Genomic DNA, 56,380 nt, shown 5'->3' with positions numbered 1-56,380 from the left:
ATGCCGGCGGTCGAGCAGGCCCGCTGGATCGTCGGGACCATCGCCTCGAGGTGAGCGCGCGAGGCGACCTCCGGCACCACTCCTCCGAAGCGCGCGTGCTGCTCGACCGAGCTGGCGATCGCGTCGGCCAGCAGCGTGTGCCCGCGCACGATCCCGACGCCCGTCTCGTCGCACGACGTCTCGATCCCGAGGACCAATGGCTCACTCATCGATCTCGCCCTCCACGCTGATCTCCAGTCCCACGGTTGCTGGCGGCAGCTCCAGGCGCTTCTCGAGCACGATCCCGGTCGAGCCGTCACGGTAGTAACCGAGGCGGCGGTCGATCTCGACATAGCCCTGCGCCCGGTAGAGCGCGAGGGCGGCCTGGTTCGTCTCCCGCACCTCCAACAGCAGCCGCTCGGCACCTTTCGACTGGCTGAACCCCTCGGCAGCGTTCAGCAGCAGCCGCCCGAAGCCGCGTCGCCGGTACGCCGGCAGGACCGCGATCCGCTGGAGCTCGGCGTCCTCGAAGAGGATGGAGATGATCGCGTGGCCAGCGAGGTCGTCTGAGACCTCGAGGGCCAGGAGGCGGACGGTGGGCATCTGCCCGTCCACGACGGCCTCCAGATAGGCAGGTGTCCAAGCATCGTCAGGGAACGACTCGAGCTCCGAGGCGGCGATCGCCTCGACGTCGGCCGGCTCGGCCGACCTGATCTCGAACCAGCTCTCGCCATTCAGGAGCGAACTGCTCACGGGAGTCACTTCTCCGCGTCCGGACGGCGGAGGTAGAGCGGCTCGGGCGGGGCCACCTCGAAACGCCCCTCGACCAACCCGCGCGCCAGCCAGCCGGCCGAGGGGCGCTGCGGGCCGACGGCCTCGGGGAAGGCCTCCGGATACAGCGCAGCTCCCTCGCCGACCGTCACGACGTGGCTGTGCAGTGTGGCCGGGTGGTCGACGACCGGGCCGGTGAAGCGGTCGGCGGAGGGGCCGTAGGTGGCGAAGTAGACCTCCTTGCGGCGGGCGTCCGTGGCGACCTGGAAGGGCCCGTTCACCGCGCCGGTGGACACCGCCTCGAGCGCGAGGACGTCGAGCGAGCAGACACCGTCGACGGGGATGTCGAGCGCGAAGCCCAACGTGCGGGCGGTGACGAGCCCGACCCGCAGGCCGGTGAAAGGCCCGGGCCCGACGCCGACACCGACACGGGCCAGCTCAGCAGGCGTCACCCCAGCGGCAGCGAGAACCGCGGAGATCAACGGAGCGAGCTGCTCCCCGTGCTTCATCGCCCGGTCACTGGCCTCCTCGGCCACGACTGAGGTGCCGTCGTGGAGCGCGACGCTCACCTGCGGCGTGGCGGTGTCGAAGGCGAGCAGCATCAGTCGATCACCGCCGTGATCGTGGCCCAGTCGACGTCGTGCCAACGGGGGCCGATCGGCGTGATCTCGACGCGACGCGGGTCCTCACCCTCCCTCGCGTCGACGAGCGCGTCGGCCGCGAGGGCGCGGGTGAGGGCGATCTCGAGCCGGGACTCGGCGAGCCCCTCGGCCAGGCCGGCGCCCCACTCGACCACCGTCACCGCGTCCTCGAGATCGGTGTCGAGGTCGAGGTCGTCGAGCTCCGCGATGGAGCCCAACCGGTAGGCGTCGACGTGCACGAGCTCCGGCCCGGAGCCCAACGGAGGATGGATCCTGGCGATGACGAAGGTCGGCGACGTGATCGGCCCACGCACGTCCAGTCCCTCGGCGAGCCCTTGGGTGAAGGTCGTCTTACCCGCGCCGAGCTCGCCGGAGAGCACGAGCAGGTCACCGGCGGCAAGGACGGCACCGAGGCGCGACCCCAGGTGCTGCATGGCCTCCGGCGTCGACACCGTGGCCACATGCGTGTGGAGAGGGCGGCGCATCTCGACGTACGGCGACGTCCGGGCGATCTCCCGGAAGCCCTGCCGCTCCCAGAACAGGATGTTGCGGGGCAGCTCCTCGCGCGCGATGACGGCGAGGTCACGGAAGCGGTCGCCAGCAGCGGCGGCGACACGGTCGACCATCGCGCGGGCGATGCCGTGGCCCTGCTCCCCGGGCATCACGGCGAAGCGACGGATGAAGACCGTCTGGTCCACGGGGTCGAGGATGAGCGTGCCGACGGGCTGTCCGTCGCGACGCGCGATCAGCCCGCCCAGGGCGGAGAGCTTGGCGGCGATCGACTCGACCGTCTCCGAGAGCGCGTCGGCGGGCGGGTCCATCGGCGGCCGTTGGCTGAAGGCTGCCTGCACGATGGCGAGAACGTCGGCCGCTGACTCCGGGCCGACCCGCTCGGTGGTGAGGCCGGTGAGGGTCTCGGTCATCGGTGCGCGCGACCCCGTGCCGACGACAGCAGCTGGTCGAGGGCGGCGTTGACCTGGCCGTGGCGCTCGAGGATGACCATGTGGCCGGCGCCCTGGCACTCGACGAGCGTCGAGCCGGGGATGCGCGAGTGCAGCTTGCGGCTGTGCCCGATGGAGGTGAGCCTGTCGACGGTGCCGCAGATGACCGTCGTCGGCACGCCGGAGAGGTTGGCGACGTAGTCGAACTTGTCGAGCTCGCGGAAGCCGGGGAAGAACTCCGCGACGACCTGGAACGGTGTCGCCGAGAGCATGTCGTCGACGAACTCGACGTAGGAGGCCGGCACCTCGTCGCCGAAGGCGAACGTGTCGGTGGCGACCGTGGCGATCCCGCGGCCGAGGCGGCGTACGCCGTCGACCATCCGGTGACCGCGCGCGAGAGTCCTGATCGCGCCACCGGTGAAGCTCGAGCTGAGCCGCGACGGCACCATCGGGAAGAAGAGACGTGACGGGTCGAGCCCGCCGGCGGTCGTGGAGATCAGGGCGGCACCGGTGACCTTCGTGCCGATCAGCTCGGGGAGCTGCTCGGCCAGCGCCACGATCGTCATGCCACCCATCGAATGGCCCACGACCACGACCGGACCGTCCGGGACGACGGCATCGATCACCGACTTGAGGTCGCGGCCGAGCTGGTCGATCGTCCCCTCCTTGATCTCGCCGCGGCCGCTGCGGCCGTGGGAGCGCTGGTCGTAGAAGACCGTGCGGACCAGACCGCGGTAGGCCGCGCGCTGGAAGTGCCAGCAGTCCAGATTGAGGGCGTAGCCGTGGACGAAGACGATCGTCAGATCCGAGTCGGCCTCGTCGACCTCGACGTGGAGCGGCACCCCGTCGTCGGCGACGACGGTCCGGGCCGGCGAATGCAGCGAACCGAAGGGAGCTGCCTCGCCGGCACGGCGCGAGATGGTGCGCCGGCGCTGGGCGACGCGGACGGCCCCGCCGGCCGCGGCCAGGCCGGCGGCGGCGCCCACGGCGCCGGCGATGCGTGCGGTCACGCCCATCAGTTCTCCCCCGTGCCAGTGCCGCTGTCGGTGTTGCTGTCCACGTAACGCCGAGTCAGTCTGCCACCCAGCCGGGTGACGATCTCGTAGTGGATCGTCCCTGAGGCGTCCGCCCAGTCCTGCGCCGTCGGCTCCCCCTGCGTCCCCGGGCCCAGGAGCAGCACCGGCTCGCCCGGTTTCAGATCCCGGCATTCCACACCCAGCTCGACCACAAACTGGTCCATGCACACACTCCCCCTCATCGGCCTCCGGGCACCGGCGACAAGGACTTCGGCACTGCCTGCGCTGGCCCGCGGGATTCCCTCGGCGTAGCCGGCAGGGACGAGGCCCACGACCGTCGCATGCGGAGCGACCCACCGGCCGCCGTACGACACCGCGGCTCCTGCCTCGAGCTCCTTCACCATCGCCAGCTCCGCCTGCAGCGAGAGCGCGGGGCGGAGGTCGAGGCCGTGGTCGACACCGGGTGCGGGGTCGAGGCCGTACGTCGCGATGCCGCATCGGACGAGGTCGAACCGCGCACTGGGCCGGGTGACGGCGGCCGCGGAGTTGGCGAGGTGACGCACCTCGGGCTGGAGGCCGACCTCGGCGAGCAGGTCGAGCGCCTCGCGGAAGACCTTCTCCTGGGCGTCGTTGCTGGGGTTGTCGGGCTCCTCGCTCGTGGCGAAGTGGCTGAAGATGCCGGTGAAGCGCCACATGCCGGCGTCGTGACCGGCCTTGACGCGGGTGAAGAGGGCGTGCCAGTCGGCGGGCATCGCGCCGCCGCGGGAGAGACCGGTGTCGACCTTCAGGTGGAGGCGCGGCGTCGTGCCGGTGCGCTCTGCCGCTGCCTGGATCCGCTCGAGTGTCGGGATGTCGTAGGCGCTGACGTCGACGTCACGCGCGAGCACCTCGTCGAAGCTGTCGCTCGGGGTCGAGAGCCAGCAGAGCAGGCGACCCTCATCACCGGCATCGCGCAGAGCGACTGCCTCGGGGAGGGTCGCGACGCCGAGCCAGGAGGCGCCGGCCTCGCGGGCCGCGCGGGCGACCTCGACCATGCCGTGCCCGTAGCCGTCGGCCTTGACCACCGCCATGACCGACGTCTCCGTGTGGGCCAGGAGGGTGCGGACGTTGTGCCGGATCGCGCCGAGGTCGACGACGATCTCTGCGCTGGTCATGAGAGCAATTCTCCCACCACGCCCGGAATCGCCTCCGCGACCCTCGTGGCGGTGAGAGGTCCGCCGCTGCTGGCGCTCGTGGCCGCGGCGCCGTGGAGCCATGCCCCCACGCCCGCGGCATCGAAGGGTGTGAGGCCGCTCGCGAGCAGGCTTCCGACGAGTCCGGCGAGGACGTCGCCGGCTCCTGCCGTGGCGAGCCAGGGTGTGCCGGTCGTGTTGATCCGGACCCGTCCGTCGGGTCGGGCGACGATCGTGCGCCTGCCCTTGAGCAGCACCACGGCGTCGTACGCCGCCGCCGCCTGCCGGGCGAAGTGGAGCGGTCGGGCCTCGATCTCTGCGCGCTCCGCCCCCAGCATCTGTGCCAGCTCGCCCGCATGCGGCGTCAGCACGAACCCGTGCTTTCCTCCCGCCGAATCCGGGCTTTCCTGCCTCTGAGTCGGGGGTTTCCTGACATGCGGCAGGGCGTCGGCGTCGACGACAGTCGGTACGCCGTCGGCGACCGCGGCCTTCAAATGGGCTGCGGCCTCGTCGCCTCCACCAGGTCCGACGACCCAAGCCTGCACCCGGCCGGCACCGACGACCTCGGGGTGGTGCTCTTTGACCGTCTCGGCGGCGGAGCCGACGTAGCGGACCATGCCGGCCAGCCCGGTGTCGGCGCCGGCAACCGCGAGGAGCGCCGCACCGGGATAGGTCTCGGAACCGGCGCGGACTCCGACGACGCCCCGGGTGTACTTCTGGGCGTTGTCGCTCGGGGCGCGGAGGAGCTTCACGACGTCAACGGCCTGGAGGGCTTCGACCTCTGCACTGGGGAGGGTGAGGCCGAGGTCGACCAGCTCGACGACTCCGCAGTTCGCCGCGGCCGGGTCGGCGAGGTGTGCGACCTTGTGCGTCCCGAACGTCACGGTGAGATCTGCTCGGATCGCCATCCCCGAGAGCTCCCCGGTGTCGACGCCCACCCCGCTCGGCACGTCGACCGCGACGATCGGGATCGACGGGTTGATCGGGATGACCGCCTCGGCCACATGGGCCGGCAGGCCCGCCCGCCCACCGATCCCCACGATCCCGTCGATGACGACATCCACCGATCCCGCCCGCAGCGGACGTGGCTCGGCGACGCGCCCACCCGCTGCGCGCAGGGCCGTCAAGCCCGCACGGTGTGCGCCAGAGCCGAGCAACCACGCCTCGACGGAGGCGCCTCGTCGGGCGAGCACCGCGCCGGCGTACAAGGCATCGCCACCGTTGTCCCCGGACCCGACCAGCAGCACGACCCGGCGACCGTAGACACCGCCGACGAAGTCCATGACAGCGGAGGCCAGCCCGTGCGCCGCCCGCTGCATCAGCCCGCCCGTTACGAAGTCCGGATGCGCAGCCTCAGCAGCCCGGACCTGCTCCACGGTGTGCGCGAATCTCACAGCACCACGCTATCTGCGTCGTCCGGCGCGCGCGGTGGCAAGGCGGAGGAGCGAAGGCGGCCTGAGAGCGAAGCGGGCCGTCGAGCGACGACAACGCAGCCAACGCGCCGCCGGTCGACGCAGATCAGGTGTTCTGGGGGAAGCCGAGATTGATCCCCCCGTGGCTCGGGTCGAGCCAGCGCTGGGTGATGGCCTTCTCGCGGGTGAAGAAGTCGATGCCGTGGGTGCCGTAGGCCTTGGTGTCGCCGAAGAGCGAGGACTTCCAGCCACCGAAGGAGTGGTAGGCGACCGGGACGGGGATGGGGACGTTGATGCCGACCATGCCGACCTCCACCTCGCGCTGGAAGCGGCGGGCGGCGCCGCCGTCGTTGGTGAAGATCGCGGTGCCGTTGCCGAAGGCGCCGGAGTTGATCAGCTCGAGGCCCTCCTCGTAGCCGGACACGCGGACGACCGACAGCACCGGGCCGAAGATCTCCTCGGTGTAGACCTTCGAGGTCGTCGGCACGCGGTCGATCAACGTGGGGTTGAGCCAGAAGCCACCCTCGTCACCGTCGACCGAGCCGCCGCGGCCGTCCACCAGCACGTCGGCCCCGTCGACGATCGCGAGGTCGATGTAGGAGGCGACCTTGTCGCGGTGCTGCTGGCTGATCAGCGGGCCCATGTCGCAACCGCGGCGGCCGTCACCCACGGTGAGAGCAGCCATGCGGGCCTTGATCTTCTCGATCAGCGGGTCCGCGACCGCGTCGACCGCGACGATGACCGAGATCGCCATGCAGCGCTCACCGGCGGAGCCGAAGCCGGCGTTGATCGCCGAGTCGGCGACGAGGTCGAGGTCGGCGTCGGGCAGGACGAGCATGTGGTTCTTGGCGCCGCCGAGGGCCTGCACGCGCTTGCCGTGCTTGGTGCCGGTCTCGTAGACGTACTGCGCGATCGGCGTGGAGCCGACGAAGGAGATCGAGGCGACATCCGGGTTCACGAGGAGTGCGTCGACGGCCTCCTTGTCACCGTGGATGACGTTGTAGACACCCGCCGGCAGGCCGGCCTCCTCCCAGAGGCCGGCGATCCAGTTGGAGGCCGACGGGTCCTTCTCCGACGGCTTCACGACGACCGTGTTGCCGGTCGCGATGGCGAGGGGGAAGAACCACATCGGGACCATCGCCGGGAAGTTGAAGGGGCTGATGATGCCCACGACCCCGAGCGGCTGGCGGACCGAGTAGACGTCGACACCGGTGGAGACCTGGTCTGACATCGCGCCCTTCTGCAGGTGCGCGATGCCGCAGGCGAACTCCACGACCTCGAGGCCGCGGGCGATCTCGCCGGCCGCGTCCGAGAGGACCTTGCCGTGCTCGGAGGTGAGGATCTGCGCGAGCTCGTCCTTGCGGGCGTTGAGCAGCTCACGGAACGCGAAGAGCACCTGCGTGCGCTTGGTGACCGAAGCCTGCGACCAGTCCGCGAAGGCCTTCTTGGCGGTCTCGACGGCCGCGTCCACGTCAGCGGCCGTGGCGAAGCGGACCTGCTTCGTCACCTGGCCGAGCGCGGGGTCGTACACGTCGCCCGTCCGGGTGCCGGTGCCGGGGATGAACTGGCCGCCCACGTAGTGGTCGACGGTGGGGAGGGACATGGGATTCCTTATGGAGATGCGGATCAGAGGGTCGAGAGGACGTCGTCGATGATCGCGAGGCCCTCGTGGGCCTCCTCGTCGGTGACGACGCAGGGCGGGACGACGTGGATGCGGTTGTCCTGGATGAAGGGCAGCAGGCCACGCTCGAGGAGCTTCCCCTTGAGCCCAGCCATGTCGGCGGCGGGCAGAGGCGCGCGGGTCGAGCGGTCGGCCACGAGCTCGATGGCGTGGAAGACGCCGGTGCCGCGGACCTCCCCCACGACGTCGTACGTCGCCGCCATCTTCTCCAGCGCCGGCGCGATGACGTCGGAGCCGATCCGCTTGGCGTTTGCGACGATGCCCTCGGTCGCCATGGCGTCGAGCGCCGCGATGATCGAGGCCATCGCCAGCGGGTGCCCGGAATAGGTGAGCCCACCCGGGAAGACCCGCTCGTCGAAGAACTCCGAGATCGGGGCCGAGATCATCACGCCGCCGACCGGCACGTAGCCGGAGTTCACACCCTTGGCGAAGGTGATCAGGTCGGGCGTGTAGCCGAAGGCGTCCAGCGCCAGCCACTCGCCCGTGCGACCGAAGCCCGCCATGACCTCGTCGGTGATCAGGATGATCCCGAACTCGTCACAGAGCGCGCGGACGCCCGCGAGGTAGCCCGGCGGCGGCATCAGGATGCCGGCGGTGCCGGGGATCGACTCGATGAGGAGCGCGGCGATCGTGGCCGGGCCCTCAGACTCGATCACGCGGCGCAGGTGCTGCAGCGCGCGGGCCGACTCCTCCTCCGGCGTGGTGGCCCAGAACTCCGACCGGTAGAGGTACGGGCCGAAGAAGTGCACGTGGTCACGGGCGAACTCGTTGCCCGCCGGGCGACGCCAGTCACCCGTCGCGACGATCGCGGAGCCGGTGTTGCCGTGGTACGAGCGGTAGGTCGAGAGCACCTTGTTGCGGCCGGTGAACTGGCGAGCCATCCGGATGGCGTTCTCGTTGGCGTCCGCGCCGCCGTTGGTGAAGAAGACCTTCGCGAACCCGGACGGTGCACGCGAGAGGATCTTCTGCGCGGCGAGACCGCGCTGGTGGTTGGCCGTCGCCGGAGCGACGGTGGCCAACGCGGCCGCCTGCTCCTGGATGGCGGCGACCACCGCAGGGTGGCCGAAGCCGATGTTGACGTTGACCAGCTGGGAGGAGAAGTCGAGGAGCTTGCGCCCCTCGTCGTCCCAGACGTGAGAGCCCTGGCCGCCCGACACCACCAAGGGCTTGAGAGCCCCCTGCGCGGACCAGGAGTGGAAGACGTAGGCAGGGTCGAGGGCCAGGGTCTCAGCGTTGGTCATGCCGTCATTCTCCACCCTCGGTCAGGGTGACGTCCTCCGGCGTGAAGCTCTCACCGGTGACGTCGAGTCCCTCGGCCTTGAGGTCGCTCAGGGCCTTGGTCACGAACGTCTGGTTGATGACCGAGTCAGGGGTCGCCTTCGTGATCAGCGGCTTGCCCGAGGCGGGGTCGATGACCTTCATGGACTCGTCGACGGTGCGCTTCCAGGCGGCCGGGTCGACGGTGCCGATGCCGGCCGGAGCGGGCCAGATCAGCTTGTTGATCTCGTTCATCATCCAGAGCTCGTGGGTGGCCGGGTGCTGCGAGCCGTACTTCGCGGCCATGGCCGCGCCGTCGGTCGGGTTGTCCCGGACGTAGATCCAGCCCTTGAGGCTTGCCGTGATGAAGGCCTGCGTCGTCTTCGCGAAGGCGGGGTCGGAGAGCTTGTCGCCCATCGCCCAGATGTCGTCCTCGAGCATGCTCGCGTCGTACTTGTTCGGGTCGAGGATGTTGAAGTCGTCCTCGGTGTAGAGCTTGCCGGTCTTCGGGTTCTTCGTCTCGAGCAGCTCAGCGAGCTCGTTGTAGGTCATCGCGGTGACGGCGTCGTAGCCGTCGTCGAAGAGGTTCGCCGCGGTGTCTCCTTCGGCCTCGTAGGCGGTGTCCTTCGGAGCGAGGCCGCCAGCCCCCTGCAGCATCGCAAGCAGCTCCCACTGGTTGCCGTAGCCCCAGTTGACCCACTTCTTGCCCTTGAGGTCGGCGGGCGTGGTGATGCCCTTCTCCTTGAGCGAGACGATCAGGGGCGCGCTGCGCTGGAAGATCTGCGCGACGTTGACCATGTTGAGGCCGCCCTCGATGTCGCCGAGGACCTTGGGCGCCCACGAGACGGCGAAGTCGGCGCCACCGTCGGAGAGCACCTTCTGCGGGACGACATCGGAGCCGCCCTCGAGGAGGGTGACGTCCAGGCAGGCGTCCTTGTAGTAGCCCTTGTCCGCGGCGGCGTAGTAGCCGGCGAACTGGGCCTGGTTGTTCCACTGCAGCTGGAGCTTGACCGGGGTCATGGTGGAGCACGCCGCGGCGGTGTCGGAGGACTTCGCGTCGGCGTCCGAGTCCGAGCTGCCGCAGGCGCTCAGAGTGACCGCAGCCAGTGCCGCCGCGGCAGCTCCCGCCAGCGCCTTGGTGATCGTGGACTTCATTCCTTCTCCTTCGGGTGAACCGAGATCAGGCACTGGTGTGCCGGTTGAACCATCGCTCCATTGCGAAGGTGACGAGATAGAAGAGCAACCCGAGTGCGATCGAGCCGACGATGCCGGCCCAGGACAGTGCGTACTGCCCGTTCTTGGCGTTCTCCGTGATCACGGCCGCAAGCCCCTGACGGGGGCCGCCGACGTATTCGGCGACGAGGGCGGAGATCACGGCGAGCGAGGAGCCGATGCGCAGGCCCGTGAAGAGGTACGGCAGTGCGGTCGGCAGCGTGACGGTGCGGATCCGGGTGAGTGCGGAGACGGAGTAGGAGTGCATCAGGTCCCGGTGGACCGGCTTCACCTGCGCGAGGCCGCGCAGCACGTTGATATAGACCGGTACGCCGACGGCCACTGCAGCGACGATGACCCGTCCCGTGTTGAACCGCTGGTTGAACAGCCCGTTGAGCACCGGCGCCAGCGCGGCGATCGGCACGACGGAGGCGGCGAGCACGATCGGCGCGAGCATCTCGCGGACGAACCGCAACGCGTTGGCCACCAACGCGGCGACGAGCGCGAGCAGCGTCCCGATCACCAGGCCACGCAGGGCGTTCCAGCCGGTGTGCACCGTCGCCGACGTGATCAGGCCGTGCTGTTCGCGCAGCTCCGTCCAGATGTGCGCCGGCGACGGCATGAAGAAGTCGGGGACGTTCCGCGCGGACCAGAAGCCCTGCCAGATCACGACGACCAGGACGCCGAGGACCAGCGGGGCGACGACGTACATCACCCGCGGCAGCGGGCGCTCCATGGCAGTGCTCATTCCGGGGTCCCTGCGGAAGCGCGGAGCGGTTTCGTGGGGTGGTTCATCTGTCCTCCACACCGACGGGAGCAGCGGCTCCGCCGTGGAGCAGGTGCCGGACCGAGGAGATGCCGGCGGTGAACTCGGCCGCATCGCGGAAGGACTCGTCGCGGGGCACGCCCGCACCGGGACCCGTGGAGACGATGTCGACGATCCGACCGGGACGCGGCGACATCACGACCACCCGGTGCGAGAGGAAGACGGCCTCCGGGATCGAGTGGGTCACGAAGACGACGGCAGCACCGGTCTCCGAGGCGATCCGGATCAGCTCGGACTGCATCCGCTCGCGGGTGATCTCGTCGAGCGCGCCGAAGGGCTCGTCCATCAGCAGCAGCTTGGGCGACTCGGCCAGCGCCCTGGCGATGGCGACACGCTGCTGCATGCCGCCCGAGAGCTGGTCGGGGAAGGACTTCGCGAAGTCGGTGAGGCCGACCATCTCGAGCAGTTCGGCGACCCGTGACCGACGCGTGGCCGCGGGGACCTTGTGCACCTCCAGCGGCAGACCGACGTTGTCGGCGACGGTGCGCCACGGCAGCAGGCCCGCCTGCTGGAAGGCGATGCCGTAGTCGTGGTCGAGTCTGGCGAGACGAGCAGACTTGCCGAAGACCGTCACGTCACCGGACGACGGAGAGTCGAGGTCGGCGATCAGTCGCAACAGCGTCGACTTCCCGCATCCCGAGGGGCCGATGAGCGAGACGAACTCCCCCGGAGCGATCTCGAGGTCCACGTCCGAGAGAGCGACGACCGACCCGGACTTGCTCGCGAAGACACGGCTGGCGCCGACGACATGGACGGCAGGCTCGATACGGATCATGCGGTTTCACCCCTGCGATAGCGCTTCAACAACAGGCCGAGGAGGCTCGTGAGCCCCACGGCGACGAGGCCGACGGCGACCGCACCGAAGACAGCCGTCCACGGCTTGCCGGCGCTGACGTCGGTGACGTTCTGCGAGTAGTAGGAGATGAGCCGGCCGATGCCCTGGCCCTGGCCGGTCGACATCTCGGAGATGATCGCGCCGACGACGGCGCTCGAGGCCGCAAGACGCAACGCAGGAAGGAGGTACGGCACACTCGCCGGCAGCTGCAGCTTCACGAGCGTGCGCAGCCAGCCGACGCCGTACACGTGCATGAGCTCGAGCTGACTCGACTCCGTGGAGCGAAGGCCGCGCAAGGCGCCGACCGCGACCGGGAAGAAGGCGAGGTAGGCGGCGATCACGATCATCGTCTGCTCCGCGCCCCAGGCCCAGCTACCGGTCTTGAGGTACTTCCCCCACGAGAGCGTGACCGGTGCGATCGCGACCAGCGGGATGGTCTGGCTGATGATCACCCAGGGCGAGAGCGCCGCCTCGGCCAGCCGGCTCCGGCTCATGATGATCGCCAGCAGGAACCCGATGACCACGCCGATCAGCCATCCGATCGCCGACAGCTTCAGCGTGAAGAGCGACGCCTTGACGACCTCGCCGCCGTAGGTGACATCCGGGATCAGGCGGTTCACCGGCTTCGACAGCGTCTGCACCATCGTGGAGACGTGCGGCATGAACTTGTCCTGCGTCCGCGGCAGCACGATCACACCGGAGTCGCCGACCTTGGCGCCCTCCTCCGGACCGATCGCCTTGTAGCCCTCCCAGACCCCCACGAACGCGAGGATCCCGAGGAGCGCGAACGCGACGGCGCGCGTACGCACCCAGACGAAACTCATGACACCCTCATTGCTTCGCCGTCACCGGCGCATTCACTGCCGGGATCACCTTCGTGCCGTACGTCGCCAGCGTCTCGTCCTGCGCATCGTGCTGGAGGTAGACGGCGAACTGGTCCACACCCAGGCTTTTCAGCTTCTCGAGCTTGCTGACCTGCTCCTCAACGGTGCCGATCAGGCAGAAGCGCTCGACGATCTCGTCGGGCACGAAGGCCGTGTGGGTGTTGCCCGCGCGGCCGTGCTCGTTGTAGTCGTAGCCCTCCCGACCCTTGATGTAGTCGGTGAGCGCCTGTGGAACGGTCCCCTGGTCGCCGTACTTCTCGACGATGTCGGCGACGTGGTTGCCGACCATGCCGCCGAACCAGCGGCACTGGTCGAGGGCGTGGGCGCGTGCCTCGGGCGTGCCGTCGGTGACGTACGCCGGCGCGGCGACACAGAACGTCACCGACTCGGGATCCCGGCCGGCAGCGGCTGCAGCCTTGCGGACCGTCGCGATCATCCATTCGGCGATGTCGAGGTCCGCGAGCTGCAGGATGAACCCGTCCCCGACCTCACCCGCGGCCTTGAGCGCCAACGGACCGTAGGCGGCGATCCACACCTCCAGCTCAGAACGCGAGGCCCACGGGAACTGCAGGGTGGAGCCGTTGATGTCCACCGAGCGGCAGTTGGCCAGCTCACGGATCACATGGGTCGCCTCGCGCATCTCCTTGATGGTCGAGGGCTTGCCGTTGAGCACCCGGACCGCCGAGTCACCACGCCCCATGCCGCAGACCGTGCGGTTGCCGTACATCTCGTTGAGCGTGGCGAACACGCTCGCCGTGACGGTCCAGTCCCGCGTCGCCGGATTGGTGACGAACGGACCGACCTTGATGGTGTGCGTCTCCGCCAAGATCTGGCTGTAGATGACGTAGGGCTCCATCCAGAGCAGGTGGGAGTCGAAGGTCCACACCATGTCGAAGCCGTACTCCTCGGCACGCTTCGAGAGCGCCACCGTGCGCCAGGCCGGGGGGTTCGTCTGCAGGACGACACCGAATTCCATCGTCACTCCCTCAGCTCAGGTACTGCGACAGGCCGCGCTTGACGTACTGCCCGTGGCCCTTGGCGCCGATGTAGCCGGTCTCGTCGACGACGACCGAGCCCCGCGACATCACGAGGTCGACGTGCCCGTCGATCTCGTAGCCCTCCCAGGCGGAGTAGTCCATGTTCATGTGGTGCGCCTTCCCGACGCCGATCGACGTGTGACCGGCCGGGTCGTAGATGACAAGGTCGGCGTCGGCGCCCGGGGCGATGACGCCCTTCTTGCCGTACATGCCGAACATCCGCGCCGGCGTGGTCGAGGTGATCTCGACCCAACGCTCCACGGTGATCTCGCCGGTGACAACGCCCTGGTAGAGCAGGTCCATGCGGTTCTCGACGGAGCCGATGCCGTTGGGGATCTTCGAGAAGTCGCCCCGGCCCATCTCCTTCTGGTCCTTCATGCAGAAGGGGCAGTGGTCGGTGGAGACCATCTGGATGTCGTTGGTGCGCAGGCTCTGCCACATCGCGTCCTGGTGGCCCTCAGCCCTGCTGCGCAGAGGGGTCGAGCAGACCCACTTGGCCCCCTCGAGGTCACCCCACTCCTCGCTCACCGCAGCGAGCTGCTCCTCGAGTGAGAGGTAGAGGTACTGCGGGCAGGTCTCGCCGAAGACGTTGAGGCCCCGGTCGCGGGCGGTGGCGATCTGCTCGACCGCCTGCTTGGCGCTCACGTGGACGACGTACAGCGGGGCGCCGGTGAGGTCGGCGAGCATGATCGCGCGGTGCGTCGCCTCCTCCTCGGCCTGCCACGGGCGGGTCAGCCCGTGGAAGTACGGCGTCGTGTTGCCCGCCGCGATGGCCTGCTGCACCAGCACGTCGATGATCGCGCCGTTCTCGGCGTGCATCATCATCATCGCGCCGTTCTCGGCGCCCTTCTGGAAGGCCCGCAGGATCTGGCCGTCATCGCTGAGGAAGACGCCCTTGTAGGCCATGAAGAGCTTGAAGCTCGTCACGCCCTCGGCGATGAGCTCGTCCATCGCGGTGAGGCTGGAGTCCTGCACATCGGACAGGATCTGGTGGAAGCCGTAGTCGATGGCGCAGTTGCCGGCGGCCTTCTCGTGCCAGAGGTGGTACTGGTCGAGGATGTTCTGCTCGGGGTACTGCACGACGAAGTCGACGATCGTCGTGGTGCCGCCCCACGCCGCGGCACGGGTGCCGGTCTCGAACGTGTCCGAGGCGAACGTGCCGCCGAAGGGCATCTCCATGTGGGTGTGTGCGTCCACCCCACCGGGGATGACGTACTTGCCCGTGGCGTCGATGGTCCGGTCTGCGTTGATGGTTCCGAACGGGGTCGTCCCCGGCTGGATGAGAGCCACGATGGTCTCGCCGTCGACGAGTACGTCGGCCTGCGTCCGGCCGGTGGCGGAGACGACCGTGCCTCCAGTGACGAGGGTGATCACGAGTTCGCCCCCGGCGTCGCGATGCTGGTGTAGGTCTCGGGCCGGCGGTCGCGGTAGAACTGCCAGTCGTCGCGCATCTCCTGGACCATGCTCATGTCGAGGTCGCGCACCAGGAGCTCCTCCTTCTCGCCCGAGCCGCGCTCGCCGACGAAATTGCCGCGCGGGTCGATGACGTTGGAGGTGCCGTAGAAGTTGACCGCCTCGTCGCCGTACTCGTTGTCCTCGAGGCCGACACGGTTGGGCTGCAGCACGAAGTAGCCGTTGGCGACGGCCGCGGCCGGGCCTTCGACCTCCCACAGCCGGTTGGAGAGGCCCGGCTTGGTGGCATTGGGGTTGAAGACGATGTGCGCGCCGTTGAGGCCGAGCTCGCGCCAGCCCTCCGGGAAGTGCCGGTCGTAGCAGATGTACATGCCGACCTTGCCGACCGCGGTCTCGAAGACGGGGAAGCCGAGGTTGCCGGGCTTGAAGTAGAACTTCTCCCAGAACTTCTCCACGTGCGGGATGTGGATCTTGCGGTACTTGCCGAGGATCGAGCCATCGGCGTCCACCAGCACGGTGGTGTTGAAGTAGATGCCGGTCTCGGCCTCCTCGTAGATCGGGAGGACCATGACCTGCCCCAGCTCACGCGCCAGTGAGGCGAAGCGTTGCACGATCGGGCCGTCGGCCGGCTCGGCGTAGCGGTAGTACTTCTTGTCCTGCGTGATGCCGAAGTACGGGCCGTAGAAGAGCTCCTGGAAGCACATCACCTGGGCTCCGTCGGCGGCGGCGTCGCGGGCGAACTGCTCGTGCTTGTCGAGCATCGACTCCTTGTCCCCCGTCCACGTCGTCTGGGAGATGGCCGCACGGACGATGGTCATGAGAACCCCACACCCTTCAAGAAACGATCGATTCAGACATTCGGATTCTTTGATCCGCTTGTTTCATGACCATCTCCCTAGATGACGTCTTGGTAAATAGATCGCCGTCCGACCCACGCCCGGCTTGTCTAGACCAGCAGTTTTTGGCATGGTCGAGGGACCGCATCAGACGCCCACGCACGTCACCTATCTCGGAGGAAACGTGATGAAACGTCTCACCCTCATTCCGGCGATCGCCCTGGCGATCTCCGCACTCTTCGTCACCGGCACAGGCACCGCCGCCTCGGCGCACGAGTCCAAACCCAGCCCGGCAGCGAGCCACCACTACGGTCCGCCGGTTCCGCCGCCCGGACACAAGCACCACAAGAAGCCCAAGTGGTTCTCCAGCTACCCCTACTTCCCGGCCTTCAGCGGGTACGGCCACAAGTACGGATTCGGCTTCTGACCCCCCTGTCCCAGCCTGGGGGCCGGCACAAGGAAGCGCCGGCCCCCAGCATCACCGTCGACTGAGCGAGTACAACTCGTCCCCATGCAATCGACTGGTGCGGTCACCACAACGCCCCCGGGAGAACCCCGGGGGCGTTGTTCTGTCCGGCGGCCCTATTCGACCGTGACGGACTTCGCGAGGTTGCGCGGCTGGTCCACGTCGTGGCCCATCGCGGTGGCCAGCTCGCAGGCGAAGAGCTGGAGCGGCACGACAGCGACGAGCGGCTGCAGGAGCACCGGCACCTTGGGCAGCCGGAAGAGTACGTCGGCGAACGGCGTGACCCGCTCGTCGCCGGCCTCGGCGAGCACGATCGTCCGGGCTCCGCGGGCACGGACCTCCTGGATGCCACTGAGCATCTTGTCGTGCAGCTGGTCGCGGCCCTGCGGCGGGACGATGCACAGCACCGGCAGGCCGTCCTCCACGAGCGCGATCGGGCCGTGTTTGAGCTCCCCGGCGGCGAAGCCCTCAGCGTGCCGGTAGGCGAGCTCCTTGAGCTTCAGTGCACCCTCGAGCGCCACGGGATAGCCCGCGTGACGACCGAGGAAGAGGAACGTCGGCGCCTCGGTGTACTCGCGTGCCAAGGCGTAGATGTCGTCGGCCTGGCCGAGGACCTGCTCGATCGCGGCGGGCATGCCCTCGAGCTGGGCGACCACCTGGGTGATCTCGTCTCCGAAGCGGGTCCCCTTGACCTGGGCGAGGTAGAGCGCGAGCAGGTAGCAGGCGACGAGCTGGGTGACGTAGCCCTTCGTCGAGGCCACACCGATCTCCGGCCCGGCGTGCGTGTAGATCACCGCGTCGGACTCGCGCGGGATCGTGGAGCCGTTGGTGTTGCAGATCGCCAGCACCTTGGAGCGCTGGATGCGTGCGTGCCGGATGGCCTGGAGGGTGTCGGCGGTCTCACCCGACTGCGAGATCGCGACGACGAGGGTGCCGTTGTCGACGATCGGATCGCGGTAGCGGAACTCCGAGGAGAGCTCGACCTCGACCGGGATCCGGCACCAGTGCTCGATGGCGTACTTCGCCACCATGCCGGCGTAGAACGAGGTGCCGGCCGCGATGATGATGATCTTGTCGATCTCGCGGAGCTCGTCGTCCGAGAGCCGCATCTCGTCGAGCGCCAGCTTGCCGTCCAGGCCGCGGCGTCCGAGGAGGGCATCGGCGACCGCACGCGGCTGCTCGAAGATCTCCTTGCGCATGAACCAGTCGAAGCCGTCCTTCTGGGCCGCCGAGAGATCCCAGTCGACGTGGTAGCGACGGCCCTCGGACGGCGTACCGTCGAAGTTGGTGACCGAGACGCCGGAGCGCGTGATGGTGACGACCTTGTCCTGGTCGATCTCGAGCGCCTCGCGGGTGTGCTCGATGAAAGCGGCGACATCGGAGCCGAGGAAGTTCTCACCCTCACCCAGGCCCACCACCAAGGGCGAGTTGCGGCGGGCGCCGACGATCCGCTCGGGGTCAGCGGCATCCACGGCGACGAAGGTGAAGGCGCCCTCGAGTCGACTGCATACCCGCTCCATCGCCGCGGTCAGGTCCACGCCGCCGGCGACTTCGAGCTCGAGCAGGTGTGCCGCGATCTCGGTGTCGGTCTCCGAGTGCAAGTGGTGACCTGCTGATTCGAGCTCCGCGCGAAGCTCGGCGAAGTTCTCGATGATGCCGTTGTGCACGACCGCGACGCGGCGCTCCTCGCCCAGGTGCGGGTGGGCGTTGGCGTCGGTGGGGCCACCGTGGGTGGCCCAGCGGGTGTGACCGATGCCGGTCGTGGCCGCCGGGAGCGGCTCCTCGGCGAGGATCTTGTCGAGGTTGGCGAGCTTGCCGGCCTTCTTGCGGAGCTCGAGCGAGCTCTCGCCGGGGACGAGCACGGCGATGCCCGCGGAGTCGTATCCGCGGTAGTCCATGCGGCGCAGGCCTTCGATGATCACGCCCTCGGCAGGCTGGTCCCCGACGTACCCGACGATTCCGCACATAGGCGGAAGTCTACGATCTTCTTCCATGACGCTCCCCCACGCCGAGTCGTCCCCGTGGGTCGAGCTGAGCAGGGAGGCGTGGGCCGAGCTGGCGCCCGAGACGCCGCTGCCGCTCTCCGCCGAGGAGATCGAGCGGCTGCGCGGCCTCTCGGACCACATCGACCTCGACGAGGTCGCCCAGGTCTACCTGCCGCTCTCGCGACTTCTCTCCCTCTACGTGTCAGCCGCGGGAAAGCTCCACCGCGAGCAGGAGGAGTTCCTCCACGGCCAGATCCCGCCGCGCACGCCGTTCGTCATCGGGGTGGCCGGCTCCGTGGCCGTCGGCAAGTCGACGGTCTCGCGCGTGCTCCAGCAACTGCTCGCGCACTGGCCCGAGCACCCGAACGTCGCGCTGGTGACGACCGACGGATTCCTCTACCCCAACGCCGAGCTCGAGCGCCGTGGCCTGATGCAGCGCAAGGGTTTCCCGGAGTCCTATGACCGGCGCGCGCTGCTCAGATTCGTGGTGGACATCAAGTCCGGGCGCGACGAGGTGCTGGCGCCGACGTACTCCCACCTCGTCTACGACGTCGTGCCGGACGAGACCGTCGTGGTGAAGCGGCCCGACATCGTGATCGTCGAGGGGCTCAACGTCCTGCAGCCGGCGCGGACCCGGGAGGACGGCCGGACGGGGCTGGCGGTCTCGGACTTCTTCGACTTCGCGATCTACGTCGACGCCGCGACCCGCGACATCAAGGAGTGGTACGTGACGCGCTTCCTGCGCCTGCGTGAGACCGCCTTCCGCGACCCGAGCTCCTACTTCCGCAAGTACGCCGCCCTCACCCGTGACGAGGCGATCGCCGAGGCCGGCCGGATCTGGGACAGCATCAACGGCCCCAACCTCGAGGACAACGTGCTGCCGACCCGCTCCCGGGCGAACCTGGTCCTGCGCAAGGACGCCGACCACTCGGTGCGGTACGTCCGGGTCCGGAAGCTCTGAGACGTTGTGAGCCACCGGTGCACCTGGGGGTGCACCAGACGCTCACAACGCGAGGCGCTCCTTGACGATGCCGGCCAGGCGCTCGGCGAGCTCGGTGGCCTGGGCCTCCGTCGGCCCCTCGACCATCACGCGGACCAGAGGCTCGGTCCCTGAGGGCCGCAACAGCACCCGGCCGCTGTCACCGAGGATCTCCTCCGCATGCCGTACGGCGGCGAGCAGCTGCTCGTCGTCGCAGCGGTTCTTGTCGACGCCGGGGACGTTGATCAGCACCTGCGGGGAGCGCGTCACGACAGCGGCCAGCTCAGCCAGTCCCGAGCCGGTGGCGCCCATCCACGCGGCGACGTGCAGCGCGGTCAGGGTGCCGTCACCGGTGGTGGCATGCTCGCTCATGATCACGTGGCCGGACTGCTCGCCGCCGAGGGAGTAGCCACCGGCCTTCATGTCCTCGAGCACGTAGCGGTCTCCGACGGCGGTGGTGCGGAGCGTGATGCCGGCGGCCTTCATCGCCTGGTGGAGGCCGATGTTGCTCATCACCGTGGCCACGAGGGTGTCCTCGACAAGGCGGCCGGAGGCCTGCATCGCAAGGGCGAGCATGCCCATGATCTGGTCGCCGTCGACGCACTGCCCCGTCGCGTCGACCGCGAGACAGCGGTCGGCATCGCCGTCGAAGGCGAAGCCCGCGTCAGCGCCGTGCTCGACCACGGCCTTGCACAGCGAGTCGAGGTGGGTCGAACCGACACCGTCGTTGATGTTGAGGCCGTCGGGCTGGTCGTTGATCGGGATCACGGTCGCGCCGGCGCGCTCGAAGGCGAGCGGTGCGGATTCGTGCGCGGCGCCGTGGGCGCAGTCGAGCACGATGGTGAGGCCCTCGAGCGTCGCGGGGAGGGTGGCCACCAGGTGGTCCACGTAGTCGTCGATGCCGCCGTGGTAGAAGCCGATCCGGCCGACGTCGGCGCCGGTGGGGTGGGTCCACGGCTGGCCGAGACGGGCCTCGATCGCGTCCTCGAGGGCGTCGTCGAGCTTGACGCCACCCTCGGCGAGGAACTTGATGCCGTTGTCGGGCATGGGGTTGTGCGAGGCGGTGATGACCACGCCGAGGTCCGCCTTGAGGAACCCGGTCAGGTAGGCGATGGCGGGCGTGGGAACCACCCCGAGGTCCAGTACGTCGACCCCGGCTGAGGCGAGACCGGAAGCGACCGCCGCCTCGAGGAACTGCCCCGAGATCCGCGGGTCACGACCGATGACGGCCTTGGGGCGGTGCCCCTCGAACTGACCCGCCGAGGCCAGGACCTGTGCTGCAGAAACAGCGAGGTCCAGGGCCAGCGAAGCGGTGAGGGTCTCACCGTTCGCCAGGCCCCGGACCCCGTCCGTGCCGAAGAGGCGCATCCTACGAAGCTGCTGGGATCAGCGCTTCGAGAACTGCGAGGCCTTGCGGGCCTTCTTGAGACCGGCCTTCTTGCGCTCCACGACGCGAGCGTCGCGGGTGAGCAGGCCGGCCTTCTTGAGCGTCGGGCGGTAGCCCTCCACGTCCACGCCGTTGAGCGAGCGGGCCACACCGAGGCGCAGGGCGCCGGCCTGACCGGTGATGCCGCCACCGTGGATACGGGCGATCACGTCGAAGCGACCCTCGAGGCCGAGAGCCGTGAACGGCTCGGCCGCGACCTGACGGTGCAGGGCGTTGGGGAAGTAGTCCTCGAAGGAGCGGCCGTTGATCGTCCACTGGCCGGTGCCGGGGACGATGCGGACGCGGGCGACAGCCTCCTTGCGGCGACCGGTGGCCGCGCCGGGGGCGACGGTGGCCGGACGGCTGGGGGTGTCGATGGAGCCGGCGGACTCGCTGGTGTAGGCCAGGCCCTGCTCGTCGGTCTCGTAGGAGTCCTCGGCCGAATCGATGTTGTCGGCGGCGGCGTTGAAGTTCTCAGTCATGTCCAATGTCTCCGTCACTGAGCGATCTGGGTGATCTCGAAGGGCACAGCCTTCTGAGCGGTGTGCGGGTGCGTCGGGCCGGAGTAGACCTTCAGCTTCGTGATCATCTGGCGGCCGAGCTTGTTCTTCGGCAGCATGCCCCAGACGGCCTTCTCGATCGCCTTGCGAGCGTCCTTGTCGAGGATCTCGCCGATCGGGGTCGCGGTGAGACCGCCCGGGTAACCCGAGTGGCGGTACGCGAGCTTGGTGGTGCGCTTGGTGCCGGAGAGGGAGACCTTCTCGGCGTTGATGACGATGACGAAGTCGCCGGTGTCAGCGTTGGGTGCGAAAATCGGCTTGTGCTTGCCGCGCAGCAGGTTCGCGACCTGCACGGACAGGCGGCCGAGACGGACGTCAGTCGCGTCGATCACGTGCCAGGCGCGCTCGATGTCGCCGGGCTTCGGAGCGTAGGTGCCCACGGGTGCCTCACTAGTTCGTTGGAATGAAATACCGTGGCCTCTGACGAACAACAGTCCGGGGCGTACGAGCGGGCTCGACACCTCCCCGGAGCTACCTGGCGAACCAGGCGGCAGGGGTCACGACTGAAAAAGGCTACGGGGCCGTCGTACACCGGTCAAAACGGCGTACGACGGCCCCGCAGTGTGGCTCAGGCCCAGCGCTCCTCGGCGGGGGTGAAGGTCAGGCCGCGCTCGCCGGTATAGATCTGCTTCGGGCGGGCGATCTTCTGCTCCTTGTCCTGCGTCAGCTCCAGCCACTGCGCCAGCCAGCCCGGCGTACGGCCGATGGCGAAGAGGACGGTGAAGAACTCCGGCGGGAACTGGAGCGCCTCGTAGATGAGGCCGGAGTAGAAGTCGACGTTCGGGTAGAGCTTGCGCTTGACGAAGTACTCGTCCGACAGCGCGATCCGCTCGAGCTCGACGGCGATGTCGAGGAGCGGATTGGTGCCCGTGACCTCGAAGACGTCCTCGGCGGCCTTCTTGATCAGCTTGGCGCGCGGGTCGTAGTTCTTGTAGACCCGGTGGCCGAAGCCCATCAGGCGCTCGTCGCCGTTCTTCACGCCTTCGATGAAGGAGGGGATGTTGTCGACGGTGCCGATCCGCTTGAGCATCCGCAGCACGGCCTCGTTCGCGCCGCCGTGCAGCGGGCCGAAGAGGGCCGCCACACCGGCGGAGACCGCCGAGTAGGGGTCGACCTGCGTGGAGCCGACGGAGCGGACGGCGTTGGTGGACGCGTTCTGCTCGTGGTCGGCGTGAAGGATCAGGAGCGTGTCGAGCGCCTTGACCAGGCGCGGGTCCGGCTCGTACTGCGTCTCGCTCATCTTGAAGAGCATGGAGAGGAAGTTGCCCGAGTAGTCGAGGCTGTTGTCCGGGTAGACGTAGGGCTTGCCCTGCGCGTGACGGAACGACCAGGCACCGAGCGTCGGCATCTTCGCGATCATCCGGATGATCTGGATGTTGCGGTTATCGGCGTCGGAGATGTTGCGCGACTCGGGGTAGAACGTCGAGAGGGCGCCGACGGAGGCCATGAGCATGCCCATGGGGTGCGCGTCGTAACGGAATCCCTGCATGAAGTCCTTCACGTTCTCATGGACGAACGTGTGGTACGTGATGTGGTGGACCCAGGCCTCGTACTGCTCCTTGGTGGGCAGGTCGCCGTGGATGAGGAGGTACGCGACCTCGAGGAAGCTGGACTTCTCGGCCAGCTGCTCGATCGGGTAGCCGCGGTACTCCAGGATGCCCTTGTCACCGTCGATGTAGGTGATGGACGAACGGCACGAGGCGGTGTTGACGAAGCCGGGGTCGTAGACGGCAAGGCCCGGCGTGTCTTCGGATGCCTTGATCTTCCCGATGTCGGCGGCGCGGATGGTGCCGTCCGTGATCGGGACCTCGTACTCCGTGCCCGTGCGGTTGTCGCGAACGGTCAGAGATTCAGTCACGGGTCCTACCGTAGACCGGGCAGCGAACGCTCCTGAAGCCAGGTCTCGAAGAGCGTGCCCAGCGACGTCCCCGAGAGCTCCTCGGCCAGGGCGACGAAGTCCGCCGTCGTGACGCAGGAGCCGCGGTGTCGGCGTACCCAGGCACGCAGGAGCTCGAAGAAGACGTCGTCGCCTATGCGCTCACGCAGGGCGTGGAGCAGGAGGGCGCCACGCTTGTAGACCCGGTCGTCGAACATGTCCGCCGGTCCGGGGTCTCCGAGGACCAGGTCCTGCGGGAGCTGGCTCAGCTTCTGGTGGTGGCGCTCCGCCCAGGCCTGTGCGGTCTCGCGACCGGCCTCCTCGGACCAGAGCCACTCGGCGTAACAGGCGAAACCCTCGTGCAGCCAGATGTCCTGCATGGACGCGGCCGTGACCGTGTTACCGAACCACTGGTGGGCGAGCTCGTGCGCGACGAGGCGGTTGAGCCGCCAGTCGGCGTTGAGGAAGTTGCGGCCGAACGTCGACAGGCTCTGTGACTCCAACGGGATCTCGAGCTCGTCGTCGGTGATGACGACGGTGTACGTCGGGAAGGGGTAGGGCCCGAAGAGGCGGCTGAAGGCGGCCATGATCTGCGGCTGGTGCCCGAAGGCCGGACGCCAGTCGGCGCCGGGTACCGCGGCGATGGTGATCGGCACACCGGCCTCACCGGGGTCGAGCGCGGTCAGCTCGTAGCGCCCGATCTGCACCGTTGCGAGGTACGGCGACATCGGCTCGTCCTGCTCGTAGACCCAGGTCTCGCCGCTCCCCCGCCGGATCCGAGCAGTCAGGTCGCCGTTGGCTACGACGGTGTAGCCGGGCTGGGTCGTCACCTCGATCCGGTAGGCGGCCTTGTCGTCCATCCGGTCGTTGCAGGGGAACCACGTGGGGGCACCGTGCGGCTGGCCGGCGACGATCACACCGTCGGTGAGCTCCTCCCAGCCTGCATCGCCGTGGTGCGTGGCGATCGTGGGCCGCGGGACGCCGGCGTACTTGAGGACGAGGGTGAACTCCGCACCCTCCGTGAGCGGGCTGCGAGGGGTGATGACCAGGCGGTCCCCGCGCGCGGCCCACTTGGGCTGTTTGCCGTCCATCGTCAGTTTGGCGACCGCGAGACCGGCGAGGTCGACGACGATCCTGCTGGTGTCGGAGAGGGCGACGCCGGTGATCCTCGCCTCGCCCCGCAGCCTGTTCTCGTCGACCGTGTAGTCGAGGGAGAGGTCGTAGTGGCGCGCGCTCCACGACCTGTCGCCGTGGCCGGGCAGGTAGGGGTCAGCGGTCGGGAGAGGCATTGCCGGCGAGCCTAGTGGGGCGGTCACAGGGCCCACGGACCGATGGGGTTCCCGATCCACGCGGTCTTGTCCGGCACTGACTCCCCACGCATGACGAGCGAGACCGGACCGACGGTCGCGTGCCGCCCGAGGGTGGCTGCGGGAAGGATCACGCTGTTGGGGCCGAGCGTCGCACCGCGCTTGAGGGTCACGGTGTCCAGGGCGAGAAGGCGGTCGTGGAAGAGGTGGGTCTGCACGACGGTGCCGGCGTTGACGGTTGCGCCGTCGCCGAGGGTGACGAGGTCGGTCTCGGGGAGCCAGTAGGACTCACACCAGACGCCCTTGCCGATGTGGGCGCCGAGGGCGCGGAACCACGTGGTGAGCAGCGGCGAACCCGTGACGTGGTTGGCGAACCACGGTGCTGCGACGACCTCGATGAAGGTGTCGGCGAGCTCGTTGCGCCACACGAAGGAGCTCCACAGGGGGTGGCCGCCGGGCTTGAGTCGGCCGACCAGCGCCCACTTGGCGGCGACGGCGATCAGGGCACCGACGATGCCGGCGAGCCACAGCGTCGGTCCGGCCAGGAGTACGGCGACCCACCAGTGCGTCGAGGACCAGAGCTGCAGCAGGTCGATCACGACGACGCCGTAGAGGGCGATGCCGATCACCGCGGGGATGAGCCGGCAGAGCTCGATCACCGCCCGTGCGGTGCGCAGCACCGTGGTGGGCCGGTAGGTGCGTTCTGAGGGCTGCTCCTCCGCGGTGCGGCGCAGGGGGGCCGGCGGACTGCCGAGGTAGCTGACGCCCTTGGTGACGTGCTTGCGGTTGGGCGCCGCCGAGAGGACCGCGACGAGCGAGGCCTTGGGCACCTTGCGGCCCGGCGCCGCCATGCCGGAGTTGCCGACGAAGGCACGCTTGCCGATCTTGACCCGCTCGACGCGGATCCAGCCGCCGCCGAGCTCGTAACCACCGATCAGGGTGTCGTCGGCGAGGAAGGCGAGGTCGTTGACCTGGGTGAGGCTGGGGATCATCAGCACGGTCGAGGCCTCGACGTCCTTGCCGATCCTCGCTCCGAGCAGTCGCAGCCAGACCGGCGTCAGGCTGGAGGCGTAGAGCGGGAAGAGCCAGGTGCGGGCGTCGTCGAGCACCCGGATCGTCGTCCACACACCGAGGCCGACGAAGGACCTCACCGGATGCACACCGGGCCGGATCCACAGGCCGGCGGTGCGGACGACCAGCAGGATGAAGAGCGCCAGCGAGACGTAGCCGACGACGAGCCCGAGCGGCGCCCAGAGCAGCAGCCGCCAGGTGTCGTCGACGTCGGTCGGCCGGCCTGCGGCCCACAGCACCATGCGGGTGGCCCACAGGACGGCGAGGAGCGGGAGGGCGGCGAGGCCGAGCGCGCTGACGGCGTACGCGGCGACCCAGAGGCGGCTGCGGGGCTCGCGCTCGCGCCAGGGGCCGCGGGCCTGGTCGGCGCCGCGGACGGCCGGCGAGCCGGACCACCACTCCCCTTCCGGCACGGAGCCGAAGACGGCCGACCCGGGCGCGATCTCGGCGCCGGCGCCGATCCTCGAGCCCGGGAGGAGCATCGAGCGGGCGCCGATGCGCGCGCCTGCTCCGACCTTGATCCTTCCGACGTGGACGGTGTCGCCGTCGATCCAGTGGCCCGACAGGTCGACCTCGGGCTCGATCGAGGCCCCGCTGCCGAGGGTCAGGAATCCGGTCACGGGCGGCAGTGAGTGCAGGTCGACGTCCTTGCCGACACTGCAGCCGAGGAGCCGGGCATACCAGGTCATCAGCGGCGCGCCGGAGAGGTTGGCTGCCGCCAGCTCGTCGACGGCGTGCTCGGCGAACCACAGCCGCAGGTGGACCTTGCCACCGCGCGGGTAGTCACCGGGGTCGACGCCCGCGAGTACGCCGCGCACGACCGCCACGGCGGTGAGCATGCGCCCGGGCGGGGTGAGGAAGAGCAGGGCCGCGACCACGAGGACCGGCCATGCGAGCTCGGGGAAGGCGTCGCTCCACGCGTGGTGCGCGAGCGTCGAGGCGAGGGCGATCCAGGTCATCCAGCGCGGCGCGGCCAAGCAGCGCAGGCCGATCGTGGCGGCGACCTGGGCGGCGCGGGTCTTGAGCGGGACCGCCGGGACCTCGCGGTCGAGGGCCGGGCCGGCCTCGGTGAGCTGGTCGAGGTACTCCCCCAGCCGCCCGATGGTGGGCTGCTCGTAGACGTCGCCCATGGCGACCTCGGGGAAGCGCTCACGCAGCTTCGAGACGAGCTGGGCCGCCGTCAGCGAACCGCCGCCGAGGTCGAAGAAGTCGTCGGTCGGTGCGGTCACCTCGGCGCCGAGGATCTCCAGCCAGAGCTCGGCGAGCCAGGTCTGGGTGCCCTCCAGGCCGGCGTCGGTCTCACCGGCGGCGCGCGGAAGCGGCCACGGCAGCGCGTCGCGGTCGACCTTGCCGGAGGTCCGCGTGGGGAGGTCGTCGAGGATCGCGAGACGCGGCACCAGGGCGGCCGGCATCTCGTCGCGCAGCCGGGCCAGGGAGGCCGCCTGGTCGAAGGTGGCGTCGACCGCGAGGTAGCCGACGAGGAGCTGGTTACCCGCCGCTGTCGTGCGGATGGCGGCGGCCGCGCCCTTCACGCCGTCGAGGTTGAGGAGCGCGTTGTCGATCTCGCCGAGCTCGATCCGGCGGCCGCCGAGCTTGATCTGGTCGTCTGCCCGGCCTCCGAAGAGGAGCCCCTCGGGGTCACGGATCACCATGTCGCCGCTGCGATAGGCACGCTCCCAACCGAGCGTCGGCATCGGGGCGTACTTGTCTGCGTCCTTGACCGGGTCGAGGTAGCGGGCGAGACCGACGCCCCCGATGATCAGCTCGCCAGGTTGCCCGTCGGCCACCGGGACGCCGGTGGCCGGGTCGACGACCTCGAGGTCCCAGCCGTCGAGAGGCAGCCCGATCCGGATCGGCCCCTCGCCCGTGACCAGTGCCCCGCAGGCGACGACCGTGGCCTCGGTGGGCCCGTAGGTGTTCCAGACCTCGCGGCCGGGCGCCTGGAGGCGGGTGGCGAGCTCCGGCGGCATGGCCTCGCCGCCGGTGATCAGCAGCCGCACCTTGACCAGGCTCTCGGGGGGCCAGAGCGCCACCAGGGTCGGCACCGTGGAGACGATGGTGATCCGGTTGGCGATCAGCCACGGGCCGACGTCGACTCCGCTGCGGACGAGGGCGCGGGGGGCGGGCACCAGGCAGGCGCCGTACCGCCAGGCGAGCCAGATCTCCTCGCAGCTCGCGTCGAAGGCGACGCTCAGGCCCGCCATCACCCGGTCACCGACACCGATCGGCGCCTCCTGGAGGAACATGCGGGACTCGGCGTCGACGAAGGCCGCACCGTTGCGGTGCGTGACCGCCACGCCCTTCGGCTTGCCCGTCGACCCTGAGGTGAAGATCACCCAGCAGTCGTCCTCGGGCGTCGGCCCCTCCGCCTCGCGCTGGTCCCGCTGCCTACGTACGTCGACCACCAGCTCGTTTCCGATGACGGCCGCGACGTCGGCCTCGCCGAAGACCAGCTTCGCCCGCTCGTCCGGGTCGTCGGCGTCGACCGGGACGTAGGCGGCTCCGGCGACGAGGATGCCCAGGATGGCGACGTACAGCTCGAGGGTGCCGGAGTTGATCCGCACCCCTACCTTGTCGCCTCGGCCGATACCCAGTGCCGCGAGCTCTGCCGCCAGCTCGTCGGCGGCCTCCTCGAGCTCGGCATAGGTGAGCACGCCGTTGCCCGCCTCGAGCGCCGGCTCGTCGGCTGCCTGCGCCGCGGTCTCGCGGAAGATCTCGACCAGCGTGCGCGGGACCGGAGCGAGGGCAGAGCGAAGCAGCGGACTTTCGGGGAGCATCCGGCCCAGCATGGACTATTGAGGTGAACAGAAGGTGCCTTTCAGCGGCTTCCCAGAATCGCGAGGCACAGTAGGTCGCATGAACGAGCACCAACCCGACAACGAGCCCACCGAGCAGTTCTATGCCGGCCCGTCGGGGCCGCCGCCGAGCGGTGGCCAGCCGAATCCCACGGCTCCGCTCTGGTTCGGTGAGCCTGCTCCCGCGCCCGCGCCCGCGGCGCGCAAGTCCCGCCGCGGCGGTCGTCTCGGTCTCGCTGCGGGCGCCGTCGCCACGGCCCTGATCGTCGGTGGCGGTGCCGGATACGGCGGCGCGGCACTCTTCAACGACACCCACGACGACAGCACCGGTGGCCTCTTCTCCTCCACCGGTACGTCGACGAAGGGCACCACCACCGCCGCACCCTCGGGCAGCATCCAGGCGGTGGCCACGAAGGTGCTGCCGAGCGTCGTGAAGATCGAGGTTGCGGGCTCCCAGGAGTCCGGCTCCGGTTCGGGCATCATCCTCACCGCCGACGGCACCATCCTCACCAACAACCACGTGGTCGAGATCGCCGGGACCAGCGGGAAGATCCGAGTCGACTTCAACGACGGGACGTCGGCCGACGCGAAGGTCCTCGGCACCGACTCCCTCACCGACACCGCGGTCATCAAGGTCGACAAGTCGGGCCTGACGCCGGCGACCATCGGCTCCTCGAACGAGCTCGCCGTCGGCCAGAGCGTGGTCGCGATCGGCTCGCCCTTCGGCCTTGACTCCACCGTCACCTCGGGCATCGTGTCGGCCCTCAACCGTCCCGTGAACGTGGGCTCCGACTCGGATAACAATGCGACCGTCTACCCGGCGATCCAGACCGACGCGGCGATCAACCCCGGCAACTCCGGTGGCCCGCTCGTCAACATGGACGGACAGGTCATCGGCATCAACGCGTCGATCCGCACGGCGTCGGACTCCACGAGCGTCAGCGGCGAGGCCGGCTCCATCGGCCTCGGTTTCGCGATCCCGCTCGACGAGGTCAAGCCGATCATCGAGCAGATGATCAAGGGCGAGACGCCCACCCACGCACGACTCGGCATCACCGTCCACGACGTCGGCGTCACCACGTCGGACGACGACGGCAGCGGTCAGGGGGATGGCCAGAGCGACGGCCAGGGAGACGGTCAGAGCGACGGCGGCGGGTTCGACCCGTTCGGCGGGTCGGAGGGCACCCAGCCGTCACAGCCTTCCGAGCCCCAGCAGTCGACCGAGGCGTTCAGCAGTCCGGGCGCCCAGATCCAGGCCGTCACGAGCGGCTCGACCGCCGCGAAGAGCGGCCTCAAGGCCGGCGACATCATCATGAAGGTCGACTCGACCCAGATCGTCGGGAGCGACTCGCTCGTCGCCACCATCCGCGCCTACCGCCCCGGGGACAAGGTCGAGCTGACCTACACCCGCGACGACAAGGAGCACACCGTGTCCCTCACCCTCGACTCCGACGGTGGCGGCACGTCCAAGAACTGACTGTCCCTCTCCTTGGTGAAAAAAACCGGGCGCGCCTCAGGGGATCCCCTGAGGCGCGTCCGGCCAGAGAGTCAGTCACACTAGAGCCATGGCAGTGGTTGGGGGCCTCAGGGCAGCCGCGCGCAAGATCGTGCTGCGATGGGCGATGCGGAAGACGTCGGGCGGCCTGCCCGACATCACGACTCTCAAGAGGGTCCCCGAGCACCTCACCTACCCGCTGCGGCGCTTGCGCGTAGATCCGGTGCCGCAACTGGCCGAACAGCGGGCCATCGACCCGATCCATCAACTCGGTGACATCCTCGGTATCAAGATCTGGCTGGTCTCCGGGCATGAGGAGGCCAAGGTCGTCCTGGCCGACATGACGTCGTACTCCAACGACATCCGCCACCTCCTGGGCAAGCGCGACCAGAGCGGCGCCGACGGCGTCGGCGGCCTCGGGTTCACCGACCCGCCCGATCACACCCGCCTACGCGGCGTGCTGACTCCGGAGTTCACGATGCGTCGACTCCGTCGCCTTGACGAGGGCATCGAGGCCATCGTCGAGAAGTCCCTCGACGAGATGGAGTCCGCTGCCGCCGCCGGCGACGGCACCGTCGACCTCGTCGACCTCTTCGGCTTCGAGATCCCCTTCCGCGTCATCTGCGACCTCCTGGGCATGCCGGAGGACGTCCGCGACGAGTTCCACGATCTCGGCATCGCCCGCTTCGACGTCTCCGAGGGCGGGGCCGGCGCCTTCGACGCCGCCTCCGAGACGCGCAGCTTCCTGATCGAGACCGTACGTCGCCAGCGGGACAACCCCGGTGACGGCATGATCGGCGAGATCATCCGTACCAAGGGCGACGAGTTCGACGACGTCGAGCTCGGCGGGCTTGCCGACGGCGTCTTCCTCGGCGGCTACGAGACGTCCGCGGCGATGCTGTCCATGGGTGCCTACGTGCTGACGCAGAACCCCGAGGCGTACCGCCTGCTGCGCGAGGGCACGCCGGCGGAGGTGAACTCCGTCGTCGACGAGCTGTTGCGCTACCTCTGCCCGGTCCAGATCGCGTTCCCGCGCTTCGCGCGCCATTCCCACGACCTCTTCGGCCACTCCATCGGCAAGGGCGACGTCGTCATCGTCTCGCTCTCCGGCGCCAACCGCGACCCTGCCGTGATACCCAACCCCGAGCAGTTCGACCTGCGCAACGCCGAGACGATGCACTTCGCCTTCGGCCACGGCATGCACCGCTGCGTCGGTGCCGAACTCGCGAGGATGGAGCTCCGCGCCGCCCTCACCGGCCTCGCCCGCCGCTTCCCCGACCTGGCCATGGCGACCTCCGACCTCGATGAGCTCGGCTTCCGCAACCTGTCGATCGTCTACGGCCTGGACCGGCTGCCCGTGCACCTCCATGGCGCGCCGGTGACCGTCTGAGTCGAGCTCACGCCTCGCGGCGCGTCTCGAGGACCCGGAAGCCCTTGGCCGATCCGATCCTTGTGGTCGGGAGGCCCTGCTCACCGAGCCAGCGTTGGAGTGAGTCGGCGCCGAGGTTCTTGCCGACGACCATGACCGCACGCCCGTCGGGGGTGAGACGCGGGAGCCAGGTCAGCAGCAGTTCGTGGAGAGCCGGCTTGCCGATCCTGATGGGCGGGTTGGACCAGATCTCGTCCCACTCCCCTTGCGCGTCCGGGTCGTCGGGGAGGACGGCGCGGTAGTTGGCCAGACCGAGGCTCGCGGCGTTCTCGTTGGCGAGCAGGAGCGCGCGCTCGTTGACGTCGACGCCGACCACCTCCACCTCGGGTAGAAGCCGGGCGAGAGCGAGTCCGATGACGCCGTAGCCGCAGCCGGCGTCGAGCACACGCTGCCCGGCCGCGAGGGCTGGCGGCGACGTCTCCTTGAAGAGCACCGACGTGCCGATGTCCAGGCGTCCCTTCGCGAAGACGCCCGATCCACTGACCAACGGCAGCGTCTCGTCCCATACCTCGGCCCTGACCGGGATGCGCTCGAACGGCACCGACGGGTCCGCGGAGAAGTAGTGCTCCTGCTCCGTCTCGTCAGGCGCGTCACTCATGCGTCCACCTCATCAGCCGTCCGGCGGTTCTTCGTGATGAGCAGTCGGCCCTCGAGCTCCTCGTCAGGCGGGTAGCCGACCTCCTCGAGCACGAGACCGCGCGGCGAGGCGAGGTGGATCGAGCTCGAGCGTCGCTGTGCCTCCAGCTCCGCCCGGGCCCAGCTCACGTCCTTGCGCCCCTCGCCGATCGCGATCAGGCAGCCCACCAGGCTCCGGACCATGGAGTGACAGAACGCGTCGGCCAGAACGGTCGCGGTCGCCGTACCGTCGGGCTCGCGCTCCCAGCGGAGCTCGCGCAGCTCCCGGATCGCCGTCGAGCCCTCACGCGCCTTGCAGAACGTCGTGAAGTCGCGCAGGCCGACGAGGTCGGCCGCCGCCCGGTTCATCAGGCCGACGTCGAGCGGACGCGGCCAGTGCAGCACGTGGTGGCGCCGCAGCGGGTCATAGGAGGTCGTGTCGTCGGCGACGCGATAGGCGTAGCGCCGCCAGGTCGCGGAGAAGCGCGCGTCGAAGTACGCCGGCGCCTCACTGCTGCGATGGATGCGGATGTCCGGCGGCAGGATCCCGTTGAGCCGCCGCGTCAGCGCATCGACAGGCGTCTGCGGCGACCGGCCTGCAGCCTGCACCAGGACGGGCTCGTCGACGTCGACGTGACAGACCTGCCCCCGCGCGTGGACGCCGGCGTCCGTGCGGCCCGCGACGGTGACCCACGCCTCCTCGAGCCGGAGCGCCTGCGCCAGCGCGGCCTGCAGCTCGCCCTGAACGGTCCGCAGACCGGGCTGCATCGCCCAGCCGCTGAAGTCGGTGCCGTCGTAGGCGAAGTCGATCCGGATCCGCACGGCGCACAGTCTCCCATCAGGTGGGTATCAAGCCTGCATGGACGGCGTGCGCATCGGGACCAGCGGATGGACCTACGACCACTGGGCCGGCACCTTCTATCCGGAGGACCTGGCGCGGTCGAAGTGGCGGGACTTCTACGTCAGCCGCTTCGACACCGTCGAGCTCAACGCATCGTTCTACCGCTGGCCGGGTGTCCGGCCGTTCGAGGGCTGGAGCAGGTCGCTGCCCGACGGCTTCGCGATGGCGTTCAAGGCCTCGCGGTGGCTCAGCCACGGCCGCAAGCTGCGCGACCCGGAGGGCGCGTGGTCAGACCGGCTGGCGGCGGCACATCAGGCTCTCGGGGCGAAGGCCGGGCCCTGCCTGGTACAGCTGCCGGGCGACCTCCCGCGGGACGACGAGAGGCTCGCCGCGTTCCTGGAGCGGGTGCCCGTCGGCATACCCCTGGCGATGGAGCTGCGGCACCCGTCGTGGGACGACGATGACGTGGCCGAGATCCTCACCAAGCATGGGGCCGCCTTCGTCCTCACGCACGGGACGGGACTCCACACGGTGAAGCGCGTGACCGGCCCCTTCGTCTACTGCCGGTGGCACGGCCCCACGTCGGCACCCCTGTACGCCGGCCGCTACTCCCGTGCGGAGCTCGAGGCGTGGGCCGACCAGATCAGGGCATGGCGCGTCGACGGCCGCGAGGTCTGGGGCTACTTCGACAACGACGGCTCGGGTCATGCGCCGGCCAATGCACGAGAGCTGCTGGACCTGCTCGACGGACGGTAGGAACGCAGAAGCGCCCGCCACCTCACGGTGACGGGCGCTCCTTGGTGCGTTGCGAGGGGGCTCAGGCCTCCTCGGTCGGCTCCGTGGTCTGCTCGGCAGGCGCCGCAGCGTCCTGGTCGGTCGACTCGGCGATCGCGACGGCCTCGTCGGCGAGGGCAGCAGCCTCGGCGCCGTCGACGGCCTCGACCTCGGCGACCTCATCGGCGGCCGCGGCGGCCTCCTCGACGGGGGTCTCCTCAGCCGGCGTCTCGGCGACCGGACCAGCCTTGGGCTCCTCGGCAGCAGCCTTCTTGGTCGGGGCCTTGGGGGCGTACGCCTCGGTCACGAGCTCGATGACCGCCATGGGGGCGTTGTCGCCCTTGCGCGGACCGAGCTTGGTGATACGGGTGTAGCCGCCCGGACGCTCGGCGAACGTCTCCGCGATCTCGGTGAAGAGCGTGTGCACGACCGACTTGTCGCGGATGGTCTTGAGGACCTCGCGACGGTTGTGCAAGTCGCCCTTCTTGGCCTTGGTGATGAGCTTCTCCGCGAGCGGGCGCAGCGTCCGGGCCTTGGCCTCGGTCGTGGTGATGCGGCCGTGCTCGAACAGCGCCGTGGCGAGGTTCGAGAGGATCAGCTTCTGGTGCGCGGGCGAGCCGCCGAGGCGGGCACCCTTCTTGGGAGTAGGCATGATGCCTTCCTTTCAAATCCGGCCGTGTGAGGTACCGGGTCGACCCCCGGAGGGGATTTGGCCCGGGGCGGCGGTCGCCGCCCCGGGTTCAGAGAATCAGTACTGCTCGTCCTCGACGAACGCGTCGTCGTCATCGTCGCCGTAGGCGGCGAGGGCGGCGGTCGGGTCGAAGCCCGGAGCGCTGTCCTTGAGCGAGAGGCCCATCTCGTGCAGCTTCAGCTTGACCTCGTCGATCGACTTGGCACCGAAGTTGCGGATGTCGAGCAGGTCCTGCTCCGAGCGACCGATGAGCTCACCCACGGTGTGGATGCCCTCGCGCTTGAGGCAGTTGTAGGAGCGGACGGTGAGGTTCAGGTCCTCGACCGGCAGGGCCAGGTCGGCAGCGAGCTGCTCGTCGACCGGGCTCGGGCCGATGTCGATGCCCTCGGCCTCGACGTTGAGCTCACGGGCGAGGCCGAAGAGCTCGACGAGGGTCTTGCCCGCCGAGGCGAGCGCGTCGCGCGGGGCGATGGAGGCCTTGGTCTCGACGTCGATGACGAGCTTGTCGAAGTCGGTGCGCTGCTCGACACGGGTCGCCTCGACCTTGTAGCTGACCTTGAGCACCGGCGAGTAGATCGAGTCGACCGGGATGCGACCGATCTCGTTGTCGGCGCCCTTGTTCTGGACGGCGGAGACGTAACCGCGGCCACGCTCGACGACCAGCTCGAGCTCGATCTTGCCCTTGTCGGACAGGGTCGCGATCTTCAGGTCGGGGTTGTGCACCTCGACACCGGCGGGCGGCGCGATGTCGGCGGCGGTGACGTCACCGGCACCGGACTTGCGCAGGTACATCGTCACGGGCTCGTCGTGCTCGGAGGAGACGACGAGGCCCTTGAGGTTGAGGATGATCTCGGTGACGTCCTCGCGGACGCCCTCGATGGTCGAGAACTCGTGCAGGACGCTGTCGATCTTGATGCTCGTGACCGAGGCACCCGGGATCGACGACAGGAGCGTGCGACGGAGGCTGTTGCCGAGGGTGTAACCGAAGCCCGGCTCGAGGGGCTCGATCACGAACCGCGAGCGGAACTCGTCGACGGTCTCTTCCGACAGGGTGGGACGCTGTGCGATGAGCACTTATTTTCCTTCCCGGACCTACCCGCTATATGACAGGCCCGAACTAACAGAGGTGACGGAAGTTGACCCATCGGTGCCCCGCACGAGCGGGACACCGATGGGGTGTTACATGATCAGAGCTTCGAGTAGTACTCGACGATGAGCTGCTCCTGGACCGGGATGTCGATCTGGGCCCGGGTCGGGAGCTGGTGCACGAGGACGCGCATCCGGTTCGGGAACGCCTCCAGCCACGCCGGGACGACGCGCTCGCCGTGGGTCTCGCGAGCCACGATGAACGGGGTCATGCCCCAGCTCTTCTCACGCACGTCGATGACGTCGTGGGCCGAGATCTGGTACGACGGGATGTTGACCTTCACGCCGTTGACCAGGAAGTGGCCGTGGTTGACCAGCTGACGGGCGTGGCGACGCGTGCGGGCGAAGCCGGCGCGGTACACCACGTTGTCGAGGCGGGTCTCGAGCAGCTGGAGAAGGTTGTCACCGGTCTTGCCGGAGCGGCGGTGCGCCTCGGCGTAGTAGTTGGCGAACTGCTTCTCGAGGACGCCGTAGGTGAAACGGGCCTTCTGCTTCTCCTGGAGCTGCGAGCGGTACTCGGACTCCTTGATGCGGGCACGGCCGTGCTGGCCGGGAGGGTAGGGACGCTTCTCGAACGAGCTGTCCCCACCGACGAGGTCCACGCCGAGACGGCGGGACTTACGGGTCATGGGACCGGTGTAACGGGCCATTTCTTCAGTCTCTCTTTCGTCTCAGGTGGATCAAACGCGACGGCGCTTGGGCGGGCGGCAGCCGTTGTGCGGGGTCGGCGTGACGTCCTGGATGGTGCCGACCTCGAGGCCGATCGCACCCAGGGAGCGGATCGCCGTCTCGCGGCCCGAGCCCGGGCCCTTGACGAAGACGTCGATCTTCTTCATGCCGTGGTCCATCGCACGACGACCAGCGGCCTCGGCGGCCATCTGAGCGGCGAAGGGGGTGGACTTGCGCGAGCCCTTGAAACCGACGGTGCCGGCGCTGGCCCACGAGATCACAGCACCGGTCGGGTCCGTGATCGTGACGATCGTGTTGTTGAACGTGCTCTTGATGTGGGCCTCGCCCTGAGCAACGTTCTTCTTCTCCTTGCGGCGGATCTTGGTCTTCGCCGCAGCCTGACGACTCTTCGGGGGCATTACTTGGCCTTCTTCTTTCCGGCAACGGTGCGCTTCGGGCCCTTGCGGGTACGAGCGTTGGTCTTGGTGCGCTGACCGCGGACCGGGAGGCCCATGCGGTGGCGGCGTCCCTGGTAGGAGCCGATCTCGATCTTGCGGCGGATGTCGCCCTGGACCTCGCGACGGAGGTCACCCTCGATCGTCAGGTTGCGGGTCTCGATCTCCTTCGCCAGCGCGACGAGCTCGTCCTCGGAGAGGGCGTGGACGCGGGTGTTGGGGTCAACACCCGTGGCGGCCAAGAGCTGCTGGGAGGTGGTACGGCCAATGCCGTAGATGTAGGTGAGTGCGATCTCCACGCGCTTGTCGCGCGGAAGGTCGACACCAACGAGGCGTGCCATGTGGATTCCTTAGTGTTTCAGCAGGGGTGTCGTTCGAGGTGCGTCCCAGGTGGCGCCTGAGCCCCGGCCTCTGCTCCGGGGGTGCTTCGCCGGCGCGATGTCGCGACGGCTAGCAACTCGATGCTTGGTATTCAGTTGTGGTGCGGGCTTCAGCCCTGGCGCTGCTTGTGGCGCGGGTTCTCGCAGATCACCATGACGCGGCCGTGGCGACGGATCACCTTGCACTTGTCACAGATCGGCTTGACGCTCGGGTTGACCTTCATGGCCAGCCTTCTTTCCTCGTAGCGGCTACTTGTAGCGGTAGACGATGCGTCCGCGGGTCAGGTCGTAGGGCGACAGCTCCACCACCACGCGGTCCTCGGGGAGGATGCGGATGTAGTGCTGGCGCATCTTGCCGCTGATGTGGGCGAGAACCTTGTGCCCGTTGCTGAGCTCCACTCGGAACATCGCGTTGGGGAGGGCCTCCACGACGGTGCCCTCGATCTCGATCACGCCTTCTTTCTTCGGCATGTCCTCACTAACTGCTTGTCGGTCGTCTACCGTTCGACCCGGGAACCTCTCCCTCGGGTGAGGGAGTGGACCTCGTGAAGCCGTCTGTCACACCGGATCCCCGCAAACGGTTAGCCGCAAGGCATGGCAGCACAGACCCACGTTGGGCCGACACGCCAGTCTAGGACCGGCGCCGGCCGATTCACCAATCCGCGCGGCCCGCGGCCAGCAGGCGGAGCGTCTGCTCACGCCCGGGCGCGGTGCGCGGGTCCTCCCCCACGTGCGCTCCCCCGACGGGGTTCACCATCACCTCGTCGACACCGAACTCGTCGGCGAGGGCACGGAGGCGCTTGAGGGCGCCGGCGGCGTCATCAATGATCCACCGCTCACGCATGGAATCCACAATCGGGCGCTGCGCGTCGGCGATCGGGGTGAGCTCGGCCTCCTCGACCAGCTGCTGGGGGGCCAGCGGCGCACCCGTCCTCAGCCGGAGCATCGTGAGGAGCTGGGGCAGCGCCTGGCGCTCGGCCTCGTCGGCCGTCTCGGCGACAGCGGCATTGACGGTGAGGAAGGTTCGAGGCTCGGGGTGCTCCTCGCTCGGCACATAGGTGCTCCGGTAGAGCTCCAGCGCCTCGCGCGTGCCGGTGCCGGCGAAGTGGTGGGCGAAGACGTAGGGCAGCCCCTTGCTGGCGGCCAGGCCGGCGGCGTACTGGCTGGAGCCGAGGACCCAGAGCTCGGGCGCCGAGCCGGCGGCAGGGGTGGCGTTGAGGGCGTGGCGGCGGCCGGCGACGGTCACCGACACGCCGGCCGGGTCCATCATTGCGGCGAGGTTGTCGAGGATCTCCGGGAAACGGTTGACCGTGTCGTCGGCGTCGGCAGGGCCCGAGTGGCGCAGCGCCCATGCGGTCACCGGGTCGGTGCCCGGGGCACGGCCGACACCGAGGTCGATCCGGCCCGGGAAGGCGGCCTCGAGGAGCGCGAACTGCTCGGCGACGACGAGCGGCGCGTGGTTGGGCAGCATCATCCCGCCCGAGCCGACCCGGATCCGCTGGGTCGCGCCGGCGAGGAGCCCGATCAGGACCGGCGGGTTGGTCGCCGCGACGGCAGGCATGTTGTGGTGCTCGGCCACCCAGTAGCGGTGGTAGCCCAGCTCGTCCGCAAGCTTCGCGAGGCGCACGGACGCCGCGACGGCGTCTGCGCTGGTCTGGTCGGAGCGGACGGGGACGAGGTCGAGCACGGAGAGACGCACCTAGGAGGAACGACTCCACCCGTCCGTTGATTCCGCGAGCCACACGATCCCCTCCGCGACGCCGCCACGCCACCACGCGTAGTCGTGGCCGCCGTTGTGGATGCTGACCTCGACGTCGACACCGGCGGCCCGGAGGTGGTCGGTGAGGGCGCGATGCGGTCGGTCCAGCACCCACTCCTGCGAGCCGTTGCTGAGGAAGACCCGCAGCCCGGGTGGCGGCGTGAGGTCGAGCAGCCCGTCCTGCCACAGGGAGGCCGAGTGCGAGACCACTCCCCCGACGGCATCGGGTCGGGTGAGTCCGAGCCGCAACGCGGTGAGTCCGCCCAGGCTCTGGCCCACCACGGTGATGGCGGACGGCCCCGGGCTGACCCCGCGGAGCGTGCGGATCAACGGGAGCAGGTCGTCGGCGACGTACGACGCCCCCGACCCGTCCGAGGAGAGGTCGGCCCACCGTGCCTCACGGCCGCCGGAGTCCACGAAGACGGCCCGGACCGGTCCGAGGCCGTCGGCGAGCAGGTTGTCCAGTGTGGTCGGCAGCGACTGCGCCCCGTCGGGCCCGCCGACCCAGACCTCACCGTCGAGGACGACGAGGAGCGGGAGCTCGTCACGGTCGTCGGTCGCAGGTGGGTCGTAGAGCCAGACGGTGCGGCCGTCAGGGCCCGCGAGACGCGTGATCCTTCCCCGCTCGACGCCGTCGCGCGGAGCGAGCCAGCGCTGCTCGGCTGCGTCGCGGCCCTCGACCACGGACTGGAGCACGCCGGCGCGGTTGCGGCAGTTCAGCGGGTTGCTCGGGTCGGGTCGACCGTGGTCGAGCGCAGTGCGGATCGCGACCTGGTCACCGTCGGCCATCCAGGGGGCCGGTTCGCCGCGCCGCTGGACGAGGAAGGAGTAGGACGCCCTCCAGTCGGCGCCCATCCGGAACGACGCCTGCCACAGGTCGGTGCCGTCGAGGCGTTCGAGGAGCGTGTCGGCGAGCGAGGTCTCGTCCGTCAGGCGATTGGCGAAGAGGAGCACGGCCTCGGCCTCGCCGTCGGTGTCACGCCAGACGAAGGTGAACGTGTCGCCGTCGACGGTGGTCCGCTCGGGCAGCGGGTTCGGTGAGGGCACCCGCGGGACCGGCGTCGGGCGCGGAACCTTGGGCGGTCGCCGCTGGCTCATGGTCGGGCCTCGGGGATGACGAGCGGCGTGCCGGTGACAGGGTCCTCGATGACGCGCACGTCGAGGTCGTAGACCTCGCGGATCAGCGCCGGGGTGACGACGTCGGCCGGTGACCCGGTGGCGAGCACGCGCCCGTCGCGCATGACGACCAGGTGGTCGGCGTACCGGAAGGCGAGGTGCAGCTCGTGCAGCACGGTCACGACGGTCTTCCCCTCGCTGACGAGGCGCCGGGCGAGGTCGAGCACCTCGAGCTGATGGGCCAGGTCGAGGTAGGTCGTGGGCTCGTCGAGGAGGAGCAGCTCGGTCTCCTGTGCCAGCGCCATCGCGAGCCACACCCGCTGCCGCTGGCCACCAGACAGCTCCTCGACCGCCCGGTCCTTGAGGCCGGTCACGTCCGCGGCGGTCATCGCCGCGGCGACGGCGCGCTCGTCGGCCTCCGACCACTGCCGGAAGAGGCCCTGGTGCGGATAGCGGCCACGGGCCACGAGGTCCGCGACGGTCAGGCCGTCGGGCGCGGTCGGGCTCTGCGGGAGCAGCCCGATCTGCCGGGCGAGCGCCTTGCCGTCGTACGCCGACAGCGGCTGGCCGTCGAGCGTGACGGCACCGGAGGCCGCCGGCAGGAGTCGCGCGAGGGCGCGCAGCAGGGTGGACTTGCCGCAGGCGTTGGGCCCGACGATGACCGTGAGCCGGCCGTCGGGGATCGCGAGGTCGAGCCCGTCGATGATCCGGGCGGTCGCGCTGTAGCCGACGGCGAGGTTGGCGGCTTCGAGACGTGTCATCGGTTCCTCCGGAGGATGAGCAGCACGATCAGGTAGGCGCCTCCGAGGGCGCCGGTGACGACACCGACGGCGAGCTCCGTGGGGGCGAAGAGCCGTTGCGCCAGCACGTCGCTGATGAGGACGAGCAGAGCGCCGACGGCAGCCGAGCCGGCGAGCCCGGGCGTCGCGGATCCCGTCAGGCGCCGGGCGAGCTGGGGAGCGGCGAGGGCGACGAAGGCGATCGGCCCGGTCGCGGCGGTGGCGACGCTGACCAGGGCGACCCCGACGACGACCGCCGCGGTGCGGACGCGGGTGACCGGGATGCCGGAGCTGCGCGCCACGTCGTCGCCGAGGGCGAGCTGGTCGAGGGGGCGGGCGAGCGCGACGGCTGCTGCGCCGAGGACGAGGACGGCGACCAGCGTCAGGAGCGCCCGCGGCCAGAGCATCGCGTTGAGCGACCCGGCGAGCCACTGCGCCGCGGTCTGTGCGGCGACCAGGCTGGCACGGACCACCAGGAGGGCGTTGACCGCAGCCAACAGCGCCCCGACGCCGAGGCCGACCAGGATGAGGCGCTGCCCGGTCAGTCCGGCCTGGCGGGTGAGGAGGTGGACGGCGAGGGCCGTTCCCAGCCCTCCGGCGAGTGCGCCGATCGCCACCGCGTCGCTGTCCCCGCCGAGGACGATGATCTGCAGCAGCGCCCCCGTCGCCGCACCCGTGGTGAAGCCGAGGATGTCGGGGCTGCCGAGCGGGTTGCCCGTGATGTTCTGGAAGAGCGAGCCGGCGACACCCAACCCGGCGCCCACCGTGACCGCGGCGACGATGCGCGGGGCGCGCAGCTCCTGGACGAAGTAGGTGGCCAGCGGGTCGTCGCTGCCGCCGATGAGGGCACGCCAGACGTCGGCCGGGCCGAGGTCGTAGTCACCCAGCATGAGGGCGATCGTGGCGGCCACGGCGATCGCGAGGACGAGCGCGGCCAGGGCCAGGGCGCTGCGGCGTCGGAAGCGGACCGACCACGACCCGGCCCGCAGGATGACGTGGCCGGTCATAGCGACATCGTTCGCTCGCAGCTCGACCCGACGGTGCGGCCCGCGCGTCAGCTTCGGACCGCCCGGGTCTCGCGCTTCGCTCACAGCGACGGCACCTTCCGTCGCCGGACGATCGCGATGAAGACCGGTGCGCCGGCGAGGGCGGCGATCACGCCGACCTGCACCTCCGAGGGAACCAGGATGACGCGGGCGAGCGTGTCAGCGGCGAGCAGCCACGCGGCGCCGAGCACGAGGCTCACCGCCGCGATCCAGCGTTGGTCGTGGCCGACAAGGGCACGGGCCAGCAACGGCACGGCCAGGCCGACGAAGCCGATCGGCCCGACTGCGGCGGTGGCACCACCGGCCAGGAGCACGGCGGCGATCAGGCCTCCGGTGCGCACCCGCGCGACGTCGACGCCGAGGCCGCGGGCGGTGTCGTCACCGAGCGCGAGGGCGTTGAGCGCGGGAGCCATCGCCAGCGCTGCCACCGTACCGAGGACGAAGAGGGGTGCGGTGACCGCCAGCTCGTGCCAGCCACGGCCCTCGAGCGAGCCGGTGACCCAGAAGCGGAACTCGTTGAAGGCCTCCTGGTCCGCGAGGATCACCGTCTGCGTGAGCGCGGCGAGAGCGGCACTGACGGCCACGCCGGCGAGCGCGATCCGGGCGGGGTTGTGCACACCCGTGCGTGAGCCCGACAGGACGAGGACGGCGGTGGCGGCGATCGCCGCACCCAGCAGCGCGAACCAGAGGTAGAAGCCGATCCCGCTGACGCCGCTGATCGCCACGGCGAGTACGACGGCGAGCGAGGCGCCTGCGTTGATGCCGAGGATCCCCGGATCGGCGAGGGGGTTGCGGGTGAGGGTCTGGAGCACCGAGCCGGCCAGGGCCAGGGCCGCGCCCACGACGCCGGCGACGACGGTGCGCGGCAGACGCAGGCCGTGCAGGACGTCGGAGGCCGTCGATCCGTCGGGGCTGAGCAGGAGGTGCCAGGTCTCCCCGATGCCCAGACGGTGGGAGCCGAACGTGAGGCTGGCCAGGACCGTTGCGCCCAGCGCGACGAGAGCGGCAAGCAGCACCACGGGGCGGCGTGCGGCAGCGTCGCGTGGTTGCTGCCCCACGACGCTGGTGGCGTCAGGCACGTGCTGTACGGCCGCCGCGAGCGCGGAGGCCTCGGATCACCAGTGCACCCGCCGCTGCCGCCATGACGATCAGCCCGGCTGTGCCGACCCACGGGAAGCCGGCGTCATTCGAGGTGGCGCGCGTGGCTGCGGCGGTGCCGGTGTCGGACTCCGCCATCGCCGCCTCGACGGCGGCTTCGACCGAGGCCTTGTCGTTGGGGTTCATCCCGGTGCCTGAGGCGGCCTCCGGGTCGACCGGCGTCTCGCTCGCACTCGGGGTCGGGCTCGCCGAGGGATCGGCTGAGCCCCCGGGTGCGGCGATGACGAGGGTCTCCCCCGCCGGCAGGACCGCCTCGTCAGCAGCCTGCCCCGACGACGTGGCCCCGGTGGTGCCGCCGGTGCCCGTGCCGGTCGCGCCGCCCGTGACGACGGTGAAGTCGGAGCCACGTCGCGTGGTCCAGCCCTTGGTGCCGAGGTAGTTGCCCGAGGCGTCGGACATCTCCTTGCTGGCCAGGAACCTGAGCCAGTGGTTTCCCGGCGTGAGGTCACTCGGCAGTACGAAGGAGCCCGACGCGGTTCCCGTCGAGCTGAGCCGCTGCTGGTGGACGACGCAGGCGCCGTGCACACCCTTGTTGCTGCAGAAGTTGCCGTCGTCGATCTTGACGTAGACGACCTCTCCCGCCGGGTAGCCGCTCACCGTGAAGTGGATCGTCGAACCGGCGGTCAGCGTGCGGGGTGAGACCGAGGAGTTCGTGCCCGGCGTGTTGGCGCCGGCACCGTCACCGGGGATCGCCCCCGCGGGCGAGGTGCCGACCGCGAGGACGGCGAGAATCCCCAGCGCAGCAAGGAGAATCAGCCGGGCACACGGGACGTAGCGCCGCATCACGCACCTGCCTTCCGGGTCGAGATCGTGCGCAGGGTCAGGCCCGTTCCGGCGAGTACGACCGCGCCCGCGGCGAGCAGCCAGCCGTCCATCGCCGAGATGAAAGGAGCGTCCTCGCCGGCTCGCACGTCCGTCGCGGCCGGTGCGACGGTCGGCTCCTCACGCGAGGTGGCGGTGGTGGCCGGGGACTCGACATCGTCCACCGGCTCGCCGAGGGTCACCTGGGCCCATCCGGCCAGGGCGCCGGCGTCCGTCTGCCCGACGACGCGGAAGTCGCCGTCACCCAGCGCCCCAAGGTCGGCCCGCACCTGGCGCTGGGCGTCGAGAGTGACCCAGCCGCCCGGAAGGACGCGCTTGGCGGCGTAGACGGTGAGGAAGACCCGATCACCGGGCTCGGTCTCAGGGAAGGTCAGCGTGGCGACCGTGCCCGCGAGCACGGCGGTGACGGCGTGCTGCGAGACCCGCGTCAGGCCCGCGTACGTCGACACCGGCTGCACCGGCACGGCCGGTGCTGCGGCAGGGAGTGAGACGACGGGAGCGACGGCCGCGACCGTGCGGGCCACGACGGAGCGCAGCGTGGCGCGGGTCCACCCGATCACCTGCCCGACCGAACCCTGCTCACCGGACTGGGCGACGAGGCGGATCCGACCGGTCGGCATCGACTCGGGGATCCGGACGGTGATGCCATGGCGCGCGTCCAGGCGGAACCAGCGGTCGGTCCACGGGTAGCGCGGTGAGCCGTCGGCGACGTAGGCAGAGAGGAAGACCCACGTGCCGACGGGGCTCTGCGGCAGCGTCAAGCGGAGCTTGCCGGCCGCCGTGCGCGTCGCCGTCAGACCGTGCCGCGTCGACGCCCTGAGGGCCGAGCCTGCGAGCGGGTCGGGGCTGCCGTTGGGGCGGTAGGTGCCGACGACGAGGTCCGCGTCGAGCGAGCGGATCGTGTCGCCGGCGCGCAGCGATCCGCTGAGGAAACGCAGGGTGTGGGCGCCGTTGGTGAGTACCGGGGTTGACGTACGGGTGGTGCCGTCGGGCAGCGCGATGGTGGCGGTGAAGGTGCCGGTCGCGTGGTCGGCCTGGATGATCGCCCAGATCGTGCGGTTGGAGTGCACGGAGCTGTCGAGGTGGCTGATCGCGCCGTCGTCGATCTTGACGCCGATGCGCGAGCCGCCCCCGGCCGGGTTGCACCAGCCGCTGCCGGTGACCGTCACGGCGCCGCCGAGCGGGACCGTCGGGGTGGTGACCTTCACCGTCGTGGTCGCGGTCGTCGGGCGGCACACGACGTCGGCGCCCTTCTCAGGCGCGGCGTAGGTCGTGCCGTCGACGGAGAGCAGCGGGCTGAGCAGTGAGCGCTGCGTGTCGCCGACACCGAACTTGCCGCTGGCGAGACGGACCGTGAGGTACTGCCCGCCGGTCAGGCCGGCGGGAAGGTCGAGCTCACGGTCGAAGGAGCCGTCCGCGTCGGCGGTGAAGAGCGCCCAGATGGTGGCGTCACCCTGCTCGATGTCGGTGGTCCGCTGGAACTGCGTGGAGTCGCTCGCGTTGAGCTTCACCGCGATCGTGGAAGGCGCGCCGGAACTGGTGAGCCACCCGGTGCCGGCGACGCGGAGCACGCCCTCCGTTGTGGTAACCGCGCGCTCGACCCAGGCCTTCGCGCTGCCGACCGCGAGCGGAAAGCCCCACAGGCTCTTGGCCGCGTCGCCACCCGGCGCCACGAGGTCGAACTCCGAGGTGGTGATCGAGCGCACAGGGTCCGGACCGAGGCTTCCGGTCAGCAGGGTGAAGGAGTGCGGTCCGTCGGCGCCGACCGCCGGAGTGGAGGTGGCGGCAGTGCCGTCCGGCATCGGGATCTCGGCGTCGAAGGAACCGTCGGCCTCGGCATGGACGATCGCCCAGATCGTCTTGTTGGTGTGGACGCTGGTGTCGACGTGCGACACGCCACCCGAGTCGAGCTTGAAGGCGATCGTGGAGCCTGCCGTGGCGTCACTGGTGCACCAGCCGGTGCCGGTCACGCGGAGGGTCTCCCCCAGAACGGCAGCCCCGGCTCCGAGGGTGACCACCGGGTGGTCGACGCAGGCTGTGGTCGCCCGCTGCGCAGTCCGGGTCGAGGCCGAGACAGCGGCGGTCGACTGCTCGATCTTCGGCTCGGCCGTTGTCTCGCTCTGCGTCTCCCTCGTCTCCTCACTCACGGCCGGCGCCGGGTCGGTCACGGCCGGCTCGCTCGTCGAGGCCGTCGGGGACTCCTCCGGCTGTGCTGTCGGCGTCGCATCGACCGTGGCCGCACTCGGCGCGGCAGCAGTCGGGGTGGTCGCGTCGTCGGCGTACGCCGGGGGGACGGTGAGCAGGAGGACGACGGCGCCTGCGGCGAGGGAGCGGAGGAGGCCGGTCATGCCAGTGCCTTCACGACGTCGGCGATGAGCCCCTGCATCAGGAGCGGCCCACCGGTGGAGGTCCACAGCGAGCCGTCGACCGGGATGACGTGCTTCTCCCTGACCGCGGTGAGCGAGTTGAAGCCGGGCACCTTCTCGGCCTCGGCCAGTGCCTTCTCGGCACCGCTCTCGTCCGAGGTACCACCCGCATCCGGGTTGCCGTTCGAGGAGCCGCCGAGGGTGCCGAAGAAGAGGTAGTCGGCATCGATCTGGTCGAGGTTCTCGAGGCTGACGGGCTCGGAGTGGCCCCGGCCGCGCCTGTCCTGAGCGGCCGGACGCGCGAGACCCAGGTCGTCCAGCGCCATGCCGGCCGGGAGCTCCTTCAGGATCACCGAAGCCGATCCGCCCTGCCAACGCACGATGGAGAACGTCTTCCCGGCGTACGTCGCCCCGAACTGCTTCTTGGCAGCCGCGACGGCCGCGTCGTAGTCGGCCACGACCTTCTTCCCGGCGTCCACCTCGTTGAGTGCCTGGGAGACGAGTCCGAAGGTCGCGCGCCAGTCGCCGCCGGCGTACCCGGCATAGAAGGTGGGGGCGATCTTGCGCAGGATCTCGATCGCGTCCGGGTTGTTGTTGATGCTGGTGCCGTCGACGAGGATCAGGTCCGGCTTGGCCTTGGCGATCGCCTCGTAGTTCGGATTGGCGACGCCACCGAGGATCTGGAGGTCACCGGCCCGATCCTCGAGGTAGTGCGGCACCGTGTTCTGCCCGCGGCCCGTGATCGTCCCGACCAGAGGGGCACCGAGCGCGAGGGCACCGTCGAGGGTCGGCTCACTGAGTGCGACGACGCGCTCGGGGTGCACGGGAACCTGCATCGAGGTGCCCTCGACGTCGGTGACGGTCCGCGTCGCTCCGCTCCCGGCGGGGTCGGCGGCCTGGCCCGATCCCCCGCAGGCGGCGAGCACGGGCAGGAGCATCAGGATCAGCGCGCCCGCGGCGCGACGGGTCCGGGCAGACATGAGTACGGCACCACAATCATCGAGAGGTTAGGTGAGGCGACCCTAACAGTTGTCGGATGATTGACCCACTCCGAGTCTCAGGACTCGACGACCCTCAGATCCCGCGCGGCATGCATGGCCGCGACGGCCGCCGCCGCCTGAGGGTTGCCCGCGGCGATCGCGGCCACCAGGGCGGCATGGTCGTCCTGACGTCCCGCGGCGTCCTCGCCCGGCTCGATCGCGCCGCGGTCCAGTCCGTCACGGATCGCCGCGCTCAGTCCGGCGTACAGCTCGACGAGCAGCCGGTTGCCGGACAGCTCGACCAGCAGGGCGTGGAACTGCCCCGGCGCCCTGCCGCGCTCGACACCGGCCGTGCCGTCGAGGTCGGCCTGGTGGACCGCTCGGAGCGCAGCGACGGCCTCGGAGTCTGGGCGCACGGCCGCCAACTCGGCGGCCTGCACCTCGAGGGCCCGTCGCACGGCGAGGATGTCACCCCACGTGTGCTCGGCGGCGAAACCCGAGAGCACGTCGCGCACCGGACTCAGCGAACGGACGAAGGTGCCACGGCCCGGGGCCGGCTCGAGCAGGCCGAGGTGGGCCAGCGAGCGGATCGCCTCACGGATCGTGCTTCGCCCGACGCCCAGCTCGGCCGCCAACTGCGCCTCCGTCGGGATCCTGCTGTTCACCGGCCATCGCCCCGATGTGACGTCGGCTTGGAGTCGCCGCACCGTCTCGCGAGCCCGCGGGCTACCCAATGCCATGAGCGGAGTGTCCATGGTGGGGGCTGATCTCGACAGTTTGTCAGACCTAAGTTAGGGTCGCCTCACCTAATTAAGGCTGCGATCCGCAGCCCCTGAACCAGGAGCGTCATGAGCATCACCACCTCGCGACTTGGCCGGCGATCCGCCGGCGCCGTCGTCGCCTCAGCCCTGAGCCTGACGGCTCTCGCCGTCCTCAGCCCGTCGGCCCACGGCGACACCGTGACCGCCGCCGGCGGAGCGACCGCGACCGTCGCCGACGCCGTCGCCGTCGGCAAGGCGATTCACATCACCGGCACCGGCTGGACCGGCGGCACCAATCCGGCCAACGGCTCGACCATCGGTGTCAAACTCGGCGACGCTCTCGACACCGAGCCCGCAGCCGGCCCGGTGACCAACCCCGCCACCGGCTCCTCCGCTGACAACTTCGACATCTGGGCCGCCGTCGAGGCCAACGCCGACGGCACCTTCAGCGCTGACATCGCGTTCCCGACGACCTCCAACACAGCACCTGCGCTTGCGTCGGAATGGGCGGTCGGCAGCACTCACACCTTGCGCCTTCTCAGCGGTTCGCTCGAGTCGGGCGACACGCCGCGCAGCGTGCTCCTCACCTTCACCGTCAGTGACGGCCTGGTCGTCGCCCCGACGACGGCTGCGAGCGGCGCCGTGACCGTCGCCTTCTCCGGCGGCAGCTTCCCGGCTGGCGAGGTGCTCTCGGTCAAGCAGGGCGACACCGCACGACAGTGGACGCCGGCCGGTCGCGGGGCCACGCCGGTCGACACCATCACGGCCGGTAGCGACGGGAGCATCGGCGCCAGTGTGGTCCTCCCGGCAGGTGCCGCCCCGGCAGGCGCCAACTCGCTGACGATCACTGGCGACAAGGGAACCAGCAAGAGCGTCTCCTTCGTCGCGGGTCCGGCAATCACCTTCGCCAACGGCACCGGGCTCAACGCCACCGGCACGCTCACCCTTGGCAACCTCAAGGCTGGGGCCAAGATCTCGTCCGTCAAGCTCGGCAGCACGACCACCCTCGCCGGCAACCTGACCGCTGACGCGTCAGGGGTTGCTACGGCGTCCTACACCATCCCGGGAAGCCTGACGCCCGTCTCCTACCCGCTGGTCATCACCCAGACGTCGCCTGAGAATCAGACCTACTCCTCGACCGTCGCCGTCACGCCGGACGAGAACCCGCTCAACACCGACAAGTTCACCGTCACCTCCAGCACCAGCGAAGCCGGCGTCTTCTACCAGGGCTTCTACCAGTCGGCGTACAGCGCCAAGGAGGACGCGCTCTACGTCACGGCGTCCGACCGCGGCACCGGCAACGGAGGTTTCCTCTACAAGCTCGACCCGAGCACGTTCGCCATTGAGGCCTCGTACGAGTTCAAGGACCACGACGGGTTCACCAAGACCGGTGGCTTCGGGATCGGGGTGGACGACGTCCACGGCAACGTCTGGGTGAGCAACACCGGCTCCGCCTCGGTGGCCGTCTACAAGGAGAGCGACCTCTCCCTCGTCAAGCAGTTCCCGGCCAACACGATCACCCATCCTCGCGACGTCGTCTTCGACAAGGCCAGCAACCAGGTCTTCGTCAGCTCGGCCAGCGAAGGCTCATCGGCCACCTCGTCCGGCTACATCTCGGTCTTCGACGCGACCACGCTGGAGAAGACCGAGGACGTCCAGACCGGCACCCGCGACAAGTTCAACCCGGTCGCCCTCACCCTGGGTGGCGGCAAGGTGTACTCGCCGAGCCTGGGCAGCGACAAGGTCCTCGTGCTGGACACCGCGACCCTGACGCCGAAGTTCCTCACGGTCAAGGGCCTCGAGCTCCCCGGCGGCGGTCGCGGCGCCTCTGGCATCACGTACGCCGACGGCAAGCTCTTCATCGCCTCGCAGGGTGGCAACGAGGTCGTGGTCGCCAACGCCGCGGGCGCCACCTCCACCGACGCGGGCACCGACGCCGCGGACTCGACCGTCAAGGAGGTCGCGACCGGCAAGCAGGCCCTGAACGCCGCTTACGACGCGGTCAACAAGTTGGTCTACGTGACCAACTTCGGCGGCACGACCGTGACCGTTCTCGACCTCAACGGCGCCATCGTCGCGAAGCTCCCGATCGCCACGGCCAACCACGTGACCGTGGACGGCAAGGGCAACGCGTTCGTGGTCGACAAGGCCGCGCCGGTGAACCGGGTCTGGAAGATCTCGCTGAAGCCCACCCCGCCGAGCACCGGCAACCAGCAGCCCACGCCGCCGGTCGTCCACCTGACGCCCGCGCAGCAGAAGGTCGCCAAGGCGCAGGCCAAGGTGGCCTCGGTCAAGGCCAAGATCGCTGCGGTCAAGGAGTCGAACCTTAAGAAGAAGGCCAAGGCCAAGAAGCTGAAGGCGCTCAAGAAGCAGCTCGCCAACGCCAAGAAGAAGCTCAAGAAGGCGAAGCTGGCCCTCAAGAAGGCGAACAAGAAGGCCAAGAAGAAGAAGTGACCGCGCTCGGTCGCTGACTCACCTCGCGACTCATCCCAGGACGGCCCAGGCTCCCACGACGTGGGGGTCTGGGCCGTTCCAGTCGTCCAGACCGCTCCGAGGGGCGAGGACGTCCAGCGTGCCGAGGTCGTCGAGCCTCGCGGCACCGGCCTTGATCAGGGCCTCCTTGCGCGCCCAGAGCCGGTTCCGCAGGACCTGGTCATCACCGGCCGCGTCGAGTTCGCGCTCGGTCAGCGCCCGGTCGGGGACGTTCGACACCACTTGGACATCGATCCCGCACGGGGCCCCTGCGGCCATGGCGGCCACCCAGTCATGGCTGTGGGAGAGGCTGACGAAGAGGTCGGCGCGGCCGTCGACGTACGGCGCCCCGTGATCGTCCTTGCCGCAGTCGTCGCACCGCTGGGCGATCCCGAGTGGCTCACCGGCCAGCTCTCCCAGCACGTCGCGGACGAGCAGGTGGGCGGCGACGTACGCATCTCGCGCCTCAGGCGAGCGGAGCCGGGCATGCCGAGCACGCTCGACCTCGCTGAGCCTCGCGAGGTCGCCGGGCCCGCTGACACGTTCGAAGCGGACGACCGGCTGCACCCGCCTACTGTCCCACGAGGGAGGCGAGCAGCTTCGCGACGTCGGGGTGTCTGACGAGCTCGCCGTGTGTCGCGGCGACCTCCGCCCGATGCACCGCTCCCCCGACCAGTGCGTCCCAGCCCGAGGGGTCCAACCACGTCTCGGGGCGTGGAGCGGTGGCCACCACGAGGGTCGCATCGCCTGGAAGCCGTGCAGGCACAGGTGTCCGCACCAACCGGGCGGCCTCGAGAACGGACGCGATGCACCCGTCGACGATCTTCTCGGGCAGGGCGGCGAGGGCGCTGCCGGAGTCTCGCAGCGCAGCGGCGACCGAGCTTCGGGTGAGCGCGACACCCTCCGGCAGCACGGCGGCGCCGAGCCGGAGCAGGCCGAGCAGGGCGTCCTCCTCGGTCGGGTCGGCGAGTTCCCCCCACTGCTCGGGCGGATAGGCGTCGAGCAGCACCACCGCACCGACCTCCTGTCCTTCACCGCGCGCGAGGGCGGCCACCGCGTGCGCTGCCATGCCTCCGAGCGACCATCCGGCCACATCGAACGGCCCGTCGCCGACGACGCTGCGGATGGCAGCGAGCTGTCGCGCGGCCAGCGCAGTGAGGGAGTCCACCGGCTCGGGGCGGCCCTCGCCCATGGCCGGTGCCTGGATCGTGTGGACGGGCAGCTCCGCCGGCAGGTGTCGCAGCAGTGCTGTGTAGCACCAGCCGAGACCGCCCGCCGGGGGCAGCAGGAAGAGCGGCGCACGGTCCGGAGCGCCCCGGCGCAGGGTGAGGAGCTCGGCGAAGTCGTCGCGCCGCGTCCCCGCGCCCTCCAGAGCAGCGGTGACCGCAGGTGCGAGCCCTGCCGCGGTCGGCGCGTCGAAGACATCGGCCAGGCCGAGCTCGACGCCCCACTCGACCTCGAGGGCACCGAGCAGCTGGAGGACCTTGAGCGAGTCGCCTCCGAGGTCGAAGAAGTCGGCGTCGGTCGGCACCGAGGCGAGTCCGAGGATGCCGGCGACCAGCTCGGCCAGGCGTTGCTCGAGGAACGACCCGGCACCGTTCCCGGCGGCAGCCGTCGGCGGGTGGCGTCGTGCCAATGTCTGCCGATCGGCCTTGCCGCTCGACCCCACCGGGATCGTCTCGACGCGGATCAGGTGGCTCGGGACCCAGGCCGCGGGAAGGGTGGCGGAGATCGCCTGCCGCAATGCCGCCACATCGTCGCCATCCCCCTCACTGCTCACGTACCAACAGGCGAGCATCCCGTCGACGACGCCGGCGACCGCACCGTCGACGCCGACGATCCCGGAGACCACGGCCTCGATCTCGCCGAGCTCGACCCTCTGTCCGCGCACCTTGACCTGGTCGTCGGTGCGGCCGAGATAGCGCAGCGATCCGTCAGGGCGCCAGGCCGCCAGGTCGCCGGTCCGATAGATCCGGCCGAACTCCTCGCTCGCGACGAACCGTTCCGCCGTGAGCTCCGGCCGGCCGACGTACCCGTCGGCAAGCTGCACGCCACCGAGCCACAGCTCTCCGACCGCGCCGACCGGCACCGGTCGTCCGCCAGTGTCGAGGACGAAGCAGGTCGTGTTCCAGATCGGCCGGCCGATGGGCACGACGTCCTCACCGACCGCCGTGTCCCACACGGTGACGTCGACCGCCGCCTCGGTGGGGCCGTAGAGGTTGGTCGGCGCATTCCCCAGCCAGTGCTGGGATTCGGCGACCAGGTCGGGGGTCAGCGCCTCTCCGGAGGTGACGACATGGCGCACCCCACCGACGGCACGGATCTGTTCGCGGGCGGTCCGGTCACTGAGGAGTGCGCGCAGCATCGACGGCACGAAGTGGACGACGTCAGCGACGGCCAGCAGCGGTGCCAACGCCCGCGGATCGCGGTGCGCACCGGGCGGCGCGATCTCGACACAGGCACCGACCTGCAGTGGCCAGTAGAGCTCCCAGACCGAGACGTCGAAGGAGATCGGCGTCTTGTGCAGCACGACGTCCCCCTCGCCGATCGGCAGGTGATGCTGCATCCAGGCCAACCTGTTGTCGATCGCACGGTGGCTGATCAACACGCCCTTGGGCCGTCCGGTGGAGCCCGAGGTGAAGAGGAGGTACGCCGACGAGTCGATCTCGTCGTGCACGCCGAGGAACGGCTCGGAGCCGAGCCAGGCCCCGACGTCGTCGATCACCACCGCAGTGTCGGCGTCCTCGAGCATCATCGCGATCCGGTCCTCGGGGAGCTCCGGATCGATCGGCAGATAGACCGCGCCGAGCAAGGCGATCGCATGGATCGTCTCGTAGAGCCCGATGCTCCGCTCGAGACTCACCCCGACCGTCTCCCCCGGCCGGATCCCCTTGTCTGCAAGGGCTCCCGCGATCAGCCGCGCTCGATGATCGAGCTCCCGGTAGGTGCGCGTCTCACCGCCGAAGCGCAACGCCACCGCATCGGGGTGGGCCGTGACCGCCTCAGTGAAGCGGCGTCCGAGCGTGCTGAACTCGCGCGGATGAGACGTGTCGTTGAAGGTGTGGACGACGAGCTCGCGCTCGTGGTCGGTGAGCAGAGCGAGGTCACCGACCCTGTCCTCAGCGGTCGCCTCGGCCCAGATCCCCAGCCAGGCAAGGAGTCTGACCACATGCCCCTCGAGTTCATCGGCAGGGTAGAGCGCAGGGTTGGCGTCGATCTCGAGGCGTACGGAGCGGCCCCGGCCGGGCACGCCGCGCAGGCCGACGGTGACGTCCTCGACCGGCCCCGCGGTCAGGTTTCGGACCACGCCGGTGACGTCGTCGAAGCGGAGCTCGAGGTCGAAGGGGATGACGTTGACCTGGGCACCGAAGAGCTGGCCACGTGCACCGAGGCTGCGAGCGAGCTCCTCCTGCCGCACCCACGGATGCGCCCGGATCGCCGCCTGCTCCTCCCTGACCGCGTCGAGCGTCTCGGCGACGGTGCCCGCGACCGGCACGGTGATCGGCAGGACGTTCATCGCGGTGCACACCGTGTGGGCGGCAGGCAGCGCACCCACGCCGGGCCGGACGCGGTTCATCAGCGGAAGGCCCACGCGGATCGACGACTGCGCCGCCATCCGGGCCAGATAGCTCCCGACGGCCGCCGTGAAGAGGTCGGCCCAGGCGACGCCCAGCCGCTTCGCGCCCGTCACCAGCGCGTCCTGCACCTCCTGCGGTACGTCGACCGCCCGGCGCAATGACGCGGCCGAGGGTGCGGCCGCGTGGCCGGCCAACGAGGCCGGGCCCTCGAAGGTCCCGAGCCGGCCCTCCCAGAACTCCCGCGCCGCCGGATCATCCGTCACCGCCTCGGTAGCGATGACGTCCGCGAGGGTCGCACGGACCGGTCCGACCTCGGCCCCGCCGTAGAGCTCGGCGACGCGGCGGAAGAGCTGCTGGACGCCGTAGCCATCGAGGACGACGTGGTGAGCGGCATGGAACCACCAGTCGGTCTCCGGCAGCCGGAGAAGCGCCGTGCGGGTGAGTTCCCCGCCGAGCAGGTCGAGGGGTCGCGCCAGCTCCGTGCGCATCCACTCCTCGGCAAGCTCCACCGAGGCACACTCGACCACCGGCACCTCGACGGGGCCGGCGGCCCTCACCTGCTGCTGCGGGCCCTCGGGTGTCAGGGTCAGCTCGACGCGGAGCTGCTCGAACTCGGCGTACGCACCCGACACCGCCGCCGCGAGCCGCTCGGCATCGAGCCGACCGGAGAACTCGACCACCTCGGCGGTCGTGTAGCAGGGGTTCGACGGATCGAGCTGGTGCGCGAAGAAGAGGCCGCGCTGGGCGGCCGTGAGCGGGAGACGGTCAGGCATCGACGCCGACGGCACCGCGGATGTAGGCGACGGAGGCGGACCGCGCGAACTCCCCGAAGTCGATGTCCGTGCCGGCCTCGGCGAGCACGTCGAGCAGGTCGAAGGCACGCACCGAGTCCAGGCCCAGCTCGAAGAGGTCGGCGGTCGGATCGGCGAAGGCCGCGTCCACGGCGTCCTCGGGGATGAGCTCGGCGAGCGTGGCGCGGACGAGGGCGTCGAGGTCGGTCTCGGTCATGGTGGTTCCTTGCGTTGGGGGGATCAGGACAGCCGAGCGTCAGGCGGAGGTGGTGGCGCGCGTCAGTGCGAAGGCGTCCAGCACAGCCTCGGCGGAGGCGACGACTCCGGTGCAGGAGGCGACCTGGGCGAGTGCCCGGTCGTGGGCGTCGGCGGAGAAGTCGGCGACGCCGTCGCCGACGACGAAGGGATGGATCTCGCGTTGGAAGGCGTCCAGGGCGGTCGCGAGCACGCCGATGTGGGCGTAGACGCCGGTGATGACCAGCTGGTCGCGGCCCCTCGCGGCCAGGCAGACCTCGAGGTCCGAGTGTGCGAACGCGCTGTAGCGGTGCTTGACCAGCACAGTGTCGCCCGCAGCGGGAGCGACCTCGGGCACGATCTCGGTGTGCTCCGGGATCGGGCTCATGCCGCCGCCCCACAGGTCACCCTGCAGGCCGCGGACGGGCTGTCCCACCTCGCCCTGTCTCCCTGTCTGCGCGGTGTAGAAGACCGGTGAGCCCGCGGCGCGAGCTGCCGCGACGATCGCCGCGGTGTGGTCGAGGGCGTCCCGCAGTGCGCCACAGTCCGGGGCGTAGGGACGCAGGAAGTAGCGCTGCAGGTCGTGGACGAGCACGGCGGTGCGGCTCGGGTCGAGCTCCCACGTCGCTCGCGACGTGGGCAGCTCGACCGGAGTCGGGTAGGAGATCAGGTCGGGCAGGGCCATCAGTTCACTCCGGTCGTCAGGTCGTCGGCGAGGAGCCGACGCAGTTCGCGTCGGCTGTTCTTGCCGACATGGGTCTCGGGGAAGGCATCGAGCACCACGACGTCGTCGGGGCTCTTGTGGCTCGCCAGTCCCGCGCCGGTGAGATGCGCGCGCAGGTCAATGCTCTCGGTGGCAGCGCCCGGCTCCAGTCGCACCACGAGCGCGATCCGCTCCCCCAGATACGGATCCGGTACGCCGACCGCCACCGCATCGAGCACCGACGGATGCGTCAGCGCGAGGCCTTCGAGCTCGTCCGTGGCGACCTTCTCGCCACCACGATTGATCTGGTCCTTGTCGCGTCCGGTGACGATCAGGTGCCCGGACGGAAGCTGCCGCACCAGGTCGCCGGTGCGGTAGAAGCCGTCTTCAGTGAAGGAATCGGCGTCGGCCTGGGGTGAGCCGTAGTAGCCGCGGATCGTGTACGGGCCGCGGGTGAGCAGGCTGCCCTCTTCGCCCGGCGGGACGTCACGGTCGTCGGCGTCGACGAGGCGGATCTCGTCGTACGCGCTGATCGGTCGCCCCTGCGTGCTCGTCACCAGATCGAGCGGATCGTCGAGCCGCGTGTAGTTGACCAGCCCCTCGGCCATGCCGAAGACCTGCTGCAGGCCGGCGCCCAGCACCGGCCCGACCTCGGACGCGACCGTGTCGGCCAGCCGCGCCCCTCCGACCTGCACCAGCTCCAGGCTCGAGAGGTCGGGATTGCGACGACGGGCCGCCGAGATCCATGCCTGTACCAAGGGCGGGACGAGCGATGCCATCGTCACCCGCTCCCGCTCGATGAGCCGGAAGGCCGTGCCCGGACTGGGATCCCGCGCCAGCACCACGGTTCCGCCCGCATGCAGGACGCCCAAGATGCCCGGGGAGCTCATCGCGAAGTTGTGTGCCGCCGGGAGGGATACCAGCATCACCGTCCCCGACGTC

The 56,380-nt window shown here is 69.8% G+C and carries 52 protein-coding genes (2 of these 52 running past the window's edge); 6 read left to right on the top strand and 46 right to left on the bottom strand.

Annotated features, from left to right (window positions below; translation table 11 throughout):
- The 16 genes from tsaD to LH076_RS03090 form a co-directional block, all read right to left on the bottom strand.
- Window positions 1-209: the start of a tRNA (adenosine(37)-N6)-threonylcarbamoyltransferase complex transferase subunit TsaD gene (gene tsaD / locus LH076_RS03165; RefSeq protein WP_227782550.1), read on the bottom strand. Its footprint begins 835 nt before the window's first position; the window shows 209 of its 1,044 coding nt (coding positions 1-209); its start codon is at window positions 207-209; its stop codon lies beyond the left edge, outside the window.
- Window positions 202-732: a ribosomal protein S18-alanine N-acetyltransferase gene (gene rimI / locus LH076_RS03160; RefSeq protein WP_227782549.1), complete on the bottom strand. Its 531-nt coding sequence runs from the start codon at window positions 730-732 to the stop codon at window positions 202-204. The genes tsaD and rimI overlap by 8 nt, the downstream gene beginning before the upstream one ends.
- Before the next feature lie 5 nt (window positions 733-737).
- Window positions 738-1,352, bottom strand: coding sequence for a tRNA (adenosine(37)-N6)-threonylcarbamoyltransferase complex dimerization subunit type 1 TsaB (gene tsaB, locus LH076_RS03155; RefSeq protein ID WP_227782548.1), 615 nt, complete (start codon window positions 1,350-1,352; stop codon window positions 738-740).
- The gene (gene tsaE, locus LH076_RS03150) at window positions 1,352-2,314 is read right to left on the bottom strand and encodes a tRNA (adenosine(37)-N6)-threonylcarbamoyltransferase complex ATPase subunit type 1 TsaE (RefSeq protein ID WP_227782547.1); all 963 of its coding nucleotides are present in this window, start codon (window positions 2,312-2,314) and stop codon (window positions 1,352-1,354) included. The genes tsaB and tsaE overlap by 1 nt, the downstream gene beginning before the upstream one ends.
- Window positions 2,311-3,348: an alpha/beta fold hydrolase gene (locus tag LH076_RS03145; RefSeq protein ID WP_227782546.1), complete on the bottom strand. Its 1,038-nt coding sequence runs from the start codon at window positions 3,346-3,348 to the stop codon at window positions 2,311-2,313. Before LH076_RS03145 ends, tsaE begins: the two co-directional genes overlap by 4 nt.
- A complete protein-coding gene (gene alr, locus LH076_RS03140) occupies window positions 3,348-4,502 on the bottom strand; it encodes an alanine racemase (RefSeq protein ID WP_227782545.1) in 1,155 nt (384 codons plus the stop codon). The genes LH076_RS03145 and alr overlap by 1 nt, the downstream gene beginning before the upstream one ends.
- Entirely contained in the window at window positions 4,499-5,914 is a 1,416-nt protein-coding gene (locus LH076_RS03135; RefSeq protein WP_227782544.1) for an NAD(P)H-hydrate dehydratase, read from the bottom strand. The genes alr and LH076_RS03135 overlap by 4 nt, the downstream gene beginning before the upstream one ends.
- Window positions 5,915-6,038: 124 nt before the next feature.
- Window positions 6,039-7,535 carry a CoA-acylating methylmalonate-semialdehyde dehydrogenase gene (locus tag LH076_RS03130; protein ID WP_227782543.1) on the bottom strand — a complete coding sequence of 499 codons (1,497 nt, stop codon included), beginning with the start codon at window positions 7,533-7,535 and terminating at the stop codon, window positions 6,039-6,041.
- 23 nt (window positions 7,536-7,558) lie between these two features.
- Window positions 7,559-8,854 carry an aspartate aminotransferase family protein gene (locus tag LH076_RS03125; RefSeq protein WP_227782542.1) on the bottom strand — a complete coding sequence of 432 codons (1,296 nt, stop codon included), beginning with the start codon at window positions 8,852-8,854 and terminating at the stop codon, window positions 7,559-7,561.
- Between the two features lie 4 nt (window positions 8,855-8,858).
- A complete protein-coding gene (locus LH076_RS03120; protein WP_227782541.1) occupies window positions 8,859-10,025 on the bottom strand; it encodes an ABC transporter substrate-binding protein in 1,167 nt (388 codons plus the stop codon).
- 25 nt (window positions 10,026-10,050) lie between these two features.
- Window positions 10,051-10,830, bottom strand: coding sequence for an ABC transporter permease (locus LH076_RS03115; protein ID WP_227782540.1), 780 nt, complete (start codon window positions 10,828-10,830; stop codon window positions 10,051-10,053).
- 43 nt (window positions 10,831-10,873) lie between these two features.
- Window positions 10,874-11,683, bottom strand: a complete 810-nt coding sequence (locus LH076_RS03110; protein WP_227782539.1) for an ABC transporter ATP-binding protein — start codon at window positions 11,681-11,683, stop codon at window positions 10,874-10,876.
- Window positions 11,680-12,567, bottom strand: coding sequence for an ABC transporter permease (locus LH076_RS03105; protein WP_227782538.1), 888 nt, complete (start codon window positions 12,565-12,567; stop codon window positions 11,680-11,682). Before LH076_RS03105 ends, LH076_RS03110 begins: the two co-directional genes overlap by 4 nt.
- A 7-nt stretch (window positions 12,568-12,574) precedes the next feature.
- Window positions 12,575-13,603: a TIGR03842 family LLM class F420-dependent oxidoreductase gene (locus LH076_RS03100; RefSeq protein ID WP_227782537.1), complete on the bottom strand. Its 1,029-nt coding sequence runs from the start codon at window positions 13,601-13,603 to the stop codon at window positions 12,575-12,577.
- 10 nt (window positions 13,604-13,613) lie between these two features.
- Window positions 13,614-15,038: a dihydropyrimidinase gene (gene hydA / locus LH076_RS03095; protein ID WP_227782536.1), complete on the bottom strand. Its 1,425-nt coding sequence runs from the start codon at window positions 15,036-15,038 to the stop codon at window positions 13,614-13,616.
- A complete protein-coding gene (locus LH076_RS03090) occupies window positions 15,035-15,895 on the bottom strand; it encodes a nitrilase-related carbon-nitrogen hydrolase (protein ID WP_227782535.1) in 861 nt (286 codons plus the stop codon). The genes hydA and LH076_RS03090 overlap by 4 nt, the downstream gene beginning before the upstream one ends.
- A 205-nt stretch (window positions 15,896-16,100) precedes the next feature.
- On the opposite strand from LH076_RS03090, the gene LH076_RS03085 reads away from it, so the two are divergent.
- Window positions 16,101-16,340, top strand: coding sequence for a hypothetical protein (locus LH076_RS03085; protein ID WP_227782534.1), 240 nt, complete (start codon window positions 16,101-16,103; stop codon window positions 16,338-16,340).
- A 155-nt stretch (window positions 16,341-16,495) separates the two neighbouring features.
- On the opposite strand, the gene glmS is transcribed toward LH076_RS03085, so the two are convergent.
- Window positions 16,496-18,346, bottom strand: coding sequence for a glutamine--fructose-6-phosphate transaminase (isomerizing) (gene glmS, locus LH076_RS03080; RefSeq protein WP_227782533.1), 1,851 nt, complete (start codon window positions 18,344-18,346; stop codon window positions 16,496-16,498).
- A 25-nt stretch (window positions 18,347-18,371) separates the two neighbouring features.
- On the opposite strand from glmS, the gene coaA reads away from it, so the two are divergent.
- Entirely contained in the window at window positions 18,372-19,325 is a 954-nt protein-coding gene (coaA, locus tag LH076_RS03075; RefSeq protein WP_227782532.1) for a type I pantothenate kinase, read from the top strand.
- Between the two features lie 42 nt (window positions 19,326-19,367).
- Here coaA and glmM read toward each other — a convergent pair whose 3' ends face one another.
- The 6 genes from glmM to LH076_RS03045 form a co-directional block, all read right to left on the bottom strand.
- A complete protein-coding gene (gene glmM / locus LH076_RS03070) occupies window positions 19,368-20,711 on the bottom strand; it encodes a phosphoglucosamine mutase (protein WP_227782531.1) in 1,344 nt (447 codons plus the stop codon).
- 18 nt (window positions 20,712-20,729) lie between these two features.
- Complete coding sequence (gene rpsI / locus LH076_RS03065; RefSeq protein ID WP_227782530.1) at window positions 20,730-21,251, bottom strand: 30S ribosomal protein S9; 522 nt, start codon at window positions 21,249-21,251, stop codon at window positions 20,730-20,732.
- Between the two features lie 14 nt (window positions 21,252-21,265).
- Complete coding sequence (gene rplM / locus LH076_RS03060; RefSeq protein ID WP_227782529.1) at window positions 21,266-21,709, bottom strand: 50S ribosomal protein L13; 444 nt, start codon at window positions 21,707-21,709, stop codon at window positions 21,266-21,268.
- 188 nt (window positions 21,710-21,897) lie between these two features.
- Window positions 21,898-23,187, bottom strand: coding sequence for a citrate synthase (locus LH076_RS03055; protein WP_227782528.1), 1,290 nt, complete (start codon window positions 23,185-23,187; stop codon window positions 21,898-21,900).
- A 5-nt stretch (window positions 23,188-23,192) separates the two neighbouring features.
- A complete protein-coding gene (locus LH076_RS03050) occupies window positions 23,193-24,494 on the bottom strand; it encodes a M1 family metallopeptidase (RefSeq protein ID WP_227782527.1) in 1,302 nt (433 codons plus the stop codon).
- Window positions 24,495-24,517: 23 nt separating this feature from the next.
- Window positions 24,518-28,360: a Pls/PosA family non-ribosomal peptide synthetase gene (locus tag LH076_RS03045; protein WP_227782526.1), complete on the bottom strand. Its 3,843-nt coding sequence runs from the start codon at window positions 28,358-28,360 to the stop codon at window positions 24,518-24,520.
- A gap of 79 nt (window positions 28,361-28,439) precedes the next feature.
- Here LH076_RS03045 and LH076_RS03040 point away from each other — a divergent pair, with 79 nt between their 5' ends.
- Both LH076_RS03040 and LH076_RS03035 read left to right on the top strand, forming a co-directional pair.
- The gene (locus LH076_RS03040; RefSeq protein ID WP_227782525.1) at window positions 28,440-29,855 is read left to right on the top strand and encodes a S1C family serine protease; all 1,416 of its coding nucleotides are present in this window, start codon (window positions 28,440-28,442) and stop codon (window positions 29,853-29,855) included.
- A gap of 88 nt (window positions 29,856-29,943) precedes the next feature.
- Window positions 29,944-31,263, top strand: a complete 1,320-nt coding sequence (locus tag LH076_RS03035) for a cytochrome P450 (protein WP_227782524.1) — start codon at window positions 29,944-29,946, stop codon at window positions 31,261-31,263.
- Between the two features lie 7 nt (window positions 31,264-31,270).
- Here the strand turns inward: LH076_RS03035 and LH076_RS03030 are convergent, their stop codons facing one another.
- Both LH076_RS03030 and truA read right to left on the bottom strand, forming a co-directional pair.
- On the bottom strand, window positions 31,271-31,900 hold the full coding sequence (locus tag LH076_RS03030; RefSeq protein ID WP_227782523.1) for a class I SAM-dependent methyltransferase: 630 nt from the start codon (window positions 31,898-31,900) through the stop codon (window positions 31,271-31,273).
- Window positions 31,897-32,739 (bottom strand): tRNA pseudouridine(38-40) synthase TruA, encoded by an 843-nt coding sequence (gene truA, locus LH076_RS03025; protein ID WP_227782522.1) that lies wholly within the window; start codon window positions 32,737-32,739, stop codon window positions 31,897-31,899. The genes LH076_RS03030 and truA overlap by 4 nt, the downstream gene beginning before the upstream one ends.
- A 37-nt stretch (window positions 32,740-32,776) precedes the next feature.
- Between truA and LH076_RS03020 the strand changes: the two genes are divergently transcribed.
- Complete coding sequence (locus LH076_RS03020; protein ID WP_227782521.1) at window positions 32,777-33,514, top strand: DUF72 domain-containing protein; 738 nt, start codon at window positions 32,777-32,779, stop codon at window positions 33,512-33,514.
- 61 nt (window positions 33,515-33,575) lie between these two features.
- Here the strand turns inward: LH076_RS03020 and rplQ are convergent, their stop codons facing one another.
- The 16 genes from rplQ to LH076_RS02940 all read right to left on the bottom strand — a co-directional run bounded on the left by rplQ (window position 33,576) and on the right by LH076_RS02940 (window position 47,639).
- On the bottom strand, window positions 33,576-34,184 hold the full coding sequence (rplQ, locus tag LH076_RS03015) for a 50S ribosomal protein L17 (RefSeq protein ID WP_227782520.1): 609 nt from the start codon (window positions 34,182-34,184) through the stop codon (window positions 33,576-33,578).
- A 96-nt stretch (window positions 34,185-34,280) separates the two neighbouring features.
- Window positions 34,281-35,297 carry a DNA-directed RNA polymerase subunit alpha gene (locus tag LH076_RS03010; RefSeq protein WP_227782519.1) on the bottom strand — a complete coding sequence of 339 codons (1,017 nt, stop codon included), beginning with the start codon at window positions 35,295-35,297 and terminating at the stop codon, window positions 34,281-34,283.
- A 113-nt stretch (window positions 35,298-35,410) separates the two neighbouring features.
- Window positions 35,411-36,019, bottom strand: coding sequence for a 30S ribosomal protein S4 (gene rpsD / locus LH076_RS03005; protein ID WP_227782518.1), 609 nt, complete (start codon window positions 36,017-36,019; stop codon window positions 35,411-35,413).
- Between the two features lie 30 nt (window positions 36,020-36,049).
- Window positions 36,050-36,457, bottom strand: a complete 408-nt coding sequence (gene rpsK / locus LH076_RS03000; protein WP_225282787.1) for a 30S ribosomal protein S11 — start codon at window positions 36,455-36,457, stop codon at window positions 36,050-36,052.
- On the bottom strand, window positions 36,457-36,834 hold the full coding sequence (gene rpsM, locus LH076_RS02995) for a 30S ribosomal protein S13 (RefSeq protein ID WP_227782517.1): 378 nt from the start codon (window positions 36,832-36,834) through the stop codon (window positions 36,457-36,459). Before rpsM ends, rpsK begins: the two co-directional genes overlap by 1 nt.
- 149 nt (window positions 36,835-36,983) lie before the next feature.
- On the bottom strand, window positions 36,984-37,097 hold the full coding sequence (gene rpmJ, locus LH076_RS02990; protein ID WP_004008316.1) for a 50S ribosomal protein L36: 114 nt from the start codon (window positions 37,095-37,097) through the stop codon (window positions 36,984-36,986).
- Between the two features lie 25 nt (window positions 37,098-37,122).
- Entirely contained in the window at window positions 37,123-37,344 is a 222-nt protein-coding gene (gene infA, locus LH076_RS02985; protein WP_011757309.1) for a translation initiation factor IF-1, read from the bottom strand.
- A 181-nt stretch (window positions 37,345-37,525) separates the two neighbouring features.
- Window positions 37,526-38,560 (bottom strand): LLM class flavin-dependent oxidoreductase, encoded by a 1,035-nt coding sequence (locus LH076_RS02980; RefSeq protein WP_227782516.1) that lies wholly within the window; start codon window positions 38,558-38,560, stop codon window positions 37,526-37,528.
- 12 nt (window positions 38,561-38,572) lie between these two features.
- Window positions 38,573-39,730, bottom strand: a complete 1,158-nt coding sequence (locus LH076_RS02975; RefSeq protein WP_227782515.1) for an enterochelin esterase domain-containing protein — start codon at window positions 39,728-39,730, stop codon at window positions 38,573-38,575.
- On the bottom strand, window positions 39,727-40,509 hold the full coding sequence (locus LH076_RS02970) for an ABC transporter ATP-binding protein (RefSeq protein WP_227782514.1): 783 nt from the start codon (window positions 40,507-40,509) through the stop codon (window positions 39,727-39,729). The genes LH076_RS02975 and LH076_RS02970 overlap by 4 nt, the downstream gene beginning before the upstream one ends.
- Window positions 40,506-41,534 (bottom strand): FecCD family ABC transporter permease, encoded by a 1,029-nt coding sequence (locus tag LH076_RS02965; RefSeq protein ID WP_227782513.1) that lies wholly within the window; start codon window positions 41,532-41,534, stop codon window positions 40,506-40,508. Before LH076_RS02965 ends, LH076_RS02970 begins: the two co-directional genes overlap by 4 nt.
- Before the next feature lie 80 nt (window positions 41,535-41,614).
- Complete coding sequence (locus tag LH076_RS02960) at window positions 41,615-42,652, bottom strand: FecCD family ABC transporter permease (protein WP_227782512.1); 1,038 nt, start codon at window positions 42,650-42,652, stop codon at window positions 41,615-41,617.
- Window positions 42,645-43,514: a hypothetical protein gene (locus LH076_RS02955; protein WP_227782511.1), complete on the bottom strand. Its 870-nt coding sequence runs from the start codon at window positions 43,512-43,514 to the stop codon at window positions 42,645-42,647. Before LH076_RS02955 ends, LH076_RS02960 begins: the two co-directional genes overlap by 8 nt.
- Entirely contained in the window at window positions 43,514-45,901 is a 2,388-nt protein-coding gene (locus tag LH076_RS02950) for a hypothetical protein (protein ID WP_227782510.1), read from the bottom strand. Before LH076_RS02950 ends, LH076_RS02955 begins: the two co-directional genes overlap by 1 nt.
- A complete protein-coding gene (locus LH076_RS02945) occupies window positions 45,898-46,899 on the bottom strand; it encodes an ABC transporter substrate-binding protein (protein WP_227782509.1) in 1,002 nt (333 codons plus the stop codon). The genes LH076_RS02950 and LH076_RS02945 overlap by 4 nt, the downstream gene beginning before the upstream one ends.
- Window positions 46,900-46,976: 77 nt before the next feature.
- Window positions 46,977-47,639, bottom strand: a complete 663-nt coding sequence (locus LH076_RS02940) for a FadR/GntR family transcriptional regulator (protein WP_227782508.1) — start codon at window positions 47,637-47,639, stop codon at window positions 46,977-46,979.
- A 108-nt stretch (window positions 47,640-47,747) separates the two neighbouring features.
- Between LH076_RS02940 and LH076_RS16930 the strand changes: the two genes are divergently transcribed.
- A complete protein-coding gene (locus tag LH076_RS16930) occupies window positions 47,748-50,114 on the top strand; it encodes a hypothetical protein (RefSeq protein WP_265333832.1) in 2,367 nt (788 codons plus the stop codon).
- 30 nt (window positions 50,115-50,144) lie between these two features.
- On the opposite strand, the gene LH076_RS02930 is transcribed toward LH076_RS16930, so the two are convergent.
- The 5 genes in view from LH076_RS02930 to LH076_RS02910 are tightly spaced (at most 39 nt apart) and all read right to left on the bottom strand, a layout consistent with a single transcriptional unit that may run on beyond the window.
- On the bottom strand, window positions 50,145-50,699 hold the full coding sequence (locus tag LH076_RS02930) for a 4'-phosphopantetheinyl transferase family protein (RefSeq protein ID WP_227782507.1): 555 nt from the start codon (window positions 50,697-50,699) through the stop codon (window positions 50,145-50,147).
- A 4-nt stretch (window positions 50,700-50,703) separates the two neighbouring features.
- Window positions 50,704-54,483 (bottom strand): non-ribosomal peptide synthetase, encoded by a 3,780-nt coding sequence (locus tag LH076_RS02925; protein WP_227782506.1) that lies wholly within the window; start codon window positions 54,481-54,483, stop codon window positions 50,704-50,706.
- On the bottom strand, window positions 54,476-54,718 hold the full coding sequence (locus LH076_RS02920) for an acyl carrier protein (RefSeq protein ID WP_227782505.1): 243 nt from the start codon (window positions 54,716-54,718) through the stop codon (window positions 54,476-54,478). Before LH076_RS02920 ends, LH076_RS02925 begins: the two co-directional genes overlap by 8 nt.
- Window positions 54,719-54,757: 39 nt before the next feature.
- Window positions 54,758-55,420, bottom strand: a complete 663-nt coding sequence (locus LH076_RS02915; protein ID WP_227782504.1) for an isochorismatase family protein — start codon at window positions 55,418-55,420, stop codon at window positions 54,758-54,760.
- Window positions 55,420-56,380 carry the 3' portion of a (2,3-dihydroxybenzoyl)adenylate synthase gene (locus LH076_RS02910; protein ID WP_227782503.1) on the bottom strand. The gene runs 686 nt beyond the window's last position, so only the last 961 of its 1,647 coding nucleotides appear in the window; its start codon lies off the right edge, out of view — the gene reads right to left on this strand; its stop codon occupies window positions 55,420-55,422. The genes LH076_RS02915 and LH076_RS02910 overlap by 1 nt, the downstream gene beginning before the upstream one ends.

This window comes from Nocardioides sp. Kera G14 (genome assembly GCF_020715565.1).
Classification (GTDB): Bacteria; Actinomycetota; Actinomycetes; order Propionibacteriales; family Nocardioidaceae; genus Nocardioides.
This window is presented reverse-complemented; position numbering and strand designations above follow the sequence as displayed.

What these genes read in the sequence shown, in the direction of transcription:
- tsaB (WP_227782548.1), bottom strand. Translation starts at nt 1,352, where the DNA reads ATGCTGCTCGCCTTCGACACCGCCACGCCGCAGGTGAGCGTCGCGCTC.
- tsaE (WP_227782547.1), bottom strand. Translation starts at nt 2,314, where the DNA reads ATGACCGAGACCCTCACCGGCCTCACCACCGAGCGGGTCGGCCCGGAG.
- LH076_RS03145 (WP_227782546.1), bottom strand. Translation starts at nt 3,348, where the DNA reads ATGGGCGTGACCGCACGCATCGCCGGCGCCGTGGGCGCCGCCGCCGGC.
- alr (WP_227782545.1), bottom strand. Translation starts at nt 4,502, where the DNA reads ATGACCAGCGCAGAGATCGTCGTCGACCTCGGCGCGATCCGGCACAAC.
- LH076_RS03130 (WP_227782543.1), bottom strand. Translation starts at nt 7,535, where the DNA reads ATGTCCCTCCCCACCGTCGACCACTACGTGGGCGGCCAGTTCATCCCC.
- LH076_RS03125 (WP_227782542.1), bottom strand. Translation starts at nt 8,854, where the DNA reads ATGACCAACGCTGAGACCCTGGCCCTCGACCCTGCCTACGTCTTCCAC.
- LH076_RS03120 (WP_227782541.1), bottom strand. Translation starts at nt 10,025, where the DNA reads ATGAAGTCCACGATCACCAAGGCGCTGGCGGGAGCTGCCGCGGCGGCA.
- LH076_RS03115 (WP_227782540.1), bottom strand. Translation starts at nt 10,830, where the DNA reads ATGAGCACTGCCATGGAGCGCCCGCTGCCGCGGGTGATGTACGTCGTC.
- LH076_RS03110 (WP_227782539.1), bottom strand. Translation starts at nt 11,683, where the DNA reads ATGATCCGTATCGAGCCTGCCGTCCATGTCGTCGGCGCCAGCCGTGTC.
- LH076_RS03105 (WP_227782538.1), bottom strand. Translation starts at nt 12,567, where the DNA reads ATGAGTTTCGTCTGGGTGCGTACGCGCGCCGTCGCGTTCGCGCTCCTC.
- LH076_RS03100 (WP_227782537.1), bottom strand. Translation starts at nt 13,603, where the DNA reads ATGGAATTCGGTGTCGTCCTGCAGACGAACCCCCCGGCCTGGCGCACG.
- LH076_RS03090 (WP_227782535.1), bottom strand. Translation starts at nt 15,895, where the DNA reads ATGACCATCGTCCGTGCGGCCATCTCCCAGACGACGTGGACGGGGGAC.
- LH076_RS03085 (WP_227782534.1), top strand. Translation starts at nt 16,101, where the DNA reads ATGAAACGTCTCACCCTCATTCCGGCGATCGCCCTGGCGATCTCCGCA.
- glmS (WP_227782533.1), bottom strand. Translation starts at nt 18,346, where the DNA reads ATGTGCGGAATCGTCGGGTACGTCGGGGACCAGCCTGCCGAGGGCGTG.
- coaA (WP_227782532.1), top strand. Translation starts at nt 18,372, where the DNA reads ATGACGCTCCCCCACGCCGAGTCGTCCCCGTGGGTCGAGCTGAGCAGG.
- glmM (WP_227782531.1), bottom strand. Translation starts at nt 20,711, where the DNA reads ATGCGCCTCTTCGGCACGGACGGGGTCCGGGGCCTGGCGAACGGTGAG.
- rpsI (WP_227782530.1), bottom strand. Translation starts at nt 21,251, where the DNA reads ATGACTGAGAACTTCAACGCCGCCGCCGACAACATCGATTCGGCCGAG.
- LH076_RS03050 (WP_227782527.1), bottom strand. Translation starts at nt 24,494, where the DNA reads ATGCCTCTCCCGACCGCTGACCCCTACCTGCCCGGCCACGGCGACAGG.
- LH076_RS03045 (WP_227782526.1), bottom strand. Translation starts at nt 28,360, where the DNA reads ATGCTCCCCGAAAGTCCGCTGCTTCGCTCTGCCCTCGCTCCGGTCCCG.
- LH076_RS03040 (WP_227782525.1), top strand. Translation starts at nt 28,440, where the DNA reads ATGAACGAGCACCAACCCGACAACGAGCCCACCGAGCAGTTCTATGCC.
- LH076_RS03035 (WP_227782524.1), top strand. Translation starts at nt 29,944, where the DNA reads ATGGCAGTGGTTGGGGGCCTCAGGGCAGCCGCGCGCAAGATCGTGCTG.
- LH076_RS03030 (WP_227782523.1), bottom strand. Translation starts at nt 31,900, where the DNA reads ATGAGTGACGCGCCTGACGAGACGGAGCAGGAGCACTACTTCTCCGCG.
- LH076_RS03020 (WP_227782521.1), top strand. Translation starts at nt 32,777, where the DNA reads ATGGACGGCGTGCGCATCGGGACCAGCGGATGGACCTACGACCACTGG.
- rplQ (WP_227782520.1), bottom strand. Translation starts at nt 34,184, where the DNA reads ATGCCTACTCCCAAGAAGGGTGCCCGCCTCGGCGGCTCGCCCGCGCAC.
- rpsD (WP_227782518.1), bottom strand. Translation starts at nt 36,019, where the DNA reads ATGGCCCGTTACACCGGTCCCATGACCCGTAAGTCCCGCCGTCTCGGC.
- rpsK (WP_225282787.1), bottom strand. Translation starts at nt 36,457, where the DNA reads ATGCCCCCGAAGAGTCGTCAGGCTGCGGCGAAGACCAAGATCCGCCGC.
- rpsM (WP_227782517.1), bottom strand. Translation starts at nt 36,834, where the DNA reads ATGGCACGCCTCGTTGGTGTCGACCTTCCGCGCGACAAGCGCGTGGAG.
- rpmJ (WP_004008316.1), bottom strand. Translation starts at nt 37,097, where the DNA reads ATGAAGGTCAACCCGAGCGTCAAGCCGATCTGTGACAAGTGCAAGGTG.
- infA (WP_011757309.1), bottom strand. Translation starts at nt 37,344, where the DNA reads ATGCCGAAGAAAGAAGGCGTGATCGAGATCGAGGGCACCGTCGTGGAG.
- LH076_RS02975 (WP_227782515.1), bottom strand. Translation starts at nt 39,730, where the DNA reads ATGAGCCAGCGGCGACCGCCCAAGGTTCCGCGCCCGACGCCGGTCCCG.
- LH076_RS02970 (WP_227782514.1), bottom strand. Translation starts at nt 40,509, where the DNA reads ATGACACGTCTCGAAGCCGCCAACCTCGCCGTCGGCTACAGCGCGACC.
- LH076_RS02965 (WP_227782513.1), bottom strand. Translation starts at nt 41,534, where the DNA reads ATGACCGGCCACGTCATCCTGCGGGCCGGGTCGTGGTCGGTCCGCTTC.
- LH076_RS02955 (WP_227782511.1), bottom strand. Translation starts at nt 43,514, where the DNA reads ATGCGGCGCTACGTCCCGTGTGCCCGGCTGATTCTCCTTGCTGCGCTG.
- LH076_RS02950 (WP_227782510.1), bottom strand. Translation starts at nt 45,901, where the DNA reads ATGACCGGCCTCCTCCGCTCCCTCGCCGCAGGCGCCGTCGTCCTCCTG.
- LH076_RS02945 (WP_227782509.1), bottom strand. Translation starts at nt 46,899, where the DNA reads ATGTCTGCCCGGACCCGTCGCGCCGCGGGCGCGCTGATCCTGATGCTC.
- LH076_RS02940 (WP_227782508.1), bottom strand. Translation starts at nt 47,639, where the DNA reads ATGGCATTGGGTAGCCCGCGGGCTCGCGAGACGGTGCGGCGACTCCAA.
- LH076_RS16930 (WP_265333832.1), top strand. Translation starts at nt 47,748, where the DNA reads ATGAGCATCACCACCTCGCGACTTGGCCGGCGATCCGCCGGCGCCGTC.
- LH076_RS02925 (WP_227782506.1), bottom strand. Translation starts at nt 54,483, where the DNA reads ATGCCTGACCGTCTCCCGCTCACGGCCGCCCAGCGCGGCCTCTTCTTC.
- LH076_RS02920 (WP_227782505.1), bottom strand. Translation starts at nt 54,718, where the DNA reads ATGACCGAGACCGACCTCGACGCCCTCGTCCGCGCCACGCTCGCCGAG.
- LH076_RS02915 (WP_227782504.1), bottom strand. Translation starts at nt 55,420, where the DNA reads ATGGCCCTGCCCGACCTGATCTCCTACCCGACTCCGGTCGAGCTGCCC.